Genomic DNA, 49,126 nt, shown 5'->3' with positions numbered 1-49,126 from the left:
TTGCGCACCACGCCAGAAGCTCTGCTGCGACAGGTGCGGGACCGTTGGAGCATTGAGAGCTGGCACTGGATCCGGGACACACAGCTGCATGAGGACGCCCACCGTTACCGGGGCAATGGCGCTGGCGTGATGGCGAGCCTGCGAACGGCAGCCCTCAACCTGCTGCGCCTCGCCGGATTTCAGTCGATCCGAGCCGGCCTACAGGCGGTGATGCATGACATCACGACGCTGCTGGAGATGGCGATGCGCCAGCCAGAACCGAACCCATGCTGAAACTTTGAATCAGCCCTGCTTGGGGTGGGGACTACTTCCTCTTGACGATCATAGCCAACCTGAAGATGCTGCATCGCTGTTCGGCGACGATTAGGTAGGCGCGACCGCCTACGTAGTTGACATCGGGCCGGGCAATGGCTTCGCACGATGGCCACGCTGCGGACTGTAGCTTTCAACCTGCCGCGGCTCGCCGGATTTCAGTCGATCCGAGCCGGCCTACAGGCGGTGATGCACGACATCACTGCGCTGCTGGCGACTGCGACGCCAGCAGCCAGAGCCTAACTCATGTTTAAACTTTGAGTTAGCTCTGGCTAAAGAGGCGATGAAACCAGCCAAAGGCAGGGCGAATGGCCATGGCTTTGGCCACGGCCAAGACCTGTGCGATACTTGTTCAATGATGCTCTATGCACCAATGAATGACTGGAGAGTCTTTGTCAAGGAGACGCAGGTTCTTTTGAGCCAAAAATCATATTTTCAAGCAGAGATCAAAATTCAAGAGGGTCTTTACAGCTACCCCTATCAGGCCAGTCTCCTTTCCGTTGCCAGCGCTGTCTATCGTGCGGCGGGCAGCCGAGAGAAGTCTTTAGAATGTGCACAGGCCTTGATCAGTCATCATCCAGGCAGCTGGAAAGGTTATGGCCTTGCGGCACAGGATCTAATTGCTTTGCAGAGACTGGAAGAGGCCAAGCTTCTCACTCAGCAGGGGGTGGAAAAGTTCCCTCAACAAGCCAATATTCTGACCATTGCAAATGATATTTATCGTACTTTAGGCGACCGCAACAAGTCCCTTGAATATGCTCTGGGCCTGATCTTTCATCATCCTGATAATTGGAAGGGATATGCTCGTGCGACGCAAGACTTGATTGCGCTCAAGCGATTTGATGAGGCGCGTAACAAGATCCAGGATGGCTTGGATCGCTTTCCTGGGCAGGCAAATATCCTTGATGTTGCATATGATGCTTATCGTGTTTCAGGCGACCGCAACAAGTCTCTTGATTGTGCTCTGGAACTGATCTTTCATCATCCTGACAATTGGAAGGGATATGCTCGTGCGTCGCGAGACCTGATTGCGCTCAAGCGATTTGATGAGGCGCGTAACAAGATCCAGGATGGCTTGGATCGCTTTCCTGGGCAGGCAAATATCCTTATTGTTGCAAATGATGTTTATCGTGCCATAGGCGACCATAACAAGTCCCTTGATTTTGCTCTGGGCCTGATTTATCATCATCCTGGCAATTGGATGGGCTATGCCCGCGCGACGCAAGACCTGATTGCGCTCAAGCGATTTGATGAGGCGCGTAACAAGATCCAGGATGGCTTGGATCGCTTTCCTGGGCAGGCCAATATCCTTATTGTTGCAAATGATGTTTATCGTGCCATAGGCGACCATAACAAGTCCCTTGATTTTGCTCTGGGCCTGATTTATCATCATCCTGGTAATTGGATGGGCTATGCCCGCGCGACGCAAGACCTGATTGCGCTCAAGCGATTTGATGAGGCGCGGGTAAAGGTTAAAGTGGGATTGTCGCGCTTCCCCGGTATCGGTAGCATGCAAGTGCTTGCAGCACAGCTGCATTGAGCTTGTGCATCATGGTTCATGGCGATTGGCCGGCCAAAGCGGTTTCGGCCATCTGCTTCGTGGGTTGGGGTGGCCTCCAAGTCGTGTGGGACACATTATCCCAAGAACTACAAAGCCGCGCAGGTTGAGGTGCTCAACTCTTACTTTGTCAATGAGTCTACAGTCACTGTTAACTCTGAGTGGGATGGCTAACTTGCTAATTCAGTGTAGGCCACTTTGAGAGTTCTTGACCCCAGTGAACAGTGAGGTCTTTCATGGCAGTTCTCCCAAGTAAAACGAGTTAGCAAGACCTTCGCATCCTAGCCATACTCATAGGTCCTGACATACGCCGCCCCAGAATTATGGTTCGCCACCGACGTTCCACCAAGCTGTTGTTAAAGTAGCGCTTCCGGTGGAAAGCTGACGAGAATGATTGGGCTAGAATGGAATGATGCTTGGTGGGGCCTCAAGAACCTGACCTTCAATTTCCTTCGTTATCTCTAGCGCTCTTCCCATGTAGCAACTGTTGCATGAATCTCCTGGAGAGGGTCCCATGATTCAAGCGATCTCGTCGATGGTTTAGATAAGATTCTCTTGCTCTGCCGCCTCTTCGGCGGCTTTTTCATGTCCGTAGAGACCTTGCAAATTGCTGATTATTCGAGGTGCTCATTGTAATAATGGTGCTATCATGATTGGACTGGCTTCTCATGTACCATACAGCTAAGTAATGCAGATGCCGCCGTAACGGAGTAATTCATCATTTCAACAGCGGTTTCTTGAAGTTGACGTGCAGTACGTTCGCGCGCTTCTTGGCTCATTGACTCAAAATTGAAAACAGCATTCCGGACTGATGCATGCATATCATCATTGCTTGAGAAGATATAGGCGTCATTAACGTTACGCATTTGGCCAGCTGGACCTCCGTCTTTATGGACTACTGGAATGCAGCCATTAACCAATGCTTCAAATACAGAAATCCCAAAATGTTCAAACTTTTCAGGACTCTTTTTGGGCTCCGATCCCAGTCCAGTAGCATGAATATAAATAGATGATCTCTGGTAGAAACTTAGAATAACTTCTCTTGACGCATTGGGGAGGACTTCCGCATGAAGACCGTCTAAGATTCCACATACATCAGAAAAGTGGCGAGTTGACGATCTCTCCGTATGATTTACAGAGCCGGCTATCACAAGCTTCCAGTCACTTGAAATAAATCCATTTGAAAGTAGATTTTTGAACATGTTGGCAATTAAATGCTGATTCTTGCAGTGACCGTCATAATTAAAGCGACCGATAGATAAAATTATCTTTTCCTTCTGAGCACTTTGATCTGTGTGCAAGAATGGCTTTTTGGCGATTTCCTTGTAAAACCCCAGAATTGGATTTATGACCATCATGCTGTGCTCACCCCAATACGTCTTTGCCCATTCCTGAGTGAAACTTGAATTGTGCAAGAACAGGTAGGAAGCCAAAAACTCTTGACTCACATTCTTATGCGGAAACGAAACGATATAATATGATTTGGTGGCGCGGGAAACCAAGTTTGATTGATATGTAGAATTTACAAAGACGTCAAATCTTTGTGTTAGGCTTTCCGATATGTTAGAAGAAATGAGCTTTTTGACACCCTCGAGATTTATGTTATAATACGTAGCCAGTTTGCGCCTGGAAAATCGTTTCTCCGATATGAGATAGACTTTGTAGCCAAGGCTCATCGCGAGACACGCGAAATCGAGTGCATGCTTTTCGCCTCCACCTAGTGAGCTCCAATATGAATTATAGATCCCAATAGTAAATTCTCCATGTGCTGATATAAGCTTGGAGGGTTGAATATTGATTAGGGCTGCATCGTAAGCCGAAAGTCTCTTGGTTAGGCCCGCATGCTTGCCTTCGCTAATCTGCATGTAATCTATGTGTAATCTATCGATTGCTCTCTGTCCTGAGCATGAGGTGATGGATTGGTAAATTATAGAGCTTCTATTAACGAGAGTATTCCACAGCCTGCTGCCCTCACTAGTACTCTCAGAATGCCTATGATAAACAATTGCAGATGGCACATAAAGTATATTCATCTTGTTTGATCTAATCCAAAAGCTGAGCTCTGAGTCCTCAAAGTAAGCGAAATATTCACTTATAAAGATTTTTCTGGCTACAAACAAATCTCTTCTTAGTAGTACGCAGCATCCGCAGAATGCATCGCGATAAGCCCTCTGTCCGTATTGTCCATGGTCAACTTCGCCAAAACCAACATCAAATACTTCCCTGCTTTCAGCGCGAATACCAGAGCCGCAGTTGTTGATCAAATATCTAGATGCTGAATGAATCTGGCGGCTTAGGTCAATCTTGTAAAGTCTTTTCTCAAGCGTAGCATCAATGTGGAAAGGAGTCTCACCGCTGCCTTCAAAGTCAACAGCTACATCCGCATGACTGCAGCTTGAATCGGAAAGATGTAGGAGGAATTCAATGCTTGAGCTCAGCTCGTCAATAGCTATATCTAATGAAATTCTCGAATTCTCGTCCGACTCCACAATCGAGCCTGCTTTTAAAGTCCCTTCCCTTACAAAGAACTTCTTGTAACTTGCGAATTTGAGAATGGGTGCAATATCTAGGGTAAAAGGTAGATGTCTTGTTGAGCTAATTGTAATCTTAGTAAATGGTTTGGAAAAGAAAATGCGCGGGGAAGCCGCAGCGGCAGTGTTGTCAATTGATATTGCGTGGACCAATTCTTTGAGCGTCTCACGCTGGAGCTCCGTGTCTGGGTTCAAAAGGAGAAGAAGCTCCCCCGATGCATACTCTAGGCCAATGTTATTACCTTCGGCAAACCCAGGATTGTCAGCTTGGACATAACGCAGGCTATCAACATGGTCTTGCACTAAAGAATACGTGTCTTCGTCCCCATTCTCAATGAGAACCAGCTCCCAGTTTAGATAGCTTTGCAGTGTAAGTGTCGGCAGAAGGCGCAACAGATCACGACCTGAGTTATAGGAGACAACTATTATGCTTACCAATGGCGATCCTTGGATTCCTCCAAGATCCCTAAGTTCTTGGTGCCAGGGATAGATGTAAGGGTGCGGTTCGCATGAAGTAACTTCTTCGCTTGCAAACGAATCAAGAATGCTCTTCGGGTAGCCTGCTTTGGTGAGCTCCTTGACTAACCGGCGAAGATCGCTCCATTGGCCATTGGCCTTTAGTTTTCTAAGCTCTAGAATTGGACTTGTCATTTTAGGTATTGGGTTTGTCTGACTGCCTGATTGGTTCGGAGGTGGGATGAGTGAAGGTATGCCATGAAAATTGGCAAACATCAGGACTGCTTGTGATGCAAAACCTGAGGCTTGCTTTGAATGGTAGCTGGTGTGGTGTCCTCATTGGTACTGGGAGAAGTGCCTTGGTACTATGCTTCGATGAGATACTATAGGCCTAGTCATAGTTTTTGTTGTGAAAGCAGTTGGCTCTGCTTCGCATTGGCTGCCAGCGGCTGCCGTAGCAGAAGGAATGATGCCAAGGTTCCCGTCAAACTCACCAAGGGGCTCTCCGGCATAACTGGCCCTATCACGTACATGGCTATGTCAATTCCAATGCTCCAAGATCCAGCGCATAGTGGTTTCCAGACATGCTTCAAAGCTGGGGCTTGGCTGTCAACCCAGCTCAGTGTTGACGCGCGTTGGCTAGTTGGCGTAATGGCGATCATTGCCCCAAGCTGATCACGATGCTGTGAGGATCCCATGCAAGCAACAACTAGTTGAGAGCGCTGTAGAATGCTGTAATCAATTGCTAATTTGTGGGTTCGCCATGGCCAACCACGCGGAAACTGCGGCCTAACTCTTCGAAGGCCGCTGCCAGTAGCTGGGCCTCGGAGTGATCTTCTACGTACAGTCAGTTGCTCAAGTTCTGGCCGTCGCCAAAGAGTGAGATCGGCTTGCCAGCCTCCGCCTTGAGGATCACCACCGGGATCTGGTTCACCGGAAATTGCCACGGGCGGTAGTTGCTGCTGCAGTCGGTTGTCACTAACGGTAGGCCAGAGGTGTGGTGCTAGGCGTTCAGCAGGTTGTCGCCCACCATCAAGGCCGCAGGCCCTTCCGCCAGGAAATCCGCCCCAATCAGGAAGGCCTGGGCTAGACCATCGGGACTGGGCTGGATGGCGTACCGGATGGCCATCCCCCAGGCCACTCCATCTCCCCAGCAGTCGCTTGAAGGCGGGCTGATCCGTTGGCGTGGTGACGATCAGCACCTCCCGGATCCCCCCAGCATCAGTGTGGTGAGGGGGTAGTACACCATCGGTTTGTCGTACACCGGCATCAGCTGCTTGCTGACGGCGCTGGTGAGGGGGGGCAACCGGGTGCCGCTGCCGCCCGCCAGGAGAACGCCTCGGCGCTGGGCTGAAGCCATCAATGGAGCAATGCTGCAGTAATGCAGATGATCCCACAGGAAAACCCGTTGGCGCTGCCAGCGAAGCCAAATTGTCGAGCGTTGATCCGAAAGGCACGGTCAAGGCACTTGGACACCGTCTCGATTCGCAAGGGCGTTCCTTAAAATCTGATTGGATTGGACGGGTTTCCCATGAACAGGCCAGTTATCAGAAAGAACCAGGCAAAAACTCGGGAAGAGTGACCAGGCATTGGCCGTGAATTGAACAGCCCCCATCAACCCACCTGCTGAACCCCCTCCAGCCAATGCCCAATCGGAGCCACTCGCCGCACAGCGGCCATCTTCAGGCGGCGCGACAATCGGACCCGTCGCTGCTTGTTGGCCAGCCTGTCGCAGTAGAAGGATTCCTGGATGGTCTGGCTGTTGATGGCCTGGAGGTGACGCAGGCAGCTCAGCGCATCGCAGAACTGGCCGTTGCTCCAGTTGAAATAGCGCGGATAGTGCCCCAGCATGATCGCGGCGAGTTGATGGAGGTTCAGTTGGCGGTCGCGGCCGGTCTGCTCGGCCCAGTCGTTGGTGAGCCCCCAGCCCGCGTAGGCGGGGGTGCCGTAGGTATGCACAGGCTTGGCGCGGATCAGCGCTTCCAGGCCGGCCGTGGAGGAGATCACGTGCACCGCATCCACGGCATCCATCCAATGGCTGATGTCGCTGTCGCAGGCCAGTTGGTCGCAATACTGATGCCATCGATGGGCACGGTTGCCGCGTAGGTAGCCCTTGCGTACATCATTGGGATGGGGGCGGTAGACAATCCACGCCTCCGGATGCTGCTCCCGAATCGCCTGGAGCAGGGCCTTGTTGCTGCGGATGGGGCTGAGGCTTTTGCGCAGGGCCTGATCGCCTTCCACCTGGCCCACGGCGAGGATCGTGGTGCGGTGCCGCGGAGGCAGTGAGGTTGTATCCAGGGCAGGCTGGGAGAGATTGCATTTGTTGAGCCGATGCTCGCGGATGAAGGCCACCAGCTCCTGGCCAAGCTGTTCGTCGGCCGTGCTCAACGGGTGCTGGTTGAGCAGCTGTTGCAGTTGCGAGGGGGCCTGGGCGTCGTAATGCACGCCCAGACGATCCAGCAGCAGGGAGTAATAGAAGCTGCCGGTCAGCCCCAGCCCGCGTGAACTGATGAAACCATCCTCCGCCGTGACGATCTTCAGGTGCGGATGGGCGGCCAGAAGCTCGTCAGGGATGGTCGTCTGGCGGCCCCACACCAGCAGGTGGTCGACCTGGCGGTAGGCCGAGGCGCTGCGGGGTAGCCTCGTGCAGAAGCGAACACTCGTGGCCCCGCGCAGATACTCCTGCAACACCACCCGTTTCCAGCGGCGGGCCACCACGCACAGCCAGCGGCCATGGTTGCTGGCCATGGTGGAGGCGTGGAGGTCGTCAGTGGCTGTGTTCACCAGGCCCTCGGTTGGCGGCGTACCTGCTCGATGGCGGCGCGGTAGCGGGGCAGCAGGTTGCTCCAGCCGAAACACTGGCCAACCCAGGCGGCTGCCCGCTCGCTCTGCTGTTGCCGCTGTTGGCCTGTCAGGGCCAGCTGGGCCTGAATCCCCTGGGCGAAGGCTTCCGCATCCCGTGCCGGCAGCAGTGTTCCGTTGGCATCGCTGATCACATCGGTGATGCCTTCAATCCGGCTCGCCAGGCAGTAGAGGCCATGGAGGCCAGCTTCCAGCATCACAATCCCGAAACCTTCCATATCCCGATTGATTCGCAGGTTTGGCATCACGAACAGATCGGCCAGCCGGTACACGCTGGATAAGTCCCCATCCTCTAGGAGTCCCAGCGGAAACACTCTGTGCTGTAGGTCACGTTTTTCTATGGCCCTGCGAATCTCACTGGCCTGGGGGCCGCTGCCCACCAGCCACAGGTGGACATGCTCCGGCAGCAGGGGCATCACCGCATCGACAAACCAGGCAAAACCCTTGCGCGGAATCTGGCGCCCCACGGCGAGGCACACAAACGTGCCGGGCACCTTGGTCGGGACGCGCTCGCTGCCGGTGACGGGGGGGAGTGATGACCACCGCTGGCCGATGCCATTGGGCAGCACCTCCAGGCGATCAGCAGGACAACCCCGCTCCAGGCAGGCGTGGGCGGTGGCACGGCTGACGCCGATCACGCCGTCCAGCTGGCCCAGGCTGCGCCGGATCCACCACTGCGCGATCGCTGGCCCCTGGGTGATGTCCAGCCCATGGGCGATGGCCATCAGCCTCAGTCCCCGGCGTCGCAGCAGCGGTGCCAGCAGGGGCAACAGCAGTGCCGGGTTCAGCGAGGCAAACAGCACCACATCGGCGCGCCCCAGCCAGACCTGCCTGATCAGCCGCCAGGGCAGGGCCAGAAAAAACAGGGGCACCCGCCAGCCGATCTCTCGCCTCGGGCAGGCCAGAACCACCCTGCTCAGCGTCACGTCGTCCAGGCTCCCCAGCTGGGTGAGCAGATCCCGGGCCGCCCGTTGCATACCCCCGGCGTTGCTGCTTGGGGCCCGAGCCGGCGCCATGCAGTGACTCACAAACACGAGCCTCAGGGCGCGTGGTTTCATGAGACTCTTGGCCCCGGCAAGCTTTTAGCCCATTGCGCCCGAACCTTAACCCAGGTGTATTTCTGCGCTCCCCCACCGGTGAGCAGCCCCACCCGGCCAGGCGGCGCCATCTGCTGCGGCAGGTGCCGGAGGTGAAACGCCTCTGCCGGCCCTACCCGATCACGGCCCTCTGGATCCTCGCCCTGGTGGCCACCCAGTGGGGGCTGGCCCTGGTGGCCGTCCCCCGCTTGCCCTGGCCGGCTGTGCTGCTGCTGATCTGGCTGGTGGGTGCGCCCCTCAGCCACGCCCTGTTTGTGCTGATGCACGACTGTGCCCACGATCTGGTGTCACGCCATCGCTGGCACAACCAGGTGCTGGCCATCCTCTGCGACCTGGCCCAGGCCATCCCCTCGGCCGCCAGCTTTCGGCGGTATCACCTGCGCCACCACGCGGCCATGGGCCAGCTGGGTGTCGATGCCGATCTGCCCACACCCCTGGAGGCACGGCTGGTGGGCCACTCCACCTGGCGCAAGGCGCTCTGGATGTGTGGCTTTGGCCTGAGCGTTGCCCTTCGGCCCTTCTCCAGCCAGGCCATGGCAGGGCCCAGGGGTTGGATGGCCCTGAATCTTGTGCTGGTGCTACTGGCCGATCTGACGGTGCTGAGGGCCGGAGGTGGTGTGGCCCTGGCCTATCTGCTCGCTTCCACCCTGGTGGCCCTGGGGCCCCATCCCCTCGCGGGCCGCTGGCTTGCGGAGCACTACGTGTTCTTCCCCGGGGAGCAAACAGCGTCGATGTATGGATGGGCCAATCGCCTGGCCTTCAATGTGGGATACCACATCGAGCACCATGATCTGCCTTCGGTGCCATGGGTGGCCTTACCCCGGATCAGGGAGTTGGCTCCTGATCTCTATCAACAGCCGTCCCATCGATCCTGGGGAGGCTGCCTGTGGCGATTCATCACCGATCCCAGCCTTTCGCCCTACTCCAGGTACCTGAATGAGCGTTCCTACTAAGCCGCTGAGCCTCGATGGCGTCCATGGGAGGTGAAGGCCCCCGCCTGAGCACAGACTTGACCGGTACCCACGACGAGTCCCTGCCGGAATTGCGGGTGGCGCTGTTCACCGGCAACTACAACTACATCAAGGACGGGGTGGCGCTGACCCTGAACCGGCTGGTGGCCTTTCTGCTGAAGCGCGGCGTGGCCGTTCTGGTTTTTGCGCCAGCCGGCCCCGTTGCGGCCTTTGAGCCCGCGGGCGAACTGGTCCCGGTACCCTCCATGGCCATTCCGGGCCGCTCGGAATACCGTATCGCGCTGGGCTTCCCCGCAGCCGCGCGGCTGCGGCTTGCGGATTTCAGGCCCACCCTCATCCACATCGCCGTGCCAGACATTCTCGGCTACAAGGCGCTGCGCTATGCCAAACGGCAGGGGCTGCCAGTTGTTGCCTCCTTCCACACCCGCTACGACACATACTTCCGCTTCTATGGCGCGGGCTTCCTGGAGCGGATGGCCACCGCCTATCTCCGCTGGTTCTACAAGCGGTGCCGGCGTGTCTACCCGCCCTCGCCCTCCATGGCCGACATCATCCGGCAGGAAGGCATGTCGGACCATATCGAGGTGTGGGCGCGGGGCGTGGACAGCGGGCTGTTCAGCCCTGCCCGGCGCGATCCTTCCTGGCGGCGCTCGCTCGGCATCGGCGCTGATGACGTGGTGATCAACTTCACCGGACGGCTGGTGAAGGAGAAGAACACCGATCTCGCCGTCCGTGTGCTGACGCTGCTCAAGAAGCGCGGCGTTGCGTTCCGCGCGCTGTTCACAGGCGATGGCCCCGAGAGGAAGGCGATGCAGGCCGCCTTGCCCGATGCGCTGTTTCCCGGCTTCCTGCATGGCGAGGAACTGGCGCGCGCCTATGCCAGCTCCGACATCTTCTTCTTTCCAAGTGAAAGCGAGACCTTCGGCAATGTGACGCTGGAGGCCATGGCGAGCGGGTTGCCGGCAGTCAATGCCTTGGCCAGTGGCAGCAACTCACTGGTGGTGCCGGGGGAGACCGGCTTTATCGAGCCTGCGCGCGATGCCGGGGCCTTGGCAGACCGGCTGGAATTACTGGTGCACGACGGAGCCTTGCGCAGCTGCATGGGCGAAAAGGCCCGCCAGCGGGCCCTCACCTTCAGCTGGGATGCGATCCTCGCCGGCCTCCTCGACAGCTACCGGCAGGTGCTGGTGGAAACCGGCCGTGGCCGCGGCGCCTGAGAACCCCTGCATTGGACTCCCGTGGCGCCGCCGCCCTGCAGGGCTGAGAAGATGACGTTTCCCCGTTCGTCGCCGTGTCTGCCCTCAGCCGCTGCTTGCAGGAAGAGGCGGCAGCCATCGCCCTCGCCGCCGATCGCCTCGATGCCGCCCAGGTGGAAGCCGCCTTGGAGCTGCTCGCGAGCGCTCGAGAGCACCGCGCCAAGCTGGTGCTTTCCGGAATCGGTAAGAGCGGCATCGTCGCCCGCAAGATCGCCGCCACCTTCTCGTCCCTCGGCCTGACAGCGGTGTTTCTCAACCCCGTCGATGCCCTCCACGGTGATCTGGGCATCGTGTCGGACAGGGATGTGGCCCTGCTGCTCTCGAACAGCGGCGAAACCGAGGAGCTCCTGGCGATCCTGCCCCACCTGAAGCGCCGTGGGGCCGCCTGCATTGCCCTGGTGGGTCGCCTGGCTTCCAGCCTGGCCCGGCACTGCGATGTGGTGCTGGATGGCTCCGTCGACCGGGAGGTGTGTCCCCTGAACCTGGCCCCGACCGCCAGCACGGCCGTGGCGATGGCCGTGGGTGATGCCCTGGCCACGGTGTGGATGGAGCGGGCGGGCATTTCCCCTGCCGACTTCGCCGTCAATCATCCCGCCGGGATGCTCGGACGGCGTCTCACCTTGCGCGTGGCCGATCTGATGGTGCCGGCCCACGAACTCACCCCCCTGGCGCCCGATGCGCCGCTGCCGCTCGTGATCACCCAGCTCACCCAGGGCAGTCCCAACCGAGGCAGCCTCGGCGCCACTTGGGTCCACGCCGAAGGGGACCCGCAGCGCCTGGCAGGATTGATCACCGATGGGGACCTGCGTCGTGCCCTGCAGCGCCATGGCCCCCACCACTGGGTGTCAATGACGGCCGTTCAGATGGCCACCGTCCATCCGATCACCGTGGCCCCCCAGACCCTTGCGGCCGAAGCCCTGGCGCTGATGGAGCGCAATCCGCGCCAGTCGATCTCCGTTCTGCCCGTGGTGCACCCCGACCAGCCATGGCAGCTCCAGGGGCTGCTCAGGCTCCATGATCTGGTCCAGGCCGGCCTCTGCCCTGGGGAGCGATGAGCCCTCCTGGCGCAGCAACGGTGCCCTTCCGCCTCATCGCGGGCCCTTGTGTGATCGAGAACCGCGATCTGGTGTTTCAGGTGGCGGATCAGGTCAGTACTCTCTGCCGCCGGCTGGGGGTGGAGTACGTCTTCAAGGCCAGCTTCGACAAGGCCAACCGCAGTTCCGGCCAGTCGTACCGCGGCCCCGGCCCCGACGAGGGGCTGGCCATCCTGGCGGAGGTGCGCGAGCACTTCGGGGTGCCGGTGCTCACCGATATCCACGAAAGCCATCAGGCGGCTGCCGCCGCCGAGGCGGTGGATGTGCTGCAGATCCCGGCCTTCCTCTGCCGCCAGAGCGACCTGCTGGAGGCCGCCGCCCGGGCGGTCGCCGGCACGGGGAAGTGTGTGAACGTCAAGAAGGGCCAGTTCCTTGCTCCGTGGGACATGGCCCAGGTGGTGACAAAACTGGCCGATAGCGGCCTGGAGGCCGGCAGCGGCCGGCTGTGGCTCACCGAACGCGGCAGCAGCTTCGGCTACAACACCCTGGTCGTCGACTTCCGCAGCCTGCCCCAGCTGCAGGCCCTGGGCTGCCCGGTGATCTTCGATGCCACCCATGCGGTGCAGCAGCCCGGCGGGCGCGGCACCAGCTCCGGCGGCCAGCGGGAATTCGTGGCGCCCCTGGCGCGGGCGGCCATGGCCGTGGGCGTGGACGGGCTGTTCCTTGAGGTGCATCCCGACCCGGAGCAGGCCCTCAGCGACGGCCCCAACATGGTGCCGCTGCATCGGCTGGAGGCGTTGTTGCGCCAGCTGCTGGCCATCCGCGCGGTGCTGGCAGGCGGTACGGCCGACAGCAGCCTCTGAGATGGAGAGTCTGGGCGGCCTGGGTCTGCGCTCGTTGTTGCAGCGGCAGCTGCTCACGCCACGCCTGCGCCAGATCCGTCTGCTGGTCTGTGATGTGGATGGCGTGCTCACCGATGGCGGCCTCCTCTACGACGAGGACGGCCGGGTGCTGAAGCGCTTTGACGTGCGCGATGGACTGGCGGTACGGATGTTGCAGCGGGCCGGCATCTCCGTGGCCCTGCTCAGCGGCGGCCGCGGCGGCGCCACGGAGCAGCGGGCCCGTCACCTGGATATCGAACACTGCCGCGTGGGTGTGGGCGACAAGCAGCAAGGCCTCGTGCAGCTGCGGGCCGACCTGGGCCTGGACCGTGACCACACCGCCTTCATCGGTGACGACCTCAACGACCTGGCCGTGCGGCCGGTCGTCGGTCTGCTGGTGGCGCCGGCCGATGCCGCCCGGGGGCTGCGCCGCCAGGCCGATTGGGTGTTGCGCCACCGCGGCGGCGCCGGCGCCCTGCGCGAATGCGCCGAAGCCCTGCTCGCCAGCCAGGGGCTGCTGGCCGCGCTGCACCGCCATGGCTGGCGGGAAGGCAACAGCTGATCAGGGTCCTCAGGCCTGTGACAGGAACAGGGCACGGGCCTGCTCCAGCTGGGCGGGGGTATCCACCGCAAAGCAATCGGCCGCCACGCGGAAGGTGGCGATGGGGATGCCGGCTTCGATCAGGCGCAGCTGCTCCAGCTTCTCCAGCCGTTCCAGCGGTGACGGGGGCAATCCGCTCCAGCCGGCCAGGACATCGGCCCGATAGCCGTAGATGCCCACGTGGCCCCAGTAGGTGGTGCGGCTGTGCCAGTGCTCCGGCGTCAGGTCGCGCACGTGGGGCAGGGCACTGCGGGAGAAGGTGATCGCCCGGCCATCGCTGGCGCGCTGCACCTTCACGATGTTGGGATCGTGGATCTTGTCTGGAACGAGTGGATAGACCGGTGTGATCACCGGCAACCAGACGGCCGCCCCAGCGGCCTCAGCCGCCGCTCCAGAGGCCTCAGCGATCATCGTTTCGAGAATGGCTGGATCCAGCAGGAGCTGATCAGCCTGCACATTGATCACCAGGGTGCGCTCCGCCGGCGCGCCACCGGCAGCCACCAGGTCCGCCACCACGCTGGCCAGCCGCTCGCTGCCGCTGCCGCAGTGCTCAGAGGTCGCCAGGGCTTCGTATCCCCAGCGTCGGACCGCTTCCAGCACCGCGGCGCTGTCGCTGCAGGCCAGCACCGCCGCCACGCCCCGAGCCTGGCCGCAACGCTCCAGCACGTGGCGCAGCATCGGCTGGCCGCCGACATCGGCCATCACCTTGCCCGGCAACCGTGACGAGGCCAGCCGCGCCGGCACGGCCACCACAACAGCAGAGGCGGATCTTCGCTCAGCCATCCACCCGGTGCCTGGACAGTGGACCGGAGCGTAGGCGGCCAGAGGTGGCAAGATGGGAGAGCTCGTCTTCGGACGAACTAGGTGGTCCACACCAGTGTCTCGGACAGCGGTTCGATTCCGCTCAGCTCCATTCCCCCCCGACCCACCGGTCATCACGGGGCTGCAATGGTTTCGACGGGGCATGAGGAGGGTGACTGAAGCCTGCTCGGTAAGAGCGAACCCGTAACAGCGAACAACATCGTTCGTTTCTCCCGTCAAGCCGCCCCTGTGGCTGCCTGACACTCTTAACGGAGACGGGGTGAGGTCAGCCTTGTCACCCAAATGACCCATGGGGCCTGGAAGGGCCCTTTTCAGTCGGTGGCCACCTGCCGGGGTTCCGAATGACCAGCCAGCGCCCCGATCCCATCGCCGTCCTGCGCCAGCAGGAAGCCCATCGCTTGCCCTGGCTGCTGCCACTGCGCCATGCGCGCATGGCGGAAAGCCCGCTGGCCTTCTTCCGTGGTGCTGCGGCCCAGATGGCCATCGACCTGGCCTGGCAGCCCCCATTCGGGGGTGATGGTCCAGCTCTGCGGTGATGCCCACCTGATGAACTTCGGCTTCTATGCCTCCCCGGAGCGCACGCTGGTGTTCGGGGTCAATGACTTCGACGAGACCCTGCCCGGCCCCTATGAATGGGACCTCAAACGGCTCCTGGGCAGTGTGAGGCTGGCGGCCGACAGCCTCGGGATCGCCGCGGACGACGCCCGTTCGATCGTGCGCCAGAGCGCCCGCCGCTACCGGCAGACGAACCGGGATTTCATCCAGCTCGGCTATCTCGACCTCTGGTATTACCGCGTCGATGTGGCGGCCTACCGCGAGGGGGTGAAACACCGGCCCCTGCGGGAGTCCCTCGATGCCATCGCCGAGCAGGCCCAGCACAACGACAACCGTCGGGCGGCGCGCAAGCTCTGCCAACGGGACGCCGAAGGCGTGCTGCGCTTCCGCCATGACCCGCCCCTGCTCTGGAGCCTGGAGTCGTTGGCCGGCCAGGGCGCTGACCCCAGCCAGCTGCGCCGGTTCGTGCAGCACTCCATCGAGCGCTACAGCGCCTCCTTGCGACCGGAGATGCAGTGGCTGGTCGGGCGCTACAAGGTGCTCGACTTTGCCCTCAAAACCGTTGGCGTTGGATCGGTGGGCACCCGCTGCGCCATCGTGTTGCTGCAGGGCCGCGATGACGACGACCTGCTGATCCTGCAAGGCAAGGAGGCGGGAGCTTCGGTGCTGGAGGCCCACCTGGGTGCGAGCACGGCGGGCTCCCCGGGCGAGCGCGTCGTGCGCGGCCAGCGGCTGATTCAGACGGTGAGCGACAGTTTCCTCGGCTGGGTGGAGGCCTCCCCCGGTGGCGTGGCCAGCTATTGGCGTCAATTCCGCGACTGGAAGGCCATGGTGCAGCTGGAGAACCTGGATCAGGAGGCTCTCGCCGACTACGGCGCCCTCTGTGCCGCCGTGCTGGCCAAGGCCCACGCCCGTTCGGGCGATGGCGAGGCCATCGCGGCCCATCTGGAAGCCCAGGGCGACGCCGATGACGCCCTGGCCGACGCCGCCTCGGCCTCTGCCGACCAGACCCGCGCCGATCACCAGCGCCTGGTGGCGGCGATCGCGGACGGCGAACTGGAGGCTCAGCCGCTGGGCTGAGCGGGAGGCCCAACCGGGGGCCGCTCGATCACGAGGTGGGGGTAGGGCAGCGCGATGCCCAGCACCTGGAACCGCTCCACGATGGACTGGAAGACGGCGCTGCAGAGGCTGCGGTTTTTGAACGGAGTGGCGATCCAGAACTTCAGCACGTAGTCCGCTCCGCAGTCCCCCATCCCCTGCAGGTAGGCCTGCGGGGGGAGATGGGTCTCCACACCCGGCACGGCGGCGGCGATCTCCTCCAGCAGGCCCAGGATGGTGCTGATCGGCTGGCTCTCATCGACGCTGATGGCGATCTGGGTGCGAAAGAGGGTGCGGCCGACGCTGAATTCAACGGTGCTGCTGTTGAAGAAGGTCTGGTTGGGGATCACCAGCTCGGCATTGTCACGGTCGCGCCAGAGCCGCGTGGCCCGCAGGCCCAGGCGCCGCACTTCGCAGAAATCGCCATCCAGGGCCACGATGTCGCCCGGCCGCAGGGAGCCCTCGAACAGCAGCCACAGGCCGCTGACGAAATTGCCGAAGACCTCCTTGACGCCAAAGCCGAGGCCCACCGACAGCCCCCCGGCGATGGCCAGCACGGCGGTGCTGTTGAAGCCGATCGTTTCCAGCACCGCGATGGTGCCGAGGGTGATCACCGCGTAGCGCACCATCAACCCCATGGCGCGCACACTCACCCGTTCCAGGGCAAAGACCCGTTTGAGCAGCCAGGCCACCCCCAACGACGGTGGCCCCGAAGAGACCATGAGCAGATAGAGGGCCACCACCAACCGCGTCAGGTCGCCGACATTGACCGTCGCTCCCACCCACCGCCCCAGCGGGATCAGCGCCAGTTCGGCGCGGGTGTCCAGCAGTTCGATCAACGACCACACCAACCCACCGAACAGGAAGGGGCGGATCAGCAGATAGCGCAGCGGCTGCATCTGATCGGCGGGGAGCCAGCCGGTGCTGCGACGCAGCAGCAACTCCGACAGCTGCAGGCTGGCCACGAAGGCGATCAGCAACAAGGCCAGCGTCACCGGCTGCTGGGCGATGGCCAGCAGGCCGCAGCCCAGGCCTCCCATCACCACGGTGGCACCGAGCTCCAGCGCCCAGTGCCGAGTCGTGCGCCCAACGCGCCTGGCCAGCAACTGACCGCCCACCACGACCAGGCCCACCAGGGCGAGCTGGAGGAGCACCTGGGGCCGGCTCAGCATCGGCAACCAGCCCAGGATCTGGCCGAACAGGTCGTTCATGGCGCCGGAGCCAGGGCCTTGATCACAGCTGCGGTGGCGTCCGTTGCGGTCAGCTCACCGAAGGCCACGGCGGTCACGAGGCGACTGAGGGCACGGTCGCGCGGTTCACCGGCAGGCAGCAGCTTGGAGATGGCATCGCTGGCGTCGGCCTGCTCGACGGACCGTTGCATGGCCTTGAGCACGGGGGTGTGCAAAGCCGAGGGCGGCACGAAACGGTTGGTGGGCAGCATGTCCTGGTTGTTCGTGGTCAACGTGCTCTGGATCCAGGGATTCAGTGCAAAAAGGGCCAGGGCTTCCGCCACGTTTCGCTGCCGGGCCGTGGAGCCCGTGCCGAAGGCCAGCACCCGCAGTCGCGTGATCGGCGTGGCTGGTCCGTGGGGACCACTGGGAAGCTCGCTCACCCCGAGGGCGGTCCCCAGGGTCTCGCGCAACCGGCTGAGGTTGCCGCTGTTGCAGGGAATCCAATCCAGGCGCCGCTCCAGCAGACCTTGCACCAGCGCCTCCTGGTCGGGCTCAAGGAAGACCTGTTGGTTGAAGTTGGCGGCGGAGAGCCATTCCAGCCAGCGCATCAGTCCCTGCCGTTCGTCGGCCTTCAGGGGGCGCCCGGCCGCGGCGGCAATGAGCGCCTGATCGGCCCCCAGCGGGCCGGTGCTCCAGAAGAGGCTGCGCGATTCCACCGCCAGTCCCACCCGCAGTCCCCGGCGGGCCTGGTTGATCAGGGCGACGGTGGTGGCAGGGCTGGCGGCCACTCGGTCGCGGTTGTAGCAAGCCAGTTGTGGTCGCCTCAGGATGGGCAGTCCCGCCACAGTCGTGGGCGTGATCTCCAGTCGCGCCAGGGAATCCGGGTCCAGCTGGTTGCGGGTGGCCCCGGGAAGCCTGAGCCCCCTGGCCAGATCGGCGTCCACCAGGGTGTGGGCGGTGGAGCCAGGCAACAGCATCAGATCAGGGCCGAGGCCTGCGGCCTGGCGCCGGCGCACCTCCGCGATGAATTCACTTTCGCGAAAGAGGTTTGTTTCGATCGCCACATGGGGGTGCAGTTGGCGAAAGGCCTCGACGATCGTCTGTGCCTGAAGCACCTCCTCCTGCAGGATCGCTTTGGTCAGCGGCTGGTCGCCCTCGACGCTGATGGCCAGATAGGCGGTTCCGCTCACGTCCTTCGAACCGAGGCCGCAGGCGGAGAGAAGGGTGAGGGGCAGGACCACCAGCAGGACAGCCTTGGTTGTTGCTCTCATGGGAGGCAAGGAGCGTGCAGCGAAGGCCGGGTGGTTGGCCTGGGGGGAAGCCGACGAACGTTGTGGTCAGGGTTGTTGCCCATGCTCCTCTTGCTCTCTGCCGTGGTCCAGACGTTCTGAAGGGAGTGGTCGATCGATCCTGGGGTCTTCCCTGCGTGGATGGGCCGTGAGGGACCTGGCATGTGGTGCTGTCTTGATGGTATGAGCAGCCTTTCGCTATGGACCTTCCTCGCGCCTGGCCTGCCGGCTCTAATCAGGAGACCGCCGCGTGGAGATTGACAGAGTGAGGAGCCGATCTTGCTAGGAGAAGGTTCTGTCTCGAATCTCACGGCCATGAAATCCTTCAAGCACTGCAGCGCTCTGGCGTTCGCGGTGGCCGCCCTCGCTGTGGCGATCCCCTCGCTCAGCCATGCACGACCCAACCCCGGCGGGGTCGGTGGTCCCGCCTCGGGAGCCGGGGTGCGCCCTGGCCTGGGCTACGGGGCTCCCGGGGCGGGGATGGATCGCCGCTGATCCCTGCGGAAGGCGTCGGCGAGTGCCGTGTTGCAACCATGCCGAGACAGAGCGTGGCTGTGAGGGTGGAAGGGCGCAGCGTCATGGCCGCTGTCGCGTTGACGCCGAGAGGACTGGCGAACTGACCAGATGTGACTCGAAGGCGGGCACAGTCCTGACTGGTTCAGGCAGGGTCCGTTTTGATCAACAACCTTAGAAATGTCTTGGAAATGTCGAAGCCCTCCTCAAACCTCAGCCCGATGTAGTGGGCGCCCCTGAGTTGGTTCATCCAGACCAGCTCTCCCCTGGCCTCGATGAACTCCGCCTCGGAGGGGTCGTGGAAACGGATCTGGGCCGGCGATCCCAGGGGAACCTGCTGGAAGCTGCGGATGCAGGCCCCGGAGCGACTCACATCCCAAAGGTGTCCTAGATAACAATCATCCTGAAAAATTACCTCAACTTTTATGAGAATCTGAAAAAAAGGTGCTGAAAACTTCGGTTCTCGGGCCGGAAGTGTTGATTCCTTCATGTCCCTGAGGTGAGGAGATTGGCTCCAGACAGGTTTCAGTGTTCTGCAGAAATCGGTTGAAAGACTCTACCAAAAAAAGCAATTTAGTCTACCCGGACTTCCGCGCTATGGCGCCACTTGGGTGGCGCGTTCAGCACAGCCAATCGCACGCCAGGCCCTGGTTCAGGGAGTGCCGCTGGCCGGCGTCTGGGAGAAACCGCTCCAGCGCTTCAGCTCTTCGATCGTCTGCACCCCTTCCACCCGTTTGCTCCCCAGGACCCAGGTGGGGTAGGCCTTGATGTCAGCTTGCTGGCAGCGCTCCCGACCCTGCTTGGTCTTGTCGCACTCCACGTAGGGCAGTTGATTGCCCGCCTGCTGGCCGAAGAGGCTTTTCTGGCGGAAACAGGCCGGGCACCACCAGGCGCCATAAAAGACCGCCCCGATACGACGCAGGTGCTCCGTCAGCTCCAACTGGGCGCTATCGGATGGTGCCAGGGCCTCCCCCAGCGTGGGGGTGGTGGAGCTCCCGGCCTGACCCCCATGGGCGGGGGTGGTGAGGGTCAACGCCCAGCCCAGCAGGGTGGGCAGTCCGCCCAGAAGCAGCAGTGTCCGCAGCGCCGATGCTCGGGTGGCCTTCTCGGAGGGGGAGGTCAAGCGCTTCGGCGGGCGAACTCGGCTGAAAATCTAGGCCGCACCCCTGGCCCCGTACGGGCTTCCGCCCTGCCAGGGCGTGGGAATTCAGCGACCGGACTGGGACAATTTTCTCGATGAACGGTGACCGGCGCCCTGGCGACATGAGCGTGACGAGATGAGTGCCAACGGGTACCGCGACTATTTCAAGGTGCTTGGCGTCGAAAGGGGCACCGATGCCGATGGCATCAAGCGGGCCTTCCGCAAGCTGGCCCGCCAGTACCACCCGGATGTGAATCCCGACGATGCCTCCGCCGAGGGCCGTTTCAAGGAGATCAGCGAGGCCTATGAAGTGCTCTCCGATCCCGAAAAGCGACGTCGCTACGAGCAGTTCGGCCAGTACTGGAACCAGATGGGTGGCGGCGGCGGGGCTCCCGGCGTCGATGTCGATTTCGGCCGTTACGGCAATTTCGACGACTTCATCAACGACCTGCTGGGCCGTTTCGGCGGCGGGGCTGCAGCCGGTGCCCCCGGCGGCTTCGGCTTCGGCAGCGGTTTCCCCGGCGGTTTCGCCTCCGGTTTTGGTGGCCCCGCTGCCGCACGCGCCACCCAGGTGCAGCTCGATGCGGAAGCCACGATCAGCCTGCCGGTGGCCGATGCCTTCCGCGGCTGCGAGCGCACCCTGGCCGTCAACGAGGAGCGGGTGCAGGTGCGCATCCCCGCCGGTGTGAAGGACGGCAGCCGCCTGCGGCTCAAGGGCAAAGGCAACCTGCAGCCCGGCACCGGGCGTCGCGGCGACCTTTACCTCACCCTCAAGCTCCAGAGCCATCCCGTCTGGCGTCTCGACGGCGACCAGCTGCGGGCCGAACTTCCCTTGAGCCTCGACGAACTGGCCCTTGGCGGTGAGGTGCGGGTGGCCACCCCCGATGGGGAAGCCACGATCCAGGTGCCCCCCGGCATGACCCTGGGCCGCAGCCTGCGGCTCAAGGGCAAGGGCTGGCCGGTGAAGGACGGCAGGGGAGATCTGCTGTTCACCCCGACCCTGAAGCTGCCCGACAGCCTCAGTCCCCAGGAGCGGGACCTGCTGGAGCAGCTGCGCCAGGCCCGCAGCGTCGACCCCCGCAAGGACTGGATCAGCGCCGCCCTGCTCTGACCCCCCAACCGGCCCGCCGATCAAGCGCCGGAAGGGCTTTCCGTAGGATCCGGCCAGTCAGAACGGCCCCATGGAGCTCACCTATCGGCCCCGCCGGCTGCGTCGCACGCCGGCCCTGCGGGCCATGGTGCGGGAATTTCAGCTCAGCGCCGCCGATTTCATCTATCCGCTGTTCGTCCACGAGGGCGCGTCCAACGAACCGATCGGCGCCATGCCCGGCGCCCAGCGTTGGAGCCTGGAGGGCCTGGTGGCCGAGGTGGGCCGGGCCTGGGATCTGGGCATCCGCTGCGTCGTGCTGTTCCCCAAGGTGGCTGATGGCCTCAAGACCGAGGACGGCAGTGAGTGCTTCAACGAAGGTGGGCTGATCCCCCGGGCGATCCGCCGCCTCAAGCAGGAGCACCCCAACATGGCGATCATGACGGATGTGGCCCTTGATCCCTATTCCTGCGACGGCCACGACGGAATCGTGAGTGCCGAGGGGGTGGTGCTCAACGACGAGACCATCGCCCTGCTCTGCCGCCAGGCGGTGGCCCAGGCCCGGGCCGGAGCGGATCTGATCGGCCCCAGCGACATGATGGACGGACGGGTGGGGGCCATCCGTGAAGCCCTCGACGAGGAAGGCTTCGAGCACGTCGGGATCATCAGCTACACCGCCAAGTACGCCTCCGCCTACTACGGACCCTTCCGGGAGGCGCTGGATTCCGCCCCCCGGGCCGTGAGCACCAAGCCCATCCCGAAGGACAAGAGCACCTATCAGATGGATCCGGCCAACGGCCGCGAAGCCCTCACCGAAGCCCTGCTCGATGAACAGGAGGGGGCCGACATCCTGATGGTCAAGCCCGGCCTGGCCTACCTCGATGTCATCCATCGCCTGCGCGGCGAGAGCGAGCTGCCCATCGCCGCTTACAACGTCAGCGGTGAGTACGCCATGGTCAAGGCCGCCGCCGAGCGGGGCTGGATCGACGAGCGGGCGGTGGTGCTGGAAACCCTGCTCTGCTTCAAGCGCGCCGGCGCCGATCTGATCCTCACGTACCACGCCTGTGACGCCGCCCAGTGGCTGCGCGACGGCTGAGCCGCACCGCTTGAATGGGGGAATGAACCGACGTTTCCCCTTCCGATGACGCGTCTCGGCCACGTGGCGGTGCGGGTCCAGGACATGGAGCGTGCCAAGCACTTCTACGAAGGGCTGGGGCTGCGCCTGACCTGGGACGCCCACGACTGGGCCTACATGCAGTCGCCCGGCAACGGCGACGGCATCGCCCTGCTCAGCCCCACCTACACCGCCGCCGGCCCCCACTTCGCCTTCCACTTCAGCGACCGCGCCGAGGTGCAGGCGGTGCACGACCGGCTTGAGGCGGCGGGCCACCGGGTCGGACCGGTGCACGACCACCGCGACGGCACCGCTTCCTTCTACCTGCAGGATCCGGATGGCAACTGGCTGGAGATGCTCTACGAGCCCGCCGAAGGCATTCCCTCCAACGTCGGAGTCGCCGCCATCCCCGCTCCAACTTCCCTCGCGCCGGCTGGGTGAGCGAGATCCATCAGGACACGCTGGAGCTGCTGGAGTGGCCCCGTCTGGCCGCCCACCTGGCCGGCTTCGCCAGCACCGCCGCCGGCCGGCGCGATTGTGCCGGGCTCGGCCTGCCGGACCAGCCGGCCGAAAGCCGCCGTCTGCTGCTGGAAACCACCGAGCTGCTGGCCCTCGATGGCCTCAGTGAGGGCGGCCTCAGCCTGCAGGGGGCCGGGGACATCGCCGCCACCGTGGCCCTCTGCGCCAAGGGTGGCTGCGCCGGCGGCGAGGAGCTGCTGGCCGTGGCCGCCACCCTGGCCACCGCCCGGCGGCTGCGGCGTCAGATCGAGGACCCAGAACTGCGGCCGATCACCACGGCCCTGGTGGCCGAATTGCGCACCCTGCCGGAGCTGGAGCAGCGGCTGCACTTCTGTCTGGAGGAGGGCGGCCGGGTGGCGGATCGGGCCAGCGGCTCCTTGGAGGCGGTGCGGCGCCAGCTGCTGGGCCTGCGCGCTGAGCGGCGCGAGCGGCTGCAGGAGCTGGTGCGTCGCTACGCCTCCCTGCTCCAGGACACGGTGGTCAGCGAGCGCAGCGGCCGGCCGGTGCTGGCGGTCAAGGCCGGCGCCGCCGCCCAGGTGAGCGGCCTGGTGCACGACAGCTCCGCCTCCGGCAGCACGGTGTATGTGGAGCCCCAGGTGGTGATCCCCCTGGGCAACCGCATCCGTGATGCCGAGGGCCAGGAACGGGAGCAGGAGCGCCAGGTGCGCAGCGAACTCAGTGCCCTGGTGGGAGAGCAGGCTGAGCCGCTGGGCCATCTGCAGCAGGTGTTGGTGCGGCTCGATGCCGGCCTGGCCCGGGCCCGTTACGGACAGTGGCTGGGGGCTGTGCGGCCCGAGCTGGCCGAGACGGCCGACGCCCCGTTCGAGCTGCGGGAGCTGCGCCACCCCCTGCTGCTCTGGCAGGAGCGGCGCGAGGGCGGCCGGCCCGTGGTGCCCGTGAGCATCAGCGTGGGCCCCGAGCTGCGGGTGGTGGCGATCACGGGCCCCAACACCGGTGGCAAGACGGTGACCCTCAAAAGCCTCGGCCTGGCGGCCCTGATGGCCCGCGCCGGCCTGTTCCTGCCCTGCGGCGGCACCCCCCGGCTGCCCTGGTGCGGCCAGGTGCTGGCCGACATCGGCGACGAGCAGTCGCTGCAGCAGAACCTCTCCACCTTCAGCGGCCACATCCGCCGCATCGCCCGCATCCTGGCGGCCTTGGCGGACGGGGCCACCTTGGCCCAGGGTGCCGCGGCGCTGGTGCTGCTCGATGAGGTGGGGGCCGGCACCGATCCCACCGAAGGCAGCGCCCTGGCCGCTGCCCTGCTGCGCCACCTCGCCGATCGCGCCCGCCTCACCGTCGCCACCACCCACTTCGGCGAGCTCAAGGCGCTCAAGTACGCCGATTCCCGCTTCGAGAACGCCTCGGTGGCCTTCGACGTGGAGACCCTCTCGCCCACCTACCGGCTGCAGTGGGGCATCCCCGGCCGCAGCAACGCCCTGGCGATCGCCTCCCGCCTGGGCCTCGACCCTGCGGTGCTGGCGGCGGCCGCCGCCCAGCTGGAGCCCGGCGGTGAAGGCGACGTGAACCGGGTGATCGAGGGGCTGGAGCAGGAACGCCAGCGCCAGCAGGAGGCGGCCGAGGCGGCGGCGGTGCTGCTGGCCCGCACCGAGCTGCTGCACGAGGAACTGCTGCAGCGCTGGTCGCAGCAGAAGGAGCAGTCGGCGGAACTGCAGGAGCAGCGCCGCCAGCGGCTGGAGCTGTCGATCCGGGAGGGTCAGGGGGAGGTGCGGCGCCTGATCCGGCGGCTGCGCACGGTGGGTCAGGAGGTGCGCGTCGGCGGGCGGGTGGCGGGGGAAACGGCCCGCCAGGCCGGCCAGCGCCTGCGCCGGCTGGAGCAGCAGCACCGGCCCCTGCCGGAGCAGCGCGACCACGGCGGCTGGCGGCCCCGGGTGGGCGACCGCATCCGGCTGCTGGCCCTGGGCAAGGCCGCCGAGGTGCTGGCCATCTCGGCGGAGGGAACGGAGCTCACGGTGCGCTGCGGCGTGCTGCGGCTCACGGTGGCGCTGGCGGCGATCGAGGGACTGCACGGCGAGAAGCCGGCGCCACCCGAGCCGCCGCCCCAGGTGCGCATCCGCAGCCGTCGTTCCCCCGGCAGCCGCGGCCCGGACGTGCGCACCGAGGGGAACACGGTGGACGTGCGCGGCCTGCGGGTGCATGAGGCCGAGGCGGCGGTGGAAGAGCGCCTGCGGGGGGCCAACGGGCCGGTGTGGGTGATCCACGGCATCGGCACCGGCAAGCTCAAGCGGGGCCTGCGCGAGTGGCTCTCCGGCCTGGCCTGGGTGGAGCGGGTCAGCGATGCCGAGCAGGGGGATGGCGGCCCCGGCTGCAGCGTCATCTGGGTGAAGTGAGGCCCGGGCCGCGCCGCTCAGTGGCTGATGGGGGGCAGCTGGGGTTCCTTCCGCGCCGCTGGGGTCACCTCGGCCGGCAGCAGGGCGGCCCCGAGCCCGTCGAACAGGCGCCAGCCCGTGGGGTCAACGTCGAGGTGGACGGTCTGGCCGACGCTCACGCTCTGATCTGGTGTGGCCCGCACCAGCACCAGGTGGCTGCCCTCCAGCAGCCGGCAGGTGAGCAGTTGCTCGTTGCCCAGGGCCTCGCAGTGGCTCACCTCCGCGGCCAGGTTGCGGTTGGTGGCGGGGGCCAGCCGCAGGTGCTCGGGCCGCAGGCCGCCGGTGATCCGGTGGCCGATCCAGTTCCCCAGCAGGTCCGCCATCGGCCCCTCCACCGGGAAGCGCCGTTCCCCCAGCAGCAACTGGCTCGTGCTGGCCACCTCCACCGGCAGCAGGTTCATCGCCGGGCTGCCGATGAACTGGGCCACGAACAGGTTGGACGGCCACTGGTACAGCTGCATCGGCGTGCCCAGCTGCTGCAGCCGGCCCTCGTTGAGCACGGCGATGCGGTGGCCCATGGTCATCGCCTCCACCTGATCGTGGGTGACGTAAAGGGTGGTGGTGCCCAGGCGCCGCTGCAACTCCACGATCTGGGTGCGGGTGCCGGTGCGCAGCTTGGCGTCGAGGTTGCTGAGCGGTTCATCCATCAGGAACACCGCCGGCTGGCGGGCGATGGCCCGGCCCAGCGCCACCCGCTGCTTCTGGCCCCCGGAGAGCTCCTTGGGCCGGCGCTCCAGCAGCGGCTCCAGCTCCAGGGTGGCGGCCACCTCATCGATGCGCGCCGCGATGCGGCGCTCCCGCTCGGAATCGATCCGCAGGGCCGCTGGCAATCCGCGGCTGGCCCGGTGCAGGCTGTCCTGCAACTGCTGGCTCAGGCTGCGGTGGCGGCTGCGCCGCAGGCCGAAGCCGATGTTGTCGGCCACGCTCAGGTGCGGGTAGAGCGCGTAGCTCTGGAACACCATCGCCACATCCCGCTGGGCGGGCCGCAGGCGGCTCACGGGCCGCTCGCCCACGTAGATCTCGCCCGACGTGGTGGCCTCCAGGCCCGCCAGCAGCCGCAGCAGGGTGCTCTTGCCGCAGCCCGAGGGGCCCACCAGCACCAGGAATTCACCGTCCTTGATGTGCAGGTCGAGCTGGCGCAGCACTTCTACCGGGCTGCCGCCGCGACGGGGCGGGTAGGTCTTGCCGACCTTCTGGAAGCGGACCTCGGCCAAACAAGCGCTGCAACCGGGGGATCCTAGGGTTGTTCCTCATCAGAGCCCCGGCCGAAACCCTTCCTTGCAGTTCATCGATCAGGCCCGCATCGCCGTTCGCGCCGGCCGCGGCGGCGACGGCATCGTGGCCTTCCGTCGTGAGAAATACGTGCCCGCCGGGGGCCCCTCCGGCGGCGACGGGGGTCGCGGCGGAGACGTGCTGCTCGTGGCCGATTCCAACCTCCAGACCCTGCTGGATTTCAAGTACCGCCGCCTGTTCGCCGCCGATGACGGCCGGCGCGGCGGCCCGAACCGCTCCTCCGGAGCCAGCGCCTCCACCCTGACGATCCGGGTGCCGTGCGGCACGGAGGTGCGCGACTGCCGCACCGGCATCCTGCTGGGGGATCTCACCAACGCCGGCGAGGAGCTGCTGGTGGCGGCCGGTGGCCGGGGCGGGCTGGGCAACGCCCACTACCTCAGCAACCGCAACCGGGCCCCGGAAAAGTTCACCGAGGGCAAGGAGGGGGAGGAATGGAAGCTGCAGCTGGAGCTGAAACTGCTGGCCGAGGTGGGGATCATCGGCCTGCCCAACGCGGGCAAGAGCACCCTGATCGCCGTTCTCTCGGCTGCCCGGCCCAAGATCGCCGACTATCCCTTCACCACCTTGGTGCCCAACCTGGGCGTGGTGCGGCGGCCAAGCGGCGACGGCACCGTCTTCGCCGACATCCCCGGACTGATCGCCGGTGCAGCCCGCGGCGCCGGCCTGGGCCATGAATTCCTGCGCCACATCGAGCGCACCCGGCTGCTGCTGCATCTGGTCGATGCGGGCGGCGAGGACGTGCTCAGGGACCTGCTGGTGGTGGAGGAGGAGCTGGCCGCCTATGGCAACGGGCTCAGCGAGCGCCCCCGCCTGGTGGTGCTCAACAAGATGGAGCTGTGTGATGACGAGGAACTGGAGGAGCGGGTGGCCGCCATTGCCGCCCATACCGGCCAGCCCCCCCTCGTCATCTCCGCTGCCGCCTCCCAGGGTCTCCAAACCCTGCTGGCCGCCGTGTGGCAGCAGCTGGGCATCGTCTGACGCTGGGCCTCAGTCGTCGTAGACCCGACACTCGGGCGCTTCGGGGTTGAGGTCGCAGTACACCTCCAGGGGGCTGGGGTCGTGGCTGTCCTCGGGGTGGTGCTCCTTGTACTCGTTGAGGGCCTTGAGCTCCTCCTCGAGATGGCGCACCTTGCCGAGATTGCCGTCGGCCTTGGCCGACGCAATCTCGACCTTGTCCTTCTCGATGTGATCGTCGATCGTCTTCATGCAAAAACCGGCCTTCACGAGCCGGAACTCACCGGAGACACCATACGGTCGTGGCAGGGGCGCCGCCTTTTCCTGTGGGTTCCCGCACACCCTTGGTTGAGGCACCGGCTTCAGGTGGCCAGCTCGCTCAACGCCAGCCAGCGCTCCTCCGCCGCGTGGATCCGCTCCACCAGGGCCGCCAGCTCGTGGGTCAGCTCCTCCAGCCGGGCGTAGTCCGGGCCGCTGGGGGTCGCCAGGTGCTGCTCAAGTTCCTGGCGTTGCTGTTCGAGCTGGGGCAGCTCGGATTCGAGGCGCTCCAGCTCCCGGGCCTCCTTGAAGCTGCGCCGCCGGGGTCCTGCCGCCGCCGCCCTGGCCGCTGGCGTCGATCGCCCGGCGGCCAGGGCGGGGGCGGTGGCGGGGGCGGTGGCAGGGGCCCCTCGCTCCAGCCAGCTGGTGTAGTTGCCCTCGAAGCGCTCCAGCCGGCCGTCCTCGAAGTGGAACAGGCGGTCGACGGTGCGATCCAGGAACCAGCGGTCGTGGGAGACCACCACCACACAGCCGCGGAAATCGTCGAGGAACTCCTCCAGCACGCTCAGGGTGTGGACATCGAGGTCGTTGGTGGGTTCATCCAGCAGCAGCACGTTGGGGGCCTCGATCAGCAGCCGGCAGAGGTGCAGGCGCCGCCGCTCGCCCCCCGAAAGCTTCGCCACTGGTTGGTGCTGCTGGGCGGGGGGAAACAGGAAGCGCTCCAGCAGCTGGGACGCCGTCAGCTCCACCCCGTCCACCTGCACCCGGCTGGCGGCCTCCTGCACCACCTCGATCACCTTGCGCTTGCCGTCCTTGGCCAGCAGCACGTCGCTGTGCTGGTCGAAGTAGGCCAGCTTCACCGTGGACCCGAGCTCCAGCAGGCCTTCGCTGGGGGGGCGCCGTCCGGCGATCACCTCCAGCAGGCTGGATTTGCCGACCCCGTTGGGCCCGATGATCCCCACCCGGTCCTCGGGGCTGAAGTCGTAGCTGAAGTCCCGCAGCAGGGTGCGTTCGCCCACGGCCACCGCCAGCCCCTCGGCGGTGATCGCCCGTTTGCCGATGCGCCGGGCGGTGGCGGCCATGGCCAGGCTGGTGCGACCCTGACGGGCGGGCGCCTCCAGCAGGGCATCGATGCGTTGCAGCCGCGCCTTCTGCTTGGTGCTGCGGGCCTTGGGGCCCTGGCGCAACCAGGCCAGTTCCCGCCGCAGGGTGCCCTTGAGCTTGGCGGCGGAGGAGGCTTCGGCCTCCTCTTCGGCCGCCTTGAGGCCCAGGTAAGTGCCGTAGTTGCCCTCGTAGGGCCGGGCCTCGCCCCGCTCCACCGCCACGATCCGGCGGGTGACCCGATCCAGCAGGTAGCGGTCATGGGTGACGAGCACCAGGGCGCCGGCGAAGCGATCCAGGTAGCTCTGCAGCCACTCCACCCCCTCGGCATCAAGGTGGTTGGTGGGTTCATCCAGCAGCAGCACTTCCGGTTCGGCCACCAGGGCCGCCGCCAGGGCGACGCGGCGCCGGTTGCCGCCGGAGAGTTCGCCGATCGTGCGCTCCTGGTGGGCCGCGTCGATGCCCAGGCGCTCCAGCACCTCCCGGCAGCGGCGCTCCAGGTCCCAGGCCTGGCAACCGTCCATGCGGTGCTGCAGGGCGCTCAGGCGGGCCAGCAACGGGCCATCCTCGGTGCCGCTGGCCAGCTGGTGGCTCACGACGGTGTACTCCCGCAGCAGGGCCATGGCTTCGCCATCCCCGGCGAACACCTGCTCCAGCACGGTCAGCGAGGGATCCAGGCGGGGCTCCTGGTCGAGCAGCACCACCCGGGTGCGGGAATGGCAGCGCCGCTCGCCCCGATCGAGCGGTTCGAGACCCGCCAGCACCCGCAGCAGGGTGCTCTTGCCGGCGCCGTTGGGGCCGATCAGCCCCAGCCGGTCGCGCTCGCCCACATGCAGGTCGAGATCGGAGAACAGGCTGCGCAGGCCGAAGTCCTTGGCGGCCCCCACCAGGCTGATGGCGCTCATGGGGTGTCGCCGTTCTGGCCCAGGCCCAGGCGCTGCTGCTCCAGATGGGCGAAGACGCTCTTGTCGCCCACATCAGCGGCCGCCGGCATGGGGAACTTGCGCAGGCAGAGCACCAGCAGCAGCAGGGCTTCGGCGGCCAGCAGGCTGGCGGTCGTGGCCGTGCTCAGCACACCGGCCAGGCGCCCGAGCAGGGCCAGGGGCAGCAGCAGGGTGACGCCGATCGCCTCCGGGCGCTGGAAGCAGAAGAACTCCTTGAAGCCGATGCCGGCCAGGGCGGCGAAGAAGGGCCCCACCGCCAGGATCCACAGGGGTTGCTGCGCCAGGGCGGGGAGCATCTGGTCGGGGCCGGCCCGCAGGGCCAGCAGCAGCCCGCCCAGGCAACCGGCCAGCCAGAACAGCTGCAGGGCCCGGTGCAGGGGACGCAGGTAGATGTGGATCCAGCGCAGGGCCAGCCCGAGGCCGGCCGCCATCACCAGCAACCAGGGCCAGAGCCGGTCGGGGCCGAGCTGGCGCCACTGGGCCAGCAGGGCCAGCTGGCCCAGGGCCACGGCCGTGAGGGCCAGCCGGTAGCCCAGCACCTCGCGGCGGTCGGTGGCGGTGATGCTGAACGTGCCGTAGACCCCTTCGAAGACGGGGTCGGTGCCATCCGGGGGTGCCAGGGTGCTGCTCATCGGGTGGGGGCGCCGGGGGCGGCAGGGGGCGGGCTCGCCACCAGTGTGGCCAGGTCCGGTCCCGCCGGAACGATGCCGGAGGGGTGCAGGGGGAACAGGGCCCCGAAGTAGTCGCGGCGCCAGGCCGTCGGGAAGCAGGTGGCCGCCACCCCCTCCAGGCCATGGAAGCGTCGCCGCCAGTCCCACAGCCGGGGCAGTTGCCACAGGGGCCGGCGGCTGCAGCCGAACAGCGGCGCATAGACCAGTTCCATCCGGATCAGGGTGGGAAACAACACCACGTCCGCCAGGCTGGGCTGGGTTCCGCCGCAGAGCCAGCCGCTGCCAGCCTCCCCCTGGGCCACGAGGCTGGCCTCGACGGCCTCCAGGGCGGCGAACAGGGCCGTTTCCGCTTCGTTGTAGGCCGCCTGGTTGCGGGCGAAGCCGCAGCGGTACACCCCGTCGTTCACGTCCCCCTGCAGCCGCTCCCGCCAGGCGGCGATGGCGGCTTGATCCTCCGGGGGCTGCAGATCCGGGGCCTCACCAGACGCGGGCCAGGCGTTGAGCAGCTCGATCAGGCGGGCGCTCTCGCTGACCAGGATCTGCTTCTGGCGTCGGGAATAGAGGGCCGGCACGGTGGCCCGGGCGCGGGGATCGGCGCCGCTGCGGCGGTAGAGGTCGATCAGGGTGTGGCAGCCCTCAAAGGGGGTGGCGAAGCGCCAGCGGCCGGCGGCCGGATCGGGATCCACCACCACCGTGTCGATCGTGGGCGCCAGGCCGCGCAGGCTCCAGGTGAGCCAGGCCCGATGGGCCCAGGGGCAGCTGCGGCCCACGATCAAGACGTGGCCGCCGGGGTTCGCGGCGTCCTGCGGCAGTGGCGGCAGGCTGGTGAAGGCCCCGGCCGGCCGGCGGTAGCGGCCCTGGCCGTCGGCGGGGCCGAGCCCGCCCATCAGCAGACGCCACTGGCACTGCCAGAGCTGCCGAGCGGTGCGCACCAGGGTGGCGGGCGGGGCCATGGACATCAGTGCAGTGCAGCCATGACTCTGCGCCAGGCTGGAGCCCTGTGAGCGAGCAGGCGATGGCGGCGGGCAGGGTGATGGTGGTGGGGGGGACCCACGGCAACGAGCGCAACGCACCCTGGCTGCTGGAGGCCTGGCGGCAGCACCCGGCACTGCTGCAGCGCCATGGCCTCGCTCTGGAGCTGGTGCTGGGCAACCCCGCCGCCCACGCCGCCGGCCGGCGCTATCTGGACCAGGACCTCAACCGCAGCTTCGTGCCGGCCCTGCTGGACGCTGACGAACCGGGGGACCGGGAGCTGCAACGGGCGCGGGAGTTGCTGGCCCTTCATGGGCCCGAAGGCAGCGCCCCCTGCCTGGTGGCCCTCGACCTGCACAGCACCACCGCCGCCATGGGCAATTGCCTGGTGGTGTATGGCCGGCGGCCGGCCGATCTGGCCCTGGCGGCGGCGATGCAGCAGCGCCTGGGGCTGCCGATCTACCTGCACGAACAGGATCAGGTCCAGACCGGCTATCTGGTGGAACGCTGGCCTTGCGGGCTGGTGGTGGAGGTGGGCCCGGTGCCCCAGGGCGTGATCCAGGCCAGCCTCTGTCTGCAGAGTCAGCTGGCCCTGGAGGCGGCCCTGGCGGTGCTGGCGGAGGCTCGGGCCGGAGCCTTGCGCCAGCCGGCCTGGCTGGTGGTGCATCGCCACCAGGGCAGCCTCGATCTGCCGCGCCATGGCGATGGTTCCCCGGCGGCGGTGGTGCACCCCCAGCGACAGGGTCGCGATTGGCGGCCGATCGGCGCTGGCGAGCCCCTGTTCCTCACGGCGGAGGGCACCACGATTCCCTTCCACCCCTCGGGGGATCAGGTGGAGGAGCCCGTCTGGGCCGTGTTCATCAACGAGGCGGCCTATGGCGAGAAGGGCATCGCCCTCAGCCTCACGCGCCGGGAACGTTGGCCCGTGGCGCCCGCCTGGGGCCAGGCGCTGACGGACCTGGCCCAGAACCTTCAGAGTCCAGGCTGAACCTGGGGCTGCGACCGGGGCGGGCCGTTGTAGAGCACGCTCACGACGGTGCGACCATCCGGGGAGACGAGAATCTCGCTTTCCACGGTCGGCGGCTGGCCGAGCTGGGCCCAGCCGGGGCCGCCACCGTAGAAGCGGAACAGGTGACCTTCGGCGTCGGAGCGCACCAGGCAGTCGCCGCCACTGCGTTCGTACATGCAGGCAGCGGGCCGGTAGACACCGAGACCGCCGTTGATCACCTCGGCCCGCATGCGGGCCAGGTTGACGGCGCGGCCGCGCTGGAAGGCCAATTCCTGGGTGGTCTGGGAGAGGACGGGGGCGTTAGGCGCCAGGGGGGTGGCCAGCAGCAGGGCCAGGCAGCCCAACAGGGGTCGCAGACGGGTGGAGGGCATGGTCAGCCGCAAACGAGGGTGGTCTGTTCCTTGGTGCAGGGGAGATCGGTCTTGCTGCCGTCGGCCCAGTAGATCCGCAACCGGTCGTCCTCGGTGTCAGTGCGCAGGGTCAGCGACTTGACCACGCCGGCCGGGGGCTTGCCGGCCGGGTCGGCGGTGTCGGGGCGCAGGTTGGCCTTGTTCAGCCGCTGCTCGAGCTGCTGGATCTGCAACTCAAGCTGATCGATGCGGCGGCTATCGGCATTGGGCACGGCCTGGCAACCCGCCGCCAACAGCGGCAGGACCAGCAGGGCAGGGGACAGCCGGCGCAGGCGGGAGCCGGCACGACGCGGTGGCTGGGGGGAGAGCGACGAACGCGAGACCATCGGCGGGCGGGCGTGATGACCGGTGCAACTCACCATCTAGCAGCGGCAGGGCGGGGCAGGCCAAAAAGGAAGCTCAGCTTTTCTTCATGAAGGGCCACTCAGAAGCTGCAACAGTCTGTTACAGTCTGGTCAAGCGATTCGTCGCTCTTCCTTACGCCCACGGCCAGCGCAGCTGCGCTTGCGCCTGACGGCACTCTTCTCTCGCACTCATGACCGCCACTCTCCAGCAGCGCTCCGGCGCTTCGGTGTGGAACCAGTTCTGTGAGTGGGTCACCTCCACCAACAACCGCCTCTATGTGGGTTGGTTCGGTGTGCTGATGATCCCCACCCTGCTGGCCGCCACCATCTGCTTCATCGTCGCCTTCATCGCGGCGCCCCCTGTCGACATCGACGGCATCCGTGAGCCCGTCGCCGGCTCCCTGATGTACGGCAACAACATCATCTCCGGCGCCGTTGTTCCTTCGAGCAACGCCATCGGCCTGCACTTCTACCCCATCTGGGAAGCCGCCAGCCTCGATGAGTGGCTGTACAACGGTGGTCCTTACCAGCTGGTGGTCTTCCACTTCCTGATCGGCGTTTTCGCCTACATGGGCCGCGAGTGGGAGCTTTCCTACCGCCTCGGCATGCGCCCCTGGATCTGCGTTGCCTACTCCGCCCCCGTGGCGGCTGCCAGCGCCGTGTTCCTGATCTATCCCTTCGGTCAAGGCTCCTTCTCCGACGGCATGCCCCTCGGCATCAGCGGCACCTTCAACTACATGCTGGTGTTCCAGGCTGAGCACAACATCCTGATGCACCCCTTCCACATGCTTGGTGTGGCAGGCGTGTTCGGTGGCTCCCTGTTCTCCGCGATGCACGGTTCGCTGGTGACCTCCTCCCTGGTGCGTGAAACCACCGAGAGCGAGTCGCAGAACTACGGCTATAAGTTCGGCCAAGAGGAAGAGACCTACAACATCGTGGCCGCCCACGGTTACTTCGGTCGCCTGATCTTCCAGTACGCCTCGTTCAACAACAGCCGCAGCCTGCACTTCTTCCTGGCAGCCTGGCCTGTGATCGGCATCTGGTTCACCGCCCTGGGCGTGAGCACGATGGCCTTCAACCTGAACGGTTTCAACTTCAACCAGTCGATCCTCGACGGTCAGGGCCGGGTGATCAACACCTGGGCCGACGTGCTCAACCGTGCCGGCCTCGGCATGGAAGTGATGCACGAGCGCAATGCGCACAACTTCCCGCTCGACCTGGCGGCTGCCAGCGCCACCCCTGTGGCCCTGACCGCCCCGGCCATCGGCTGATCTTGCTCTTCCACGAGTCCATGACCCCCTGCTCCGGCAGGGGGTTTTTTGATGGTTGTCCGCCGCAGCCATCACGTGCTGCCGCTGCAGAATCGAGCCATGCACACCTTGCCTGCCATGACAGCTGACGCTGGCCATGACCCCTTGCCCTCCTGGCGGGAGGGCGCGCTCAAGACCAACCTGCTCGCCTTCGTCGAGCGCGTCAGTGACCCTGGCAGCCCCGACTTCGTGGCGCCGCAGGAGCGGATTGCCGTGTTCGACAACGACGGCACGCTCTGGTCCGAGCAGCCGATGTATGCGCAGATGGCCTTTGCCCTGGATCGGGCCCGCCAGTTGGTGGCGGAGCGCAGCGACCTGGCCCGCGATCCGCTGGTGGCCGCGGCGGCGGCCGAAGACATGGACACCCTGCTGGGCCAGGGCATGCGGGGCCTGCTGGAGTTGGTGGCTCACACCCATGCTGGGATGACCACTGCGGCGTTCGCGGACCTGGCCCGCGATTGGTTGCGCGACGCCCGCCATCCGCAACTGGGTGTGCCCTACACCTGGCTTGTGTACCAGCCGATGCTGGAGCTGCTGGCTTACCTGCGGGCCAGGGAGTTCAGCAACTGGATCGTGACCGGCGGTGGTGGCGAGTTCGTGCGGCTGTTCGCCGAAGAGATCTATGGCATTCCCCCGGATCGGGTGATCGGCTCGACCTTGCTGTTGCGCTACGCCGACGAGAACGGCCAGCCCACCCTGTGGCGCGAGCCCGTGGTCGACTTCATCAACGATGGTGACGGCAAACCGGTGGCCGTGCAGCGGGCCATCGGTCGCCGCCCGATCGCGGCTTTTGGCAATTCCGATGGCGACCTGGCACTGCTTCGCTGGACCACCGCCGGTCCGGGGCGGCGGCTGGGGTTGCTGCTGCACCACGATGATTCCGAGCGGGAGGTGGCCTACGACAGGAACTCCCGCTTCGGTCGGCTGGATCGGGGGCTGGAGCTGGCAGCGCAGAATGGCTGGAGCCTGGTCAGCCTGCGCCGTGACTGGAGCCAGGTGTTTCCCGCTTCCCCTGCCAAGCCGTGACCCTTCGATGACCAGGCGTCCTCCCACCTCCACCTGGCACGACCGCCAGCGGCAGCGGCGCGCTTCGCCCTTCTTCCGTCTGCTGGACCGTTCCTTCGGTTTCCGGGTCCTGATCGCAGCCGCCCTCTCCTTTGGCTTGCTGGCCGCCGTCAACCGTTTCGAGAACTGTCACGATCCCTCGTCGCAACCCGATTGCCTGACCACCGACTTTCTGGACATCATCAGCATCGGCAATGTCGAGTCGTTCAGTATTATTACGGCCGCGATTGTTTACCTTCTCGAAGCGGGCAAGCGCAAAGAGTGGGAGCACCATGAAATGTTCGAACTCCTGCTCGCCCAGCGCGAGGCAAGGGCGTCCAACAGCCTCGGCCGCTTGAGGGCTCTGGAACATCTCTCTGCCGCCGGACTCTGGCAGGACGATTTCGATCTGCAGGGGGCCAATCTTGAGGGTCTCAGAATTCCATTCAGCCGTTGGCGGGGGGCAAACTTCGCCAACACGGTGCTGTGCCAAGCCGATCTCCATGGCGCTGATCTGGCCAGGGCTGATTTCAGCCATGCCGATCTCACCGGCGCCGATCTCAGTGGTGCCGATCTTCGGGCCGCCAGCTTTGTGGGCGCCAAGCTGAGCCTGGCGGATCTCCGAGGCGCCAAAGTCGATGGGGCCAGTTTCCGGGAGGCTGAACTGAACCAGACACGCTGTGACGGGCCGCTTCCCGCTCAGCAGACAAGCCTGGTCAGGGATTCCGCCGACAGCGACGAACTGATGAAAGAAAGGCCCACGTAGGTCCAGAATCCAGTGGCCCTCACCCAGCGCACCTTGCAGCGGAGTTTGATCGTCGCACCGGAGTCGTAATTCCGGGCCTCGAAGATGACGTCATCGTCCTTCTTGACCTCAAGAGTGCCTTGACGCAGCACGCAGGCTCCCTTCTCGCTGACGTCGCGGAGATTGACGAACACCGACTGCTTTGTGGGCAGGGTGAGGCTGACGGAGACGCCCACGGGGACATGAAGCCTTGGGGTGCTTCGTTTTCCCTCGGGATGTTGGTCTTGGGACATGAATGGCGCGACAGGTCATCGCCGTGGAGCGATTTACGAGCCTTTGTCAACTGTAGGCCTGGTTTTTCCCTTGGCCACCGCCTGATTTCGGTGGATTTCTGAGCCGGCCCGGCTGAAGCGGCGCCAAGACCGGCTATGGTTTTTATCTTCGGCAGAAGCCGGCGAACCTGGTGTTCGCCTTTGCCGGAGCCAGCACCGAGCCGCCCCGCGCTTCCTGGGGACGGTCCACCAGGTCCAGCAACGGCTGCCGTGTGCGATTCCCCGCGTGGGAACGGCAGCCTCCCGGTGCGAGATCCATATCCCCTTGTTGTCCTTTCCCATGAACACCCTTTCCAGGCGTCCGTCGCCCTCGACACGTCCCAGTTCGTCCCCCGCCGTCTCCGGCAGGGGCACTGCCTATCCCAGTTGCCTGCTGGTGGCCAGGCCACCGCTCCATGACCCATCCCAGCACCCCCTCACCTGGGAGGACCTGCTCGGTCGCCGCTGAAGCTCCGGCTCTGATTGGCCCTCAATCGTCGTCGTCACCCCAGCCACGGCGCTTTTCCACCCCGTAGCCGAACACCGGCGGCGTGCCCTGGTAGCGGAGGCTGATTGGCCCGGCGTAGCCCGGTTGGCCCAGCTGCTGGGTCAGGGAGTTCTGGGCTGGGCCGGGGCCTAGACGATGCCGGCGCCACAGACCACCACCAGGGCGGCATGGAGCAGGCGGATGACTCAGCGCTGACAGGGGTGGGGGGGCACCTGGGACCGGACGTGACTAGTCGGCGCGTCATCGGTCCGCAGCAAGGGGCTCCAGCAGGCCGTAGGGGGAGTAGCGGCGTTCGATCCGACAGCGAACATCGGCGTCGACCTGCCAGGTGAGCGAGACCTGCACGGGCCCCGGCGGGGTGGGGGGATGAACGATCACCACCTCGACGTTCTCGTCCAGGCACCAGCGGCTGGCCGCTGCGCTGTCCGCCTCGACGGCCTGCAGGCTGGCGACCAACGGGGTGGCGGGGCCTGCTTCGGTGACGCCCGGCCGCCATTCCCTGGCGTAGGTGAGGCTCTCCAGGGCGTCGACGCCATGGCGCAGCACGATCCGGCGGCGGCGGTCGCCATGGGCGACGCACAATTCGGCGATCCAGGGCCAGGGACCGGTCCGATCGATGCCCAGGCTCCAGTGGCCGGCGGCGCTGATCTGCATGGCCGCTGGCGGCTCGTTGAAGCGCATCGGCACGGTGCGCCCGGAGTTGAGGTAGGTAAGGGCGGCTTCGATGCTGCCGTCCTGGTCGGTGACGAGCAGGCGGGTGGGGAACCGTTCGATCTCGCGGCCATCGGGGCCCAGGCGAACGAACAGGCCCTCCCAGCAGCCGCCGTTCACCTCCAGCAACCTCTGGCGGGGTGGGGTACTCAATGGCATGGCAGGCAAGGGAGAGGAACCCCAGCATGGCGACACCATTCGTGCCCTCGGAGCTGATCAGGTGATGGCCAGGGGTTGGCTCTGGGCTTGCCGGGGCGGCTGCGGCAGCCTCAGGCTCACCAGGGCCGCCAGTCCCACCAACAGGGCTGAGGCCCAGAGGCAGGCCTGGATCCCGCCGACCAGGAACAGGGCGCCCGAAAGCAGGGTGCCCACCAGGCGGCCAGCGGCGTTGGCCATGTAGTAGAAGCCCACGTTGAGGCTCACCGCATCGGCATCGGTGTACGCCAGCACCATGTAGCTGTGGATCGAGGAATTCATGGCGAACACCACCCCGAACACGGCCAGTCCCACCACCACCGTGAGCCCGGGGTTGCCCACCTCGCGCCAGAGGGTGATCGCCATCAGGGCGGGGATGGCGGTGAGCAGGGCGGCCCAGAACTGCACGGCGCTGGGCCCTGGCGGTCGGGACTGACCCCAGGCCTGGCGCAGGCTCGGCGCCGACCCCTGCACGATGCCGTAGCCGATCACCCACAGGCCCATGAAGCCGCCCACCTCCCAGAAGCGCCAGCCCAGGCTGGATTGCAGGAACACGGGCAGGGCCACCACGAACCACACGTCGCGGGCACCGAACAGGAAGAAGCGGGCCAGGGAGAGCACGTTGATGCCCTCGCTCTTGGAGAACAGCGCCTTGAAGGCCGGCTTGCTCTTCATCCTGCCGATGTCCTGCGGCAACAGCAGCGTCACCAGAAAAGCCAGCGCCAACCAGGCCGCCATCACGATCACGGCTTTGTTGAACCCCACCGTGTAGAGCAGCAGGCCGCCCACGAAGAAACCCAGGCCCTTGAGGCCATTCTTGGCGCCGGTAAGGATGGCCACCCAGCGGAACAGCTGCTGCTCCCCCCTGGCCTGATCCTCTGGGGTTTCCGGCACCACCACCCGGATGGCGCTCTTGGCGCTCATCTTCTCCAGGTCCTTGGCGATACCGCTGATCGCCTGGGCCCCCATCACCCACCCCACCGACAACGCCTTGGGCCAGGTGTCGGCCACCGGCACCAGCAGGAGCAGGGCCGCGATCTGCAGCAAGGTGCCGATCCAGAGGGTGAGCTTCAGGCCGAAGCGGGCCCCCAGCCAGCCGCCGTAGAGGTTGGTGAGAATCCCGAAGAACTCATAGAAGATGAACAGGAAGGCGATCTCCAGCGTGGTGTAACCCAACTGCAGGAAGTGGAACACCACGAGCATGCGCAGCGCCCCATCGGTCACCGTGAACGCCCAGTTGTTGGCGGTGATGATGGCGTACTGCTGCAGGGGGGACAGCGTGCGCATCACGTCTCCTCCAGGCTGGCCACATGGCAGGCCAGATCAGCCATCCGGCAGCTATAGCCCCATTCGTTGTCGTACCAGGCGAACACCTTCAGCTGGGTGCCGCCCGTCACCATCGTGGAGAGGGCATCCACGATCGAACTGCGGCTGTCGTTGAGATAGTCGACCGACACCAGGGGCCGCTCCTCATAGCCGAGGATGCCCAGCAGGGGGCCTGCCGCCGCCGCGGCGAAGGCGCCATTCACCTCCTCCACGGTCACGGGGCGCTCCAGCTCGAACACCGCGTCGGTGAGTGAGGCATTGAGCAGGGGCACGCGCACGGCGTGGCCGTTGAGCTTGCCCTGCAGCTCCGGAAAGATCAGGCCGATGGCCTTGGCCGAGCCCGTGGTGGTGGGAATCAGGCTCTGCAGGCAGGAGCGGGCCCGGCGCAGATCGCTCTTGAAGCTGTCGATCACCACCTGGGTGTTGGTGATGTTGTGCAGGGTGGTGATCGAGCCATGGCGGATGCCGAAGCTCTCCTGCACCACTTTCACCACCGGCGCCAGGCAGTTGGTGGTGCAGGAGGCGGCGGTGAGGATCCGATGCCGCTCAGGGCTGTAGGTGGCGTGGTTGATGCCGAAGACGATGTTGGGCACCTCGACGCCGTCCAGCTCCCCTTTCACGGGGCAGGCCACGATCACCCGCCGTACGCCGGCCTGCTGCAGGTAGGGGGCGAGGGTCCCGGGGGTCTTGACCTTGCCGCTGCACTCGAGCACCAGCTCCACCCCCGCCACCTGCCAGGGCACCTCGGCCGGATGGCTGAACGTCGACCAACCCACCCGGCGCCCCTCGACCGTGAAACCCCCGCCGTCGGCCTCGGCCAGCACTGGCCGGCTCCAGCGACCATGCACCGAGTCGAACTCCAGCAGGTGGGCGGCGGTGGCGGCGTCACCACCGCTGTCGTTGACGTGCACCAGCTCGATGCCGGGCCGCCCCCAGAGGGCGCGGAACACCAGCCGTCCGATGCGTCCGAAGCCGTTGATGCCGATCTTCACAGCGCCTGCCGCGACATCGCCCTATCGTCACATCAGCCGGAGTTGATGGATTTATGGCCGGGTTAAGGACAGCCCGCTCTGGGTCGGCGCTCTGCGAGCCGCCCCCCCTGCAGCCCGAGCAGGCGCGCCTGCTGCTGCGGGCCCTGGCCGATCCGATTCGCCTGCAGGTGATCGAGGCCCTGGGCGATGGGGAGCGCTGCGTCTGCGACCTCACCAGTGAGCTGGCCCTGGCCCAGTCGAAGCTGTCGTTCCACCTCAAGGTGCTCAAGGACACGGGCCTGCTGGCCGACCGTCAGAGCGGCCGCTGGGTGTACTACCGCCTGCAGCCCGACGCCCTGGAGCGCCTGCGGGCCTGGCTCGCCACCCTGGCGGCCAGCTGTATCGCCCCGGCCCCACCCTGCTCCTGATCCCTCCACCAAGCGAGTCCCGATGGGAATCTTCGAGCGCTTTCTGAGCCTGTGGGTCGCCCTGGCGATCGTGGCCGGTGTGGCCCTTGGCGCCTTGATGCCCCAGCTTTCCGAGGCCGTGGCGGCGTTTGAATTCGCCCGCATCAACCTGCTGATCGCCCTGCTGGTGTGGGGAATGATCTTTCCGATGATGCTGGCGGTGGACTTTGGCTCCATCGCCGGCCTGCGGCGCCAGCCGAAGGGATTGGTGGTCACGGTGGTCGTGAACTGGCTGATCAAGCCGCTGACGATGACGGCCATCGCCTGGCTGTTCATCCGCGGCCTGTTCGGCGCCTGGATTCCGGCCGCCGTGGGTGATCAGTACATCGCCGGCATGATCCTGCTGGGTGTGGCGCCCTGCACCGCCATGGTGTTCGTGTGGAGCCGGCTCAGCAACGGCGATCCCAACTACACCCTGGCCCAGGTGGCGATCAACGACCTGATCATGGTGTTTGCGTTCGCGCCGATCGCCGCCCTGCTGCTGGGGGTGAGCAATGTGCTCGTTCCCTGGGACACCCTGGTGACGGCGGTGGGCCTGTTTGTGGTGGTGCCCCTGGCGGCCGGCTGGCTGACCCGGGTGCTGCTGCGTTCCCCCACCCGGATCGAACGCCTGGAGCAGCGGCTCAAGCCGGTGGCGATCGTGAGCCTGATCGTCACGGTGCTGCTGCTGTTCATGGTGCAGGCCCAGGCGATCCTCTCCAACCCGCTGGCGATCGTGCTGATCGCCATCCCCCTGACCCTGCAGACCTACCTGATCTTCTGGATCACGGCCCTGTGGATGCGCTTCTGGCACCAGCCCCACGCCATCGCCGCCCCCGGTGCCATGATCGGTGCCTCCAATTTCTTTGAGCTGGCCGTGGCCGTGGCCATCAGCCTGTTCGGCATCGATTCCGGAGCGGCCTTGGCCACCGTGGTGGGTGTGCTGGTGGAGGTTCCGGTGATGTTGTCGCTGGTGGCGATCGCCAACCGCAACCGGCGCCTGTTTCCTGCGGCCGTGTCCTGAACGGACGGGGATGGGGCGCTCCTTGCCGCCATGCTGGAGACAGCACCGGCCCTCCCCCCATGCTGCGTTTCCTGCTCAACGTCCTCTGGTTCGTGCTCGGGGGCTTTGTGATGGGCCTGGGCTGGTGGCTGGCTGGCCTGGTGGCGGCGATCACGATCGTGGGGATTCCCTGGGCCCGGGCCTGCTTCGTGATCGGCAATTTCTCCTTCTGGCCGTTCGGTTACGAGGCCGTCAGCCGTCGCGAGCTGACCGGCCGCATGGATTTCGGCACCGGCCCTTTGGGGCTGATTGGCAACGTGATCTGGTTCCTGCTGGCCGGCTGGTGGCTGGCCATTGGCCATCTCAGTGCGGCGGTGGCCTGTTTTGTGACGATCATCGGCATCCCCTTCGGCCTCCAGCACATCAAGCTGGCCCTGATTGCCCTGGCTCCGATCGGTCTGCAGGTGGTGCCGGTGCGGCGCTGAAAGAGCGATCAGGTTCAGGGAGCGGAAGCCGTTCAGCACCAGATGGGTGAGGTCCGAAACCTGGCTGGTTCTACGGGTGGGCGACGGCCCCGGGCAGCTGCCGCACCAGCGAGCAACAAGCCGATCGGCAGCAGGGCAAAGAGCTCGCGCAGCACGCCATCCGCTCGCGACGATTTCTTGCTTTGCCAGGCGGGAGGCGGACGCCAAGGCGGCCTGAATCTCTCAGTGGAGCGGCTGCGCGGGTGATCGGAAGAACAGCCAGAGGGGAGGAAGGGCAGAGCGGAGAATGGCAGACGATTGCACGCACCGGCCTTGATACCGTCCGTTCCAGCCTTTTTGGGTCGTCTCTGGCCCAGGCAGATCGGCAACCAATGCCTGCTGCTGCTGGCCGCTGGCATCCTGTTTGGTCTGCTTGCGCCGGCCCAGACCCCTTGGCTGCAACCGCTGGCGACGGTGTTTTTGCAGGCCTCACAGATCGTGGTGATGCCATTTCTGATCTGCGAGCTGATCGTCGGGTTTGGGCGGCTGCGCGAGGGATCACTCAGCGAACTGGCGAGCAGGGGCGGGGTGGTGCTCCTTGGGCTCTGGCTGGCCGCATCGTTGCTGGTGGTGGGGTTGCCCCTGTTTCTGCCGCCCCTGGTGACCTCAGAGTTCTTTCACGCCGGTCTGTTTGAAACCAGTGAGACCGCCGACCTGCTCACCACCTATCTGCCCGACAACATCTTTGGAGCCCTGGCTGCGGACAACTTTCCCGCCGTGGTGTTGTTCAGTTGCCTGCTGGGCATTCTGCTGCAGGGGATCGATCGCCGCGAAGATCTGCTCAATCCCCTGGCGGTGATGCGCACGGTATTCGGCAAGCTGAATAAGCTTGTCGTCCGTCTGATTCCCTTCGGTATTTTTGCACTCATCGCACTCAATGTATCCAGGCTAGACTTGCAGCAGTTGATCCGGATTCAGGGTTTCTTTCTGATCAGTCTGATCGCTTTCTTGGTCTTGAGTTTCGGCTGTGCCATGGCGGTCTTGGCCTTGACACCCTTGAGCCCCATGGCCCTCTGGCGGATTGTGCGGGGCCCCTTGGCCCTCACGGCCAGCAGTGCCAATCTGCTGATCTCGCTGCCGATGCTGGTGAGCAATCTGCAGGAGCAGTTACCCGCCCAGCTGAATCAGCAGGCCAGGCCGGATCTGGCCGCTGAGAGGCGTGATGAGCTGGCACCGTTGGTGTCGCTTGGCTTTGCCCTGCCCAACCTGGGCCAGGTCGCCAGCTTGATCTTCATTCCCTTCTCCGCCTGGTATGTGGACCGGGCCCTGGAGCCCGCCACCACCGCCCGCATGTTGCTGAGCGCGATTCCAGCGTCGGTCTCGGGGCTCAAGGCGGTGATCCGGCAGGAATTGCTGCATCTCGGGTTGCCGATCGACCTGCTGCAGCTTGTGTACATCAATGGTGAATGGCTTTACAGGATCGAGAAGGTGCTCTCCCTCGAGGGCTTGGTGGTACTGGCGGTGCTCGTTTATGCCCGTGGCGTAGGAGCGTGGAGACCGCGGCCGCTGCTGGTGCTGGGCAGTTTCGGTGCGGCCTTGGCCCTGGCCTTTGGCCTGGGCTGGGGTAGCCGCCTCGGCCTGGCGGCAGCCCTGGAGAATTCTTACCGTAATGATGACCGTTTGCTGGCCCTCGCCACGGCGCGTAGCGGCGGGCAGCCCCAGGAGCTGCAGGGCGTACAGCCAGCCCAACCCGTCAGCTTGGAGGCCATCCGGGCCCGTGCTCTCTTGCGGGTGGGCTTGCGCCAGGACGGCCTGCCCTGGGCCTTTCGCAACCAGGCCGGCAAGATTGTGGGCTTTGACGTGGACCTGCTGAAAAGCCTGGCCTCCAACCTGGGAGTGCGACTACAGGTTCAGGTGGCACCGATGGCCCAACTGGAGCAATGGCTCGCGGATGACAGGATCGATCTCGTGGCCGGTGGCATCCAGACGAGCCCACGCCATGCGATTCGCCACGAGCTCAGCATCGGCTACCTTCCGGTGCACTTGGCCCTGGTTGTGGCCGACCGAAAGGTCAAGGAACTGCAGCGCGGATTCACACACTCCCAGGAGCACACAGTGACCCTGGCCGTGCGTGATGCCGCCATGATCAGCCCCGGCCTCCAGGACCAAATCGCAAAGTATCTCGGTGACGGTCATCGGCGTGCCAAGGTGGAGTTGATCCCAATTGAATCCAAGCAAGATTTCTTTTCAACAGCAGGCCAGAGGAAGTTTGATGGTCTACTCACAACGGCTGAGTCGGGAGCCGCCTGGGCCGTGTTGTATCCCCGCACGTCATTGATCACTCCCTTCAGCGACGATCTGAGCAGCGAATTGGTGCTCTTGATTGGTGGTCAGGATGCCACCCTACGCCGCTACCTTAACGGCTGGCTCTCCCGCGAAAGGGCTCAAGGCCGCATCGACGAACTCTTCAATTATTGGATCTTGCTCAAGGATTGAAAGCCCAAGATCTACGCCCATACCGGACTGCCGTCGGTGATGCACTCAAGGTGGACGAGGAGTTCCAGGAGTGCCCATAGGCATAGGCCTTGAGCGGATCCAGCGACAGCGGTGGCACAGTTCACGCTCCAGTGGCGGACCTTGCTTGTAGCCTGCTCGTCAGGGATGGGCTGTAGAAGCAGATGAAGAATCAGAACCACCTAAAATAGCTTGTGCAAAAACCGTCGTGTTGATTCCAACGTTGTGGGAATCGTTAATGACATGGCAATAAGCTTGTATCGGCTATGTTTTAAACGAATTATATCCATCATCATGCCGTTCCTGCAGCCTAAGGCCCACCAGCCACAAGCCCTAACGGCTTCCGCTTTGATGGGCGGCCTGGTCGTGGCGGCGGTGGCGGTCTGTGGCGACGGCTTGGCAAAACCGATGGCGTCCATACCGCGGGTGGAAGCCACCGGAGGTCTGGTGTTCCAGAGCCAGGGTGGTGGCACCCCCAACACCATCACGGGCTATCTCTTTGCGCCCCTGAGCCAGGGAGAGCGAGGCCAAGTGTTGTTTTTGGATGTGGCGGCAAACATGAACCTTGGCGGAGCACTTGGCCCAGGATCTGATGTGTCCGCTGGCTTCAGTACGCGCCTTGGCTATCGCTGGCTCAGTGGTGATCAGCGCTGGATGTATGGCTTCAGCGCCGGTGTTGACACGCGCCAGGCGTATAACGACTATGTCTTTCAGGCGGGCGTTGGGGCCGAGGCCCTTAGCCGCAACGTGGAACTGCGTTTCAACGGCTACATCCCCTTCTCCAACCAAGCCGATCAGTACCGGACCGGTTACAGCAATGCTTCACTGCGCAACAACCAGTTGATCGTCGATGGCTGGAATCGCTATGTGGTGTCGCTGGGTGGAGTGAATCTTGAGGCCGGCATCCCGGTCGCCCGCTGGAAGAACGAAAGCCTCTGGCTCTACGCCTCCTATTACTACCTTAACGGCGACTATGTGAATGCCAGCTCAGGGGTCCGCGGGCGCGGTGAACTGCGCATCGGCAATCAGCTGGCTCTGGGTGCCACGATTTCCTACGACTCGATCTTCAAAACCCAGGCCACGGGGTACCTGCGCTATGGCGCCAAACCATTGGCGGGCAGCGCGACTGACGCGGTGGATGCCGCCGAGCGCAACTTCTTGGCCTTGCGCGGGTTGCCGATGCAACGGGAGACCTCTCTGCGCTTGGTTTCGGCGCAGCAGAACTTGCCAGACAGCGTGGCCACCAATCCAGGCAATTTCGACGCGAGCTGGGTCGTGCGCTGCTCCGGCACTACCACCAACACCGGCACGGCTCAAGTGAGCTGCGTCAATCCGAGCCTTGATGCGTTGCTGGCGGCGGCCGGTCCCGGAGATGTGCTGTTGGTGGGCGGTGGCGCCAGTTCCGACCTGGGCGGCAGAATCCTGCGCCTCGCGGCGGGCACCAGCCTCACCGGCAGCGGCAATGCGCCCACCCTGACCACGCAATTCGGCCCTGTGAATCTTAATCCGGTGTTCGGCGCAAGGGTGGGGGCGCAGCCCTCCGTCAGCAACGGCATCATCAGCATTGGCAGCAATACCACCATTGCGGGTTTGAGCTTCACCAATAGCTCAATTACCAATTACAGTACCCGCAATGTGCTGATCGCCGACAATATCTTTACAGGCTCCTACACCGACAGGCCGACAGACCTGGCAACGGCCCAGGCCTTTGGCGCCATCAACGTGTCGGCCAATGCGCTGCCAGCCATTCAGCTGGACGGTGTTGACAACCTTGTGATCTCCAACAACACCTTCCTGTATCCACAGGTTCAGACCTACCAATCACAGCTGGGAACGCTTGATGGGGGAGGCATGGCTCCAGTCTGCAATCAGAACGGAGTCAACACCAGTGGCCTTTGTCTCAGCGGTAACGCCATCCGGCTCAACAACAGCACGAATGCCGTCATCTCAGGAAACACGGTGATCGGTGCTCTTGATGAAGCCTTCCGAATCAATAATCCCTCAGGCACCTTGCTGATCGACAGAAATACCATCTCCAACATGCGCATGGGTCCTGACAGCAACATCGGCACGGCCATCATCATTGGCCAGAATCAGGGCACCAGCACTGTGACCATCAGCAACAACTCAATCAGTAACAACAGCCCTGGTGTTTATCCGATTGTCGCATCCCCCACTCAGGATGGTGTCGCCGTAGCCTCAGCCAGTAATCAGAAGCTCAACAACATTGACCCGATTGAGGTTGGCCTTTGCCGCGGTAGTGCCAGTTATCCGCGTGCTCAAGACCTGTATGCCGATCCGAACTTCTCGGGCAATTGCAGTGGACCCACCACGATGAATGTCTCTATCATCGGCAATACCATCAGCTTGCCTTCCATCTCCGGCGGAATCAGGCAAGACGGCGACGGAATCGACTTCAACATCGGTAGCAACAGTATCCTGCGTGCCAATGTCTCCGGAAACACTGTTTTGACCCTCGGCGGCAGCAGGGGTGGAGATAATGGCATCACCTTCGATATTCGCGGCAAAGCCGACGCCAGGGTCACCATCGCCGACAACAAGATTAATGACGTTGGTGACGAGGCTATCGACCTCGGCTTCACCAACACGGTCAGCAATAACCAGCCTGGATTTGCTGAATTCACTTTGTCGGGCAACAGCTTCAGTGGCAGCACAAAAGGCCTGCTCAATATCGGCCTGATCAAGAACCCCGGCATCCCAGTCTCCAGCTTCTTCGTCACGGGCCAAGGCAACAACGCCAGTCAGGTGGGGGCTGTCAAGCCTGACCCTCAGAAGTTCAACACCGGCAGCTTCCCCAACCTTTATCTCAATGGCTCGCTTTTCCTCCAACCTTCGCCATGAGCCAGCCCCATCCGTCGTGATCTAGCTGTTCTGGACAGGAGCCAGCCACTGGGATCGAGCGCAGAGCCTTGGTTGCAGCGCGTCTGAAATCGGGGTGAAACTCTGGCGGTGGCTGGCCGTTGCAACGGGGTCCTGACGTGTCTTGGCCGATGCGAGTCACAGCTCAGATGGCCAGTCCGGACGGCTCCAAAGCCGAGATCCCCGCTTGTTTCCATCAACGCCCCCTGATGGATTCGAACCATCGACCGGCTGCTTAGAAGGCATGGCTAAATTCTAGTGGTTGACTGGGTTTTCGCTCGCTCTTGCCGGCCATTCGCGCACGGTTTCGCGCAACCCTGCCCAAGCAAGTGGGGCCCGTTCTGCGCGAATCCTGCGGCTGGCGGCAGTTGGGGCATCCGCTCCCTGCCTGAGCATGAGTTAGTAAAGCCCGCTGGGAACTGGCTCGAACGGCGCTGGCATCAATGCCTTGTTTCACCGCAGGGCTCCGGTCGGCCGCGGCCGTCCTCCGCTCCGGGGCCGGTGATGGGGGGGCTCAGCTGCTCTCCCGCGGCTGCGGTGGATCGGCAAGCTTTCAGCCAGGAGGGGCCTGGAGTGAGGCCAGAGGCAAGCGCGCGCGACTGCGCGGCCATGTGTTCATTTAAGGCTGACTATGAGTCTTCCGTTGATTACCTGCCGAGCCGTCAGCGTACGGCGCTGCTTTGCGTAGGTCCATTGCCCCGCAGTCAATTTGCAGGGTCTGGAATGCGTTTGTACTAGTAGATTAAGGGCTGCGCCAAAGGCCCCGAGCCCATCGCCTGCGGCAACGTCATCCCCTGATCTGGCCATCACTGCCGTGTTCGCATCAGCGGCATGATGCCCCGGTCAGTTGTCCCTCAAGGCAGCTGATTTTATGGTTGTTTGTCATTCATCCGGGCCAGATTCAGGCCCTGCCCGCTCGCTTGTGATCGCAGCCGGCGGCGGCCGTCATCTGGCCTGGCCCGACCAGCGGGTGGCGGCTGAGCTCCTCGCCCGCAGCGCCGGGTGGTCTGTCCATCGGCTGTTCCATGGCGGAGCCCGCGGCGCCGATGCCGCCATCGCCCGCGCCGCCCATCAGCTGGGCTGGCCGGCTCTTGCTCTGCCTGCCGCAGGGCTGATTCAAAGTGTGTCACAAGCGCGCTGGTCTGAGCTGCCAGCGTTGGGTTCGCTGAGCGAGCTTGCTCCTTCTCTGTGCGCGAAACCGGCTCTGCTGCAACCGATCTAGATCTGATCAGCTTCCTCAAGGCGATCCCCGACGTGCGGATGCGGCGTGGGATTCGTATCCCCGCCTGGTATCTGCTGCTGGTGGCCGTGCTGGGCATCCTGAGCGGTTGCGAAAGCTTGAGGGATCTGGAGCGGTTCGCACGGCGCCACCATGCGGTACTTGGTGAGCAGCTGGGGCTGGCACTGCGGCGGCCACCTTCGGATTCAGCGTTTCGCTACTTCTTCCTGCAGGTGGACGTGGTGGCCCTCTGCGCTGCCATCC

44 protein-coding genes and 2 pseudogenes are annotated in these 49,126 nt (G+C 64.7%); 25 read left to right on the top strand and 21 right to left on the bottom strand.

The window, feature by feature from the left end:
• Together KBZ33_RS14960 and KBZ33_RS14955 are read left to right on the top strand one after the other, a co-directional pair.
• Nucleotides 1-273, top strand: a pseudogene (locus tag KBZ33_RS14960) (transposase); the annotation flags it as partial.
• Between the two features lie 322 nt (nucleotides 274-595).
• A complete protein-coding gene (locus KBZ33_RS14955) occupies nucleotides 596-1,852 on the top strand; it encodes a hypothetical protein (protein WP_254954040.1) in 1,257 nt (418 codons plus the stop codon).
• Nucleotides 1,853-2,517: 665 nt separating this feature from the next.
• Here KBZ33_RS14955 and KBZ33_RS14950 read toward each other — a convergent pair.
• The 4 genes and pseudogenes from KBZ33_RS14950 to KBZ33_RS14935 all read right to left on the bottom strand — a co-directional run bounded on the left by KBZ33_RS14950 (nucleotide 2,518) and on the right by KBZ33_RS14935 (nucleotide 8,780).
• The gene (locus KBZ33_RS14950) at nucleotides 2,518-5,133 is read right to left on the bottom strand and encodes a glycosyltransferase (RefSeq protein WP_254954041.1); all 2,616 of its coding nucleotides are present in this window, start codon (nucleotides 5,131-5,133) and stop codon (nucleotides 2,518-2,520) included.
• 727 nt (nucleotides 5,134-5,860) lie between these two features.
• Nucleotides 5,861-6,217 (bottom strand): annotated as a pseudogene (locus tag KBZ33_RS14945) (sugar phosphate nucleotidyltransferase).
• Between the two features lie 254 nt (nucleotides 6,218-6,471).
• Nucleotides 6,472-7,644, bottom strand: a complete 1,173-nt coding sequence (locus KBZ33_RS14940; RefSeq protein WP_254954043.1) for a hypothetical protein — start codon at nucleotides 7,642-7,644, stop codon at nucleotides 6,472-6,474.
• Entirely contained in the window at nucleotides 7,641-8,780 is a 1,140-nt protein-coding gene (locus tag KBZ33_RS14935; protein WP_254954044.1) for a glycosyltransferase family 4 protein, read from the bottom strand. The genes KBZ33_RS14940 and KBZ33_RS14935 overlap by 4 nt, the downstream gene beginning before the upstream one ends.
• 32 nt (nucleotides 8,781-8,812) lie before the next feature.
• On the opposite strand from KBZ33_RS14935, the gene KBZ33_RS14930 reads away from it, so the two are divergent.
• The 5 genes from KBZ33_RS14930 (at nucleotide 8,813) to KBZ33_RS14910 (ending at nucleotide 13,523) form a co-directional block, all read left to right on the top strand.
• On the top strand, nucleotides 8,813-9,772 hold the full coding sequence (locus tag KBZ33_RS14930; RefSeq protein WP_254954045.1) for a fatty acid desaturase: 960 nt from the start codon (nucleotides 8,813-8,815) through the stop codon (nucleotides 9,770-9,772).
• Between the two features lie 56 nt (nucleotides 9,773-9,828).
• Nucleotides 9,829-11,007 (top strand): glycosyltransferase family 1 protein, encoded by a 1,179-nt coding sequence (locus KBZ33_RS14925; protein WP_254954046.1) that lies wholly within the window; start codon nucleotides 9,829-9,831, stop codon nucleotides 11,005-11,007.
• Nucleotides 11,008-11,081: 74 nt separating this feature from the next.
• Nucleotides 11,082-12,101: an SIS domain-containing protein gene (locus KBZ33_RS14920; protein WP_254954047.1), complete on the top strand. Its 1,020-nt coding sequence runs from the start codon at nucleotides 11,082-11,084 to the stop codon at nucleotides 12,099-12,101.
• Nucleotides 12,098-12,943: a 3-deoxy-8-phosphooctulonate synthase gene (gene kdsA / locus KBZ33_RS14915; RefSeq protein ID WP_254954048.1), complete on the top strand. Its 846-nt coding sequence runs from the start codon at nucleotides 12,098-12,100 to the stop codon at nucleotides 12,941-12,943. Before KBZ33_RS14920 ends, kdsA begins: the two co-directional genes overlap by 4 nt.
• 1 nt (nucleotide 12,944) lies before the next feature.
• Nucleotides 12,945-13,523, top strand: a complete 579-nt coding sequence (locus tag KBZ33_RS14910; RefSeq protein WP_254954049.1) for an HAD family hydrolase — start codon at nucleotides 12,945-12,947, stop codon at nucleotides 13,521-13,523.
• Between the two features lie 9 nt (nucleotides 13,524-13,532).
• Here KBZ33_RS14910 and kdsB read toward each other — a convergent pair whose 3' ends face one another.
• Nucleotides 13,533-14,345 carry a 3-deoxy-manno-octulosonate cytidylyltransferase gene (gene kdsB / locus KBZ33_RS14905; protein ID WP_254954050.1) on the bottom strand — a complete coding sequence of 271 codons (813 nt, stop codon included), beginning with the start codon at nucleotides 14,343-14,345 and terminating at the stop codon, nucleotides 13,533-13,535.
• 380 nt (nucleotides 14,346-14,725) lie between these two features.
• Here kdsB and KBZ33_RS14895 point away from each other — a divergent pair, with 380 nt between their 5' ends.
• A complete protein-coding gene (locus KBZ33_RS14895) occupies nucleotides 14,726-14,920 on the top strand; it encodes a DUF2252 family protein (RefSeq protein WP_254954051.1) in 195 nt (64 codons plus the stop codon).
• On the top strand, nucleotides 14,901-16,019 hold the full coding sequence (locus tag KBZ33_RS14890; protein ID WP_254954052.1) for a DUF2252 domain-containing protein: 1,119 nt from the start codon (nucleotides 14,901-14,903) through the stop codon (nucleotides 16,017-16,019). The genes KBZ33_RS14895 and KBZ33_RS14890 overlap by 20 nt, the downstream gene beginning before the upstream one ends.
• On the opposite strand, the gene KBZ33_RS14885 is transcribed toward KBZ33_RS14890, so the two are convergent.
• Together KBZ33_RS14885 and KBZ33_RS14880 are read right to left on the bottom strand one after the other, a co-directional pair.
• Nucleotides 16,004-17,248: a mechanosensitive ion channel family protein gene (locus tag KBZ33_RS14885; RefSeq protein ID WP_254954053.1), complete on the bottom strand. Its 1,245-nt coding sequence runs from the start codon at nucleotides 17,246-17,248 to the stop codon at nucleotides 16,004-16,006. The genes KBZ33_RS14890 and KBZ33_RS14885 overlap by 16 nt on opposite strands.
• On the bottom strand, nucleotides 17,245-18,480 hold the full coding sequence (locus tag KBZ33_RS14880; RefSeq protein WP_254954054.1) for an extracellular solute-binding protein: 1,236 nt from the start codon (nucleotides 18,478-18,480) through the stop codon (nucleotides 17,245-17,247). Before KBZ33_RS14880 ends, KBZ33_RS14885 begins: the two co-directional genes overlap by 4 nt.
• Nucleotides 18,481-18,813: 333 nt before the next feature.
• Here KBZ33_RS14880 and KBZ33_RS14875 point away from each other — a divergent pair, with 333 nt between their 5' ends.
• Nucleotides 18,814-18,993, top strand: coding sequence for a hypothetical protein (locus tag KBZ33_RS14875; protein WP_254954055.1), 180 nt, complete (start codon nucleotides 18,814-18,816; stop codon nucleotides 18,991-18,993).
• A gap of 163 nt (nucleotides 18,994-19,156) precedes the next feature.
• Here the strand turns inward: KBZ33_RS14875 and KBZ33_RS14870 are convergent, their stop codons facing one another.
• Nucleotides 19,157-19,501, bottom strand: a complete 345-nt coding sequence (locus KBZ33_RS14870; RefSeq protein ID WP_254954056.1) for a PilZ domain-containing protein — start codon at nucleotides 19,499-19,501, stop codon at nucleotides 19,157-19,159.
• A gap of 162 nt (nucleotides 19,502-19,663) precedes the next feature.
• The gene (locus KBZ33_RS14865; protein WP_254954057.1) at nucleotides 19,664-20,134 is read right to left on the bottom strand and encodes a thioredoxin; all 471 of its coding nucleotides are present in this window, start codon (nucleotides 20,132-20,134) and stop codon (nucleotides 19,664-19,666) included.
• Between the two features lie 154 nt (nucleotides 20,135-20,288).
• Between KBZ33_RS14865 and KBZ33_RS14860 the strand changes: the two genes are divergently transcribed.
• From KBZ33_RS14860 to KBZ33_RS14845, 4 genes are all read left to right on the top strand, one after another.
• Nucleotides 20,289-21,263, top strand: a complete 975-nt coding sequence (locus KBZ33_RS14860; RefSeq protein ID WP_254954058.1) for a DnaJ C-terminal domain-containing protein — start codon at nucleotides 20,289-20,291, stop codon at nucleotides 21,261-21,263.
• Nucleotides 21,264-21,333: 70 nt separating this feature from the next.
• Nucleotides 21,334-22,335 (top strand): porphobilinogen synthase, encoded by a 1,002-nt coding sequence (gene hemB, locus KBZ33_RS14855; protein WP_254954059.1) that lies wholly within the window; start codon nucleotides 21,334-21,336, stop codon nucleotides 22,333-22,335.
• A gap of 45 nt (nucleotides 22,336-22,380) precedes the next feature.
• On the top strand, nucleotides 22,381-22,794 hold the full coding sequence (locus KBZ33_RS14850; protein ID WP_254954060.1) for a VOC family protein: 414 nt from the start codon (nucleotides 22,381-22,383) through the stop codon (nucleotides 22,792-22,794).
• Complete coding sequence (locus KBZ33_RS14845; RefSeq protein WP_254954061.1) at nucleotides 22,791-25,220, top strand: endonuclease MutS2; 2,430 nt, start codon at nucleotides 22,791-22,793, stop codon at nucleotides 25,218-25,220. The genes KBZ33_RS14850 and KBZ33_RS14845 overlap by 4 nt, the downstream gene beginning before the upstream one ends.
• Nucleotides 25,221-25,237: 17 nt before the next feature.
• Here KBZ33_RS14845 and KBZ33_RS14840 read toward each other — a convergent pair whose 3' ends face one another.
• Nucleotides 25,238-26,473, bottom strand: a complete 1,236-nt coding sequence (locus tag KBZ33_RS14840; RefSeq protein WP_254954062.1) for an ABC transporter ATP-binding protein — start codon at nucleotides 26,471-26,473, stop codon at nucleotides 25,238-25,240.
• A 64-nt stretch (nucleotides 26,474-26,537) separates the two neighbouring features.
• On the opposite strand from KBZ33_RS14840, the gene cgtA reads away from it, so the two are divergent.
• Nucleotides 26,538-27,530, top strand: a complete 993-nt coding sequence (gene cgtA, locus KBZ33_RS14835; protein WP_254954063.1) for an Obg family GTPase CgtA — start codon at nucleotides 26,538-26,540, stop codon at nucleotides 27,528-27,530.
• 9 nt (nucleotides 27,531-27,539) lie between these two features.
• Here the strand turns inward: cgtA and KBZ33_RS14830 are convergent, their stop codons facing one another.
• The 4 genes from KBZ33_RS14830 to KBZ33_RS14815 all read right to left on the bottom strand — a co-directional run bounded on the left by KBZ33_RS14830 (nucleotide 27,540) and on the right by KBZ33_RS14815 (nucleotide 31,433).
• A complete protein-coding gene (locus tag KBZ33_RS14830; protein WP_254954064.1) occupies nucleotides 27,540-27,758 on the bottom strand; it encodes a Calvin cycle protein CP12 in 219 nt (72 codons plus the stop codon).
• Nucleotides 27,759-27,868: 110 nt separating this feature from the next.
• Entirely contained in the window at nucleotides 27,869-29,770 is a 1,902-nt protein-coding gene (locus tag KBZ33_RS14825; RefSeq protein ID WP_254954065.1) for an ABC-F family ATP-binding cassette domain-containing protein, read from the bottom strand.
• A complete protein-coding gene (locus KBZ33_RS14820; RefSeq protein ID WP_254954066.1) occupies nucleotides 29,767-30,441 on the bottom strand; it encodes a DUF2301 domain-containing membrane protein in 675 nt (224 codons plus the stop codon). Before KBZ33_RS14820 ends, KBZ33_RS14825 begins: the two co-directional genes overlap by 4 nt.
• Nucleotides 30,438-31,433 (bottom strand): glutathione S-transferase C-terminal domain-containing protein, encoded by a 996-nt coding sequence (locus KBZ33_RS14815; RefSeq protein WP_254954067.1) that lies wholly within the window; start codon nucleotides 31,431-31,433, stop codon nucleotides 30,438-30,440. The genes KBZ33_RS14820 and KBZ33_RS14815 overlap by 4 nt, the downstream gene beginning before the upstream one ends.
• Before the next feature lie 62 nt (nucleotides 31,434-31,495).
• On the opposite strand from KBZ33_RS14815, the gene KBZ33_RS14810 reads away from it, so the two are divergent.
• A complete protein-coding gene (locus KBZ33_RS14810) occupies nucleotides 31,496-32,440 on the top strand; it encodes an aspartoacylase (RefSeq protein WP_254954084.1) in 945 nt (314 codons plus the stop codon).
• Here the strand turns inward: KBZ33_RS14810 and KBZ33_RS14805 are convergent.
• Both KBZ33_RS14805 and KBZ33_RS14800 read right to left on the bottom strand, forming a co-directional pair.
• A complete protein-coding gene (locus tag KBZ33_RS14805) occupies nucleotides 32,425-32,832 on the bottom strand; it encodes a hypothetical protein (RefSeq protein WP_254954068.1) in 408 nt (135 codons plus the stop codon). The genes KBZ33_RS14810 and KBZ33_RS14805 overlap by 16 nt on opposite strands.
• A gap of 2 nt (nucleotides 32,833-32,834) precedes the next feature.
• Nucleotides 32,835-33,233 (bottom strand): hypothetical protein, encoded by a 399-nt coding sequence (locus tag KBZ33_RS14800; RefSeq protein ID WP_255011826.1) that lies wholly within the window; start codon nucleotides 33,231-33,233, stop codon nucleotides 32,835-32,837.
• A 173-nt stretch (nucleotides 33,234-33,406) separates the two neighbouring features.
• Here KBZ33_RS14800 and psbA point away from each other — a divergent pair, with 173 nt between their 5' ends.
• The 3 genes from psbA to KBZ33_RS14785 all read left to right on the top strand — a co-directional run bounded on the left by psbA (nucleotide 33,407) and on the right by KBZ33_RS14785 (nucleotide 36,335).
• The gene (psbA, locus tag KBZ33_RS14795; RefSeq protein WP_015109068.1) at nucleotides 33,407-34,486 is read left to right on the top strand and encodes a photosystem II q(b) protein; all 1,080 of its coding nucleotides are present in this window, start codon (nucleotides 33,407-33,409) and stop codon (nucleotides 34,484-34,486) included.
• Nucleotides 34,487-34,603: 117 nt separating this feature from the next.
• The gene (locus KBZ33_RS14790) at nucleotides 34,604-35,551 is read left to right on the top strand and encodes an HAD family phosphatase (protein ID WP_254954070.1); all 948 of its coding nucleotides are present in this window, start codon (nucleotides 34,604-34,606) and stop codon (nucleotides 35,549-35,551) included.
• A gap of 136 nt (nucleotides 35,552-35,687) precedes the next feature.
• Nucleotides 35,688-36,335, top strand: a complete 648-nt coding sequence (locus KBZ33_RS14785) for a pentapeptide repeat-containing protein (protein ID WP_255011825.1) — start codon at nucleotides 35,688-35,690, stop codon at nucleotides 36,333-36,335.
• On the opposite strand, the gene KBZ33_RS14780 is transcribed toward KBZ33_RS14785, so the two are convergent.
• From KBZ33_RS14780 to KBZ33_RS14765, 4 genes are all read right to left on the bottom strand, one after another.
• A complete protein-coding gene (locus KBZ33_RS14780) occupies nucleotides 36,269-36,550 on the bottom strand; it encodes a PilZ domain-containing protein (protein WP_254954072.1) in 282 nt (93 codons plus the stop codon). The genes KBZ33_RS14785 and KBZ33_RS14780 overlap by 67 nt on opposite strands.
• 823 nt (nucleotides 36,551-37,373) lie before the next feature.
• Nucleotides 37,374-38,003 (bottom strand): DUF3598 family protein, encoded by a 630-nt coding sequence (locus KBZ33_RS14775; RefSeq protein ID WP_254954074.1) that lies wholly within the window; start codon nucleotides 38,001-38,003, stop codon nucleotides 37,374-37,376.
• Between the two features lie 57 nt (nucleotides 38,004-38,060).
• On the bottom strand, nucleotides 38,061-39,326 hold the full coding sequence (gene arsJ, locus KBZ33_RS14770) for an organoarsenical effux MFS transporter ArsJ (protein WP_254954075.1): 1,266 nt from the start codon (nucleotides 39,324-39,326) through the stop codon (nucleotides 38,061-38,063).
• Nucleotides 39,326-40,357 (bottom strand): ArsJ-associated glyceraldehyde-3-phosphate dehydrogenase, encoded by a 1,032-nt coding sequence (locus tag KBZ33_RS14765; RefSeq protein WP_254954076.1) that lies wholly within the window; start codon nucleotides 40,355-40,357, stop codon nucleotides 39,326-39,328. Before KBZ33_RS14765 ends, arsJ begins: the two co-directional genes overlap by 1 nt.
• Before the next feature lie 53 nt (nucleotides 40,358-40,410).
• On the opposite strand from KBZ33_RS14765, the gene KBZ33_RS14760 reads away from it, so the two are divergent.
• The 5 genes from KBZ33_RS14760 (at nucleotide 40,411) to KBZ33_RS14740 (ending at nucleotide 47,625) form a co-directional block, all read left to right on the top strand.
• Nucleotides 40,411-40,764 carry a helix-turn-helix transcriptional regulator gene (locus KBZ33_RS14760; RefSeq protein ID WP_254954077.1) on the top strand — a complete coding sequence of 118 codons (354 nt, stop codon included), beginning with the start codon at nucleotides 40,411-40,413 and terminating at the stop codon, nucleotides 40,762-40,764.
• Between the two features lie 22 nt (nucleotides 40,765-40,786).
• Nucleotides 40,787-41,806, top strand: a complete 1,020-nt coding sequence (gene arsB / locus KBZ33_RS14755; RefSeq protein ID WP_254954078.1) for an ACR3 family arsenite efflux transporter — start codon at nucleotides 40,787-40,789, stop codon at nucleotides 41,804-41,806.
• Between the two features lie 59 nt (nucleotides 41,807-41,865).
• Entirely contained in the window at nucleotides 41,866-42,270 is a 405-nt protein-coding gene (locus KBZ33_RS14750; protein WP_254954079.1) for a YccF domain-containing protein, read from the top strand.
• Nucleotides 42,271-42,606: 336 nt separating this feature from the next.
• On the top strand, nucleotides 42,607-44,745 hold the full coding sequence (locus KBZ33_RS14745; protein WP_254954080.1) for a cation:dicarboxylate symporter family transporter: 2,139 nt from the start codon (nucleotides 42,607-42,609) through the stop codon (nucleotides 44,743-44,745).
• A 312-nt stretch (nucleotides 44,746-45,057) separates the two neighbouring features.
• Entirely contained in the window at nucleotides 45,058-47,625 is a 2,568-nt protein-coding gene (locus KBZ33_RS14740; protein WP_255011824.1) for an inverse autotransporter beta domain-containing protein, read from the top strand.
• A 919-nt stretch (nucleotides 47,626-48,544) separates the two neighbouring features.
• Here the strand turns inward: KBZ33_RS14740 and KBZ33_RS14735 are convergent.
• Complete coding sequence (locus KBZ33_RS14735; RefSeq protein WP_254954082.1) at nucleotides 48,545-48,763, bottom strand: hypothetical protein; 219 nt, start codon at nucleotides 48,761-48,763, stop codon at nucleotides 48,545-48,547.
• Nucleotides 48,764-48,831: 68 nt separating this feature from the next.
• Here KBZ33_RS14735 and KBZ33_RS14730 point away from each other — a divergent pair.
• Nucleotides 48,832-49,126, top strand: a 295-nt coding sequence (locus KBZ33_RS14730) for a transposase family protein (protein ID WP_254954083.1), incomplete at its 3' end; no start/stop codon positions are given.

The organism is Cyanobium sp. Cruz-8D1, from assembly GCF_024345975.1.
Taxonomy (GTDB): Bacteria; Cyanobacteriota; Cyanobacteriia; order PCC-6307; family Cyanobiaceae; genus Cyanobium.
The sequence above is the reverse complement of the archived record's forward strand: the minus strand, read 5'-3'. Positions and strand labels throughout refer to the sequence as shown.

Excerpts from the sequence above, each read along its gene's own strand:
- KBZ33_RS14955 (WP_254954040.1), top strand. The coding sequence starts at position 596 with ATGAAACCAGCCAAAGGCAGGGCGAATGGCCATGGCTTTGGCCACGGC.
- KBZ33_RS14950 (WP_254954041.1), bottom strand. The coding sequence starts at position 5,133 with ATGTTTGCCAATTTTCATGGCATACCTTCACTCATCCCACCTCCGAAC.
- KBZ33_RS14935 (WP_254954044.1), bottom strand. The coding sequence starts at position 8,780 with ATGAAACCACGCGCCCTGAGGCTCGTGTTTGTGAGTCACTGCATGGCG.
- kdsA (WP_254954048.1), top strand. The coding sequence starts at position 12,098 with ATGAGCCCTCCTGGCGCAGCAACGGTGCCCTTCCGCCTCATCGCGGGC.
- KBZ33_RS14910 (WP_254954049.1), top strand. The coding sequence starts at position 12,945 with ATGGAGAGTCTGGGCGGCCTGGGTCTGCGCTCGTTGTTGCAGCGGCAG.
- kdsB (WP_254954050.1), bottom strand. The coding sequence starts at position 14,345 with ATGGCTGAGCGAAGATCCGCCTCTGCTGTTGTGGTGGCCGTGCCGGCG.
- KBZ33_RS14895 (WP_254954051.1), top strand. The coding sequence starts at position 14,726 with ATGACCAGCCAGCGCCCCGATCCCATCGCCGTCCTGCGCCAGCAGGAA.
- KBZ33_RS14890 (WP_254954052.1), top strand. The coding sequence starts at position 14,901 with ATGGTCCAGCTCTGCGGTGATGCCCACCTGATGAACTTCGGCTTCTAT.
- KBZ33_RS14885 (WP_254954053.1), bottom strand. The coding sequence starts at position 17,248 with ATGAACGACCTGTTCGGCCAGATCCTGGGCTGGTTGCCGATGCTGAGC.
- KBZ33_RS14880 (WP_254954054.1), bottom strand. The coding sequence starts at position 18,480 with ATGAGAGCAACAACCAAGGCTGTCCTGCTGGTGGTCCTGCCCCTCACC.
- KBZ33_RS14875 (WP_254954055.1), top strand. The coding sequence starts at position 18,814 with ATGAAATCCTTCAAGCACTGCAGCGCTCTGGCGTTCGCGGTGGCCGCC.
- KBZ33_RS14870 (WP_254954056.1), bottom strand. The coding sequence starts at position 19,501 with ATGAAGGAATCAACACTTCCGGCCCGAGAACCGAAGTTTTCAGCACCT.
- KBZ33_RS14860 (WP_254954058.1), top strand. The coding sequence starts at position 20,289 with ATGAGTGCCAACGGGTACCGCGACTATTTCAAGGTGCTTGGCGTCGAA.
- hemB (WP_254954059.1), top strand. The coding sequence starts at position 21,334 with ATGGAGCTCACCTATCGGCCCCGCCGGCTGCGTCGCACGCCGGCCCTG.
- KBZ33_RS14850 (WP_254954060.1), top strand. The coding sequence starts at position 22,381 with ATGACGCGTCTCGGCCACGTGGCGGTGCGGGTCCAGGACATGGAGCGT.
- KBZ33_RS14830 (WP_254954064.1), bottom strand. The coding sequence starts at position 27,758 with ATGAAGACGATCGACGATCACATCGAGAAGGACAAGGTCGAGATTGCG.
- KBZ33_RS14825 (WP_254954065.1), bottom strand. The coding sequence starts at position 29,770 with ATGAGCGCCATCAGCCTGGTGGGGGCCGCCAAGGACTTCGGCCTGCGC.
- KBZ33_RS14820 (WP_254954066.1), bottom strand. The coding sequence starts at position 30,441 with ATGAGCAGCACCCTGGCACCCCCGGATGGCACCGACCCCGTCTTCGAA.
- KBZ33_RS14815 (WP_254954067.1), bottom strand. The coding sequence starts at position 31,433 with ATGGCCCCGCCCGCCACCCTGGTGCGCACCGCTCGGCAGCTCTGGCAG.
- KBZ33_RS14810 (WP_254954084.1), top strand. The coding sequence starts at position 31,496 with ATGGCGGCGGGCAGGGTGATGGTGGTGGGGGGGACCCACGGCAACGAG.
- KBZ33_RS14805 (WP_254954068.1), bottom strand. The coding sequence starts at position 32,832 with ATGCCCTCCACCCGTCTGCGACCCCTGTTGGGCTGCCTGGCCCTGCTG.
- KBZ33_RS14800 (WP_255011826.1), bottom strand. The coding sequence starts at position 33,233 with ATGGTGAGTTGCACCGGTCATCACGCCCGCCCGCCGATGGTCTCGCGT.
- psbA (WP_015109068.1), top strand. The coding sequence starts at position 33,407 with ATGACCGCCACTCTCCAGCAGCGCTCCGGCGCTTCGGTGTGGAACCAG.
- KBZ33_RS14790 (WP_254954070.1), top strand. The coding sequence starts at position 34,604 with ATGACAGCTGACGCTGGCCATGACCCCTTGCCCTCCTGGCGGGAGGGC.
- KBZ33_RS14775 (WP_254954074.1), bottom strand. The coding sequence starts at position 38,003 with ATGCCATTGAGTACCCCACCCCGCCAGAGGTTGCTGGAGGTGAACGGC.
- arsJ (WP_254954075.1), bottom strand. The coding sequence starts at position 39,326 with ATGCGCACGCTGTCCCCCCTGCAGCAGTACGCCATCATCACCGCCAAC.
- KBZ33_RS14760 (WP_254954077.1), top strand. The coding sequence starts at position 40,411 with ATGGCCGGGTTAAGGACAGCCCGCTCTGGGTCGGCGCTCTGCGAGCCG.
- arsB (WP_254954078.1), top strand. The coding sequence starts at position 40,787 with ATGGGAATCTTCGAGCGCTTTCTGAGCCTGTGGGTCGCCCTGGCGATC.
- KBZ33_RS14750 (WP_254954079.1), top strand. The coding sequence starts at position 41,866 with ATGCTGCGTTTCCTGCTCAACGTCCTCTGGTTCGTGCTCGGGGGCTTT.
- KBZ33_RS14740 (WP_255011824.1), top strand. The coding sequence starts at position 45,058 with ATGCCGTTCCTGCAGCCTAAGGCCCACCAGCCACAAGCCCTAACGGCT.